At 63.4% G+C, this 55,249-nt stretch carries 57 protein-coding genes and 1 tRNA gene (2 of these 58 cut by a window edge); 23 read left to right on the forward strand and 35 right to left on the reverse strand.

The window, feature by feature from the left end; all coding sequences use genetic code 11:
* The 3 genes from ACVNHC_RS07140 to ACVNHC_RS07150 all read left to right on the forward strand — a co-directional run.
* Positions 1-274, forward strand: the 3' portion of a protein-coding gene (locus ACVNHC_RS07140; protein WP_457166816.1) for an Lrp/AsnC family transcriptional regulator. 206 nt of this gene lie to the left of the window's left edge; 274 of the gene's 480 nt are visible here — the last part of the coding sequence; its start codon lies off the left edge, out of view; the stop codon is at positions 272-274.
* Positions 275-399: 125 nt separating this feature from the next.
* A complete protein-coding gene (locus ACVNHC_RS07145) occupies positions 400-1,182 on the forward strand; it encodes an NAD kinase (RefSeq protein WP_050471342.1) in 783 nt (260 codons plus the stop codon).
* 58 nt (positions 1,183-1,240) lie between these two features.
* Complete coding sequence (locus tag ACVNHC_RS07150) at positions 1,241-1,765, forward strand: Hpt domain-containing protein (RefSeq protein ID WP_457166817.1); 525 nt, start codon at positions 1,241-1,243, stop codon at positions 1,763-1,765.
* Between the two features lie 22 nt (positions 1,766-1,787).
* Here the strand turns inward: ACVNHC_RS07150 and ACVNHC_RS07155 are convergent, their stop codons facing one another.
* From ACVNHC_RS07155 to ACVNHC_RS07170, 4 genes are all read right to left on the reverse strand, one after another.
* The gene (locus ACVNHC_RS07155; RefSeq protein WP_457166818.1) at positions 1,788-2,939 is read right to left on the reverse strand and encodes a DUF2336 domain-containing protein; all 1,152 of its coding nucleotides are present in this window, start codon (positions 2,937-2,939) and stop codon (positions 1,788-1,790) included.
* Between the two features lie 120 nt (positions 2,940-3,059).
* A complete protein-coding gene (locus tag ACVNHC_RS07160) occupies positions 3,060-4,076 on the reverse strand; it encodes a transglycosylase SLT domain-containing protein (protein WP_374630957.1) in 1,017 nt (338 codons plus the stop codon).
* Between the two features lie 204 nt (positions 4,077-4,280).
* Entirely contained in the window at positions 4,281-4,883 is a 603-nt protein-coding gene (locus ACVNHC_RS07165) for a flavin reductase family protein (protein WP_457166819.1), read from the reverse strand.
* 4 nt (positions 4,884-4,887) lie between these two features.
* Positions 4,888-5,481 (reverse strand): nitroreductase family protein, encoded by a 594-nt coding sequence (locus ACVNHC_RS07170; protein ID WP_457166820.1) that lies wholly within the window; start codon positions 5,479-5,481, stop codon positions 4,888-4,890.
* A gap of 296 nt (positions 5,482-5,777) precedes the next feature.
* Here ACVNHC_RS07170 and ACVNHC_RS07175 point away from each other — a divergent pair, with 296 nt between their 5' ends.
* Positions 5,778-6,881: a hypothetical protein gene (locus tag ACVNHC_RS07175; protein ID WP_122519800.1), complete on the forward strand. Its 1,104-nt coding sequence runs from the start codon at positions 5,778-5,780 to the stop codon at positions 6,879-6,881.
* An 87-nt stretch (positions 6,882-6,968) separates the two neighbouring features.
* On the opposite strand, the gene thrS is transcribed toward ACVNHC_RS07175, so the two are convergent.
* Positions 6,969-8,951 carry a threonine--tRNA ligase gene (gene thrS, locus ACVNHC_RS07180; protein ID WP_457166821.1) on the reverse strand — a complete coding sequence of 661 codons (1,983 nt, stop codon included), beginning with the start codon at positions 8,949-8,951 and terminating at the stop codon, positions 6,969-6,971.
* Between the two features lie 239 nt (positions 8,952-9,190).
* Between thrS and ACVNHC_RS07185 the strand changes: the two genes are divergently transcribed.
* Positions 9,191-9,526, forward strand: coding sequence for a hypothetical protein (locus tag ACVNHC_RS07185; protein ID WP_122519798.1), 336 nt, complete (start codon positions 9,191-9,193; stop codon positions 9,524-9,526).
* A gap of 23 nt (positions 9,527-9,549) precedes the next feature.
* Here ACVNHC_RS07185 and yidD read toward each other — a convergent pair whose 3' ends face one another.
* Positions 9,550-9,948, reverse strand: a complete 399-nt coding sequence (gene yidD / locus ACVNHC_RS07190) for a membrane protein insertion efficiency factor YidD (protein WP_457166822.1) — start codon at positions 9,946-9,948, stop codon at positions 9,550-9,552.
* A 25-nt stretch (positions 9,949-9,973) separates the two neighbouring features.
* Entirely contained in the window at positions 9,974-10,414 is a 441-nt protein-coding gene (locus tag ACVNHC_RS07195) for an iron-sulfur cluster assembly scaffold protein (RefSeq protein WP_123195628.1), read from the reverse strand.
* 271 nt (positions 10,415-10,685) lie between these two features.
* On the opposite strand from ACVNHC_RS07195, the gene folE reads away from it, so the two are divergent.
* From folE to ACVNHC_RS07220, 5 genes are all read left to right on the forward strand, one after another.
* A complete protein-coding gene (gene folE / locus ACVNHC_RS07200) occupies positions 10,686-11,321 on the forward strand; it encodes a GTP cyclohydrolase I FolE (protein ID WP_050471330.1) in 636 nt (211 codons plus the stop codon).
* A gap of 28 nt (positions 11,322-11,349) precedes the next feature.
* Positions 11,350-11,826, forward strand: coding sequence for a phosphoribosyl-AMP cyclohydrolase (gene hisI, locus ACVNHC_RS07205; RefSeq protein WP_186393760.1), 477 nt, complete (start codon positions 11,350-11,352; stop codon positions 11,824-11,826).
* A gap of 184 nt (positions 11,827-12,010) precedes the next feature.
* On the forward strand, positions 12,011-13,300 hold the full coding sequence (locus ACVNHC_RS07210) for an O-acetylhomoserine aminocarboxypropyltransferase (protein WP_457166823.1): 1,290 nt from the start codon (positions 12,011-12,013) through the stop codon (positions 13,298-13,300).
* Between the two features lie 125 nt (positions 13,301-13,425).
* Positions 13,426-13,686 carry a hypothetical protein gene (locus ACVNHC_RS07215; RefSeq protein WP_457166824.1) on the forward strand — a complete coding sequence of 87 codons (261 nt, stop codon included), beginning with the start codon at positions 13,426-13,428 and terminating at the stop codon, positions 13,684-13,686.
* Between the two features lie 2 nt (positions 13,687-13,688).
* Entirely contained in the window at positions 13,689-13,949 is a 261-nt protein-coding gene (locus tag ACVNHC_RS07220) for a hypothetical protein (RefSeq protein ID WP_457166825.1), read from the forward strand.
* A gap of 546 nt (positions 13,950-14,495) precedes the next feature.
* On the opposite strand, the gene ACVNHC_RS07225 is transcribed toward ACVNHC_RS07220, so the two are convergent.
* Positions 14,496-15,578, reverse strand: coding sequence for a COX15/CtaA family protein (locus ACVNHC_RS07225; protein WP_457166826.1), 1,083 nt, complete (start codon positions 15,576-15,578; stop codon positions 14,496-14,498).
* Positions 15,579-15,735: 157 nt separating this feature from the next.
* Between ACVNHC_RS07225 and ACVNHC_RS07230 the strand changes: the two genes are divergently transcribed.
* The gene (locus ACVNHC_RS07230; RefSeq protein ID WP_050471326.1) at positions 15,736-15,948 is read left to right on the forward strand and encodes a DUF2842 domain-containing protein; all 213 of its coding nucleotides are present in this window, start codon (positions 15,736-15,738) and stop codon (positions 15,946-15,948) included.
* Here the strand turns inward: ACVNHC_RS07230 and ACVNHC_RS07235 are convergent.
* The gene (locus ACVNHC_RS07235; RefSeq protein ID WP_457166827.1) at positions 15,908-16,990 is read right to left on the reverse strand and encodes a polysaccharide deacetylase family protein; all 1,083 of its coding nucleotides are present in this window, start codon (positions 16,988-16,990) and stop codon (positions 15,908-15,910) included. The two genes, ACVNHC_RS07230 and ACVNHC_RS07235, sit on opposite strands and share 41 nt — an antisense overlap.
* A 192-nt stretch (positions 16,991-17,182) precedes the next feature.
* On the opposite strand from ACVNHC_RS07235, the gene ACVNHC_RS07240 reads away from it, so the two are divergent.
* Positions 17,183-18,337, forward strand: a complete 1,155-nt coding sequence (locus ACVNHC_RS07240; RefSeq protein ID WP_457166924.1) for a GNAT family N-acetyltransferase — start codon at positions 17,183-17,185, stop codon at positions 18,335-18,337.
* A 30-nt stretch (positions 18,338-18,367) separates the two neighbouring features.
* Here ACVNHC_RS07240 and ACVNHC_RS07245 read toward each other — a convergent pair whose 3' ends face one another.
* The gene (locus ACVNHC_RS07245; protein ID WP_457166828.1) at positions 18,368-20,674 is read right to left on the reverse strand and encodes a succinoglycan transporter; all 2,307 of its coding nucleotides are present in this window, start codon (positions 20,672-20,674) and stop codon (positions 18,368-18,370) included.
* A gap of 193 nt (positions 20,675-20,867) precedes the next feature.
* Between ACVNHC_RS07245 and ACVNHC_RS07250 the strand changes: the two genes are divergently transcribed.
* The 5 genes from ACVNHC_RS07250 (at position 20,868) to ACVNHC_RS07270 (ending at position 25,733) form a co-directional block, all read left to right on the forward strand.
* A complete protein-coding gene (locus ACVNHC_RS07250; protein ID WP_019962521.1) occupies positions 20,868-21,425 on the forward strand; it encodes a polysaccharide biosynthesis/export family protein in 558 nt (185 codons plus the stop codon).
* Positions 21,426-21,528: 103 nt separating this feature from the next.
* Positions 21,529-22,749, forward strand: coding sequence for a glycosyltransferase family 4 protein (locus ACVNHC_RS07255; RefSeq protein WP_094463903.1), 1,221 nt, complete (start codon positions 21,529-21,531; stop codon positions 22,747-22,749).
* Positions 22,749-24,362 carry an undecaprenyl-phosphate glucose phosphotransferase gene (locus ACVNHC_RS07260; RefSeq protein ID WP_208982537.1) on the forward strand — a complete coding sequence of 538 codons (1,614 nt, stop codon included), beginning with the start codon at positions 22,749-22,751 and terminating at the stop codon, positions 24,360-24,362. The genes ACVNHC_RS07255 and ACVNHC_RS07260 overlap by 1 nt, the downstream gene beginning before the upstream one ends.
* On the forward strand, positions 24,359-25,666 hold the full coding sequence (locus ACVNHC_RS07265) for an O-antigen ligase family protein (protein ID WP_457166829.1): 1,308 nt from the start codon (positions 24,359-24,361) through the stop codon (positions 25,664-25,666). The genes ACVNHC_RS07260 and ACVNHC_RS07265 overlap by 4 nt, the downstream gene beginning before the upstream one ends.
* Positions 25,657-25,733: transfer RNA gene (locus ACVNHC_RS07270), tRNA-Pro, on the forward strand. The genes ACVNHC_RS07265 and ACVNHC_RS07270 overlap by 10 nt, the downstream gene beginning before the upstream one ends.
* An 843-nt stretch (positions 25,734-26,576) precedes the next feature.
* Here ACVNHC_RS07270 and ACVNHC_RS07275 read toward each other — a convergent pair.
* The 6 genes from ACVNHC_RS07275 to ACVNHC_RS07300 all read right to left on the reverse strand — a co-directional run bounded on the left by ACVNHC_RS07275 (position 26,577) and on the right by ACVNHC_RS07300 (position 31,045).
* Complete coding sequence (locus tag ACVNHC_RS07275) at positions 26,577-27,197, reverse strand: MerR family transcriptional regulator (protein WP_123193988.1); 621 nt, start codon at positions 27,195-27,197, stop codon at positions 26,577-26,579.
* Between the two features lie 22 nt (positions 27,198-27,219).
* On the reverse strand, positions 27,220-27,534 hold the full coding sequence (locus tag ACVNHC_RS07280) for an integration host factor subunit alpha (RefSeq protein WP_019962525.1): 315 nt from the start codon (positions 27,532-27,534) through the stop codon (positions 27,220-27,222).
* A 151-nt stretch (positions 27,535-27,685) separates the two neighbouring features.
* On the reverse strand, positions 27,686-28,663 hold the full coding sequence (locus ACVNHC_RS07285) for a beta-ketoacyl-ACP synthase III (protein ID WP_457166830.1): 978 nt from the start codon (positions 28,661-28,663) through the stop codon (positions 27,686-27,688).
* The gene (plsX, locus tag ACVNHC_RS07290; protein WP_050471413.1) at positions 28,660-29,724 is read right to left on the reverse strand and encodes a phosphate acyltransferase PlsX; all 1,065 of its coding nucleotides are present in this window, start codon (positions 29,722-29,724) and stop codon (positions 28,660-28,662) included. The genes ACVNHC_RS07285 and plsX overlap by 4 nt, the downstream gene beginning before the upstream one ends.
* Before the next feature lie 210 nt (positions 29,725-29,934).
* Positions 29,935-30,498, reverse strand: coding sequence for a YceD family protein (locus tag ACVNHC_RS07295; protein WP_457166831.1), 564 nt, complete (start codon positions 30,496-30,498; stop codon positions 29,935-29,937).
* A complete protein-coding gene (locus ACVNHC_RS07300; RefSeq protein WP_019962529.1) occupies positions 30,491-31,045 on the reverse strand; it encodes a ubiquinol-cytochrome C chaperone family protein in 555 nt (184 codons plus the stop codon). The genes ACVNHC_RS07295 and ACVNHC_RS07300 overlap by 8 nt, the downstream gene beginning before the upstream one ends.
* Before the next feature lie 130 nt (positions 31,046-31,175).
* Here ACVNHC_RS07300 and ACVNHC_RS07305 point away from each other — a divergent pair, with 130 nt between their 5' ends.
* Positions 31,176-31,613: an outer membrane protein assembly factor BamE gene (locus ACVNHC_RS07305; protein ID WP_050471315.1), complete on the forward strand. Its 438-nt coding sequence runs from the start codon at positions 31,176-31,178 to the stop codon at positions 31,611-31,613.
* 482 nt (positions 31,614-32,095) lie between these two features.
* Here ACVNHC_RS07305 and ACVNHC_RS07310 read toward each other — a convergent pair whose 3' ends face one another.
* The 12 genes from ACVNHC_RS07310 to ACVNHC_RS07365 form a co-directional block, all read right to left on the reverse strand.
* Positions 32,096-34,225 carry a sodium-translocating pyrophosphatase gene (locus ACVNHC_RS07310; protein WP_457166832.1) on the reverse strand — a complete coding sequence of 710 codons (2,130 nt, stop codon included), beginning with the start codon at positions 34,223-34,225 and terminating at the stop codon, positions 32,096-32,098.
* A 292-nt stretch (positions 34,226-34,517) separates the two neighbouring features.
* A complete protein-coding gene (locus ACVNHC_RS07315) occupies positions 34,518-35,756 on the reverse strand; it encodes an MFS transporter (RefSeq protein ID WP_457166833.1) in 1,239 nt (412 codons plus the stop codon).
* Positions 35,757-35,849: 93 nt separating this feature from the next.
* A complete protein-coding gene (thiL, locus tag ACVNHC_RS07320) occupies positions 35,850-36,881 on the reverse strand; it encodes a thiamine-phosphate kinase (protein WP_457166834.1) in 1,032 nt (343 codons plus the stop codon).
* Position 36,882: 1 nt separating this feature from the next.
* Positions 36,883-37,428, reverse strand: a complete 546-nt coding sequence (gene nusB / locus ACVNHC_RS07325; protein WP_050471311.1) for a transcription antitermination factor NusB — start codon at positions 37,426-37,428, stop codon at positions 36,883-36,885.
* A gap of 6 nt (positions 37,429-37,434) precedes the next feature.
* Positions 37,435-37,884 (reverse strand): 6,7-dimethyl-8-ribityllumazine synthase, encoded by a 450-nt coding sequence (gene ribH / locus ACVNHC_RS07330; protein WP_050471310.1) that lies wholly within the window; start codon positions 37,882-37,884, stop codon positions 37,435-37,437.
* An 84-nt stretch (positions 37,885-37,968) separates the two neighbouring features.
* Complete coding sequence (locus tag ACVNHC_RS07335; protein ID WP_457166835.1) at positions 37,969-38,580, reverse strand: riboflavin synthase; 612 nt, start codon at positions 38,578-38,580, stop codon at positions 37,969-37,971.
* Between the two features lies 1 nt (position 38,581).
* Positions 38,582-39,751, reverse strand: a complete 1,170-nt coding sequence (gene ribD / locus ACVNHC_RS07340; RefSeq protein WP_457166836.1) for a bifunctional diaminohydroxyphosphoribosylaminopyrimidine deaminase/5-amino-6-(5-phosphoribosylamino)uracil reductase RibD — start codon at positions 39,749-39,751, stop codon at positions 38,582-38,584.
* The gene (gene nrdR / locus ACVNHC_RS07345; protein ID WP_019962538.1) at positions 39,748-40,230 is read right to left on the reverse strand and encodes a transcriptional regulator NrdR; all 483 of its coding nucleotides are present in this window, start codon (positions 40,228-40,230) and stop codon (positions 39,748-39,750) included. Before nrdR ends, ribD begins: the two co-directional genes overlap by 4 nt.
* A gap of 168 nt (positions 40,231-40,398) precedes the next feature.
* Positions 40,399-41,706 (reverse strand): serine hydroxymethyltransferase, encoded by a 1,308-nt coding sequence (glyA, locus tag ACVNHC_RS07350; RefSeq protein ID WP_050471412.1) that lies wholly within the window; start codon positions 41,704-41,706, stop codon positions 40,399-40,401.
* A gap of 208 nt (positions 41,707-41,914) precedes the next feature.
* Positions 41,915-42,139, reverse strand: coding sequence for a DUF6898 family protein (locus ACVNHC_RS07355; RefSeq protein ID WP_050471307.1), 225 nt, complete (start codon positions 42,137-42,139; stop codon positions 41,915-41,917).
* A 242-nt stretch (positions 42,140-42,381) separates the two neighbouring features.
* On the reverse strand, positions 42,382-43,674 hold the full coding sequence (locus tag ACVNHC_RS07360; RefSeq protein WP_094463748.1) for a L,D-transpeptidase family protein: 1,293 nt from the start codon (positions 43,672-43,674) through the stop codon (positions 42,382-42,384).
* 372 nt (positions 43,675-44,046) lie between these two features.
* A complete protein-coding gene (locus tag ACVNHC_RS07365) occupies positions 44,047-44,934 on the reverse strand; it encodes a LysR family transcriptional regulator (RefSeq protein WP_457166837.1) in 888 nt (295 codons plus the stop codon).
* Positions 44,935-45,078: 144 nt separating this feature from the next.
* Here ACVNHC_RS07365 and bla point away from each other — a divergent pair, with 144 nt between their 5' ends.
* Positions 45,079-45,963 (forward strand): class A beta-lactamase, encoded by an 885-nt coding sequence (gene bla, locus ACVNHC_RS07370; RefSeq protein ID WP_457166838.1) that lies wholly within the window; start codon positions 45,079-45,081, stop codon positions 45,961-45,963.
* An 88-nt stretch (positions 45,964-46,051) separates the two neighbouring features.
* Here the strand turns inward: bla and ldtR are convergent, their stop codons facing one another.
* From ldtR to ACVNHC_RS07395, 5 genes are all read right to left on the reverse strand, one after another.
* Complete coding sequence (ldtR, locus tag ACVNHC_RS07375) at positions 46,052-46,564, reverse strand: transcriptional regulator LdtR (RefSeq protein WP_457166839.1); 513 nt, start codon at positions 46,562-46,564, stop codon at positions 46,052-46,054.
* A gap of 161 nt (positions 46,565-46,725) precedes the next feature.
* Positions 46,726-47,637 carry a 3-hydroxyisobutyrate dehydrogenase gene (mmsB, locus tag ACVNHC_RS07380; RefSeq protein WP_282097365.1) on the reverse strand — a complete coding sequence of 304 codons (912 nt, stop codon included), beginning with the start codon at positions 47,635-47,637 and terminating at the stop codon, positions 46,726-46,728.
* A gap of 45 nt (positions 47,638-47,682) precedes the next feature.
* A complete protein-coding gene (locus ACVNHC_RS07385; protein ID WP_457166840.1) occupies positions 47,683-48,096 on the reverse strand; it encodes a DUF6163 family protein in 414 nt (137 codons plus the stop codon).
* Positions 48,097-48,151: 55 nt separating this feature from the next.
* The gene (locus ACVNHC_RS07390; RefSeq protein ID WP_457166841.1) at positions 48,152-49,207 is read right to left on the reverse strand and encodes an enoyl-CoA hydratase/isomerase family protein; all 1,056 of its coding nucleotides are present in this window, start codon (positions 49,205-49,207) and stop codon (positions 48,152-48,154) included.
* 27 nt (positions 49,208-49,234) lie between these two features.
* On the reverse strand, positions 49,235-50,374 hold the full coding sequence (locus ACVNHC_RS07395) for an isobutyryl-CoA dehydrogenase (protein WP_457166842.1): 1,140 nt from the start codon (positions 50,372-50,374) through the stop codon (positions 49,235-49,237).
* Between the two features lie 294 nt (positions 50,375-50,668).
* Here ACVNHC_RS07395 and hemB point away from each other — a divergent pair, with 294 nt between their 5' ends.
* From hemB to ACVNHC_RS07415, 4 genes are all read left to right on the forward strand, one after another.
* Positions 50,669-51,700 (forward strand): porphobilinogen synthase, encoded by a 1,032-nt coding sequence (gene hemB, locus ACVNHC_RS07400; protein WP_058900225.1) that lies wholly within the window; start codon positions 50,669-50,671, stop codon positions 51,698-51,700.
* A 27-nt stretch (positions 51,701-51,727) separates the two neighbouring features.
* Positions 51,728-53,002 (forward strand): threonine ammonia-lyase, encoded by a 1,275-nt coding sequence (locus tag ACVNHC_RS07405; RefSeq protein WP_058900226.1) that lies wholly within the window; start codon positions 51,728-51,730, stop codon positions 53,000-53,002.
* Between the two features lie 119 nt (positions 53,003-53,121).
* Complete coding sequence (locus tag ACVNHC_RS07410) at positions 53,122-53,607, forward strand: RDD family protein (protein WP_457166843.1); 486 nt, start codon at positions 53,122-53,124, stop codon at positions 53,605-53,607.
* A 124-nt stretch (positions 53,608-53,731) separates the two neighbouring features.
* The gene (locus tag ACVNHC_RS07415; protein WP_457166844.1) at positions 53,732-54,502 is read left to right on the forward strand and encodes an arginyltransferase; all 771 of its coding nucleotides are present in this window, start codon (positions 53,732-53,734) and stop codon (positions 54,500-54,502) included.
* Here ACVNHC_RS07415 and ACVNHC_RS07420 read toward each other — a convergent pair whose 3' ends face one another.
* Complete coding sequence (locus tag ACVNHC_RS07420) at positions 54,503-55,174, reverse strand: uracil-DNA glycosylase (protein ID WP_123193975.1); 672 nt, start codon at positions 55,172-55,174, stop codon at positions 54,503-54,505.
* A 14-nt stretch (positions 55,175-55,188) separates the two neighbouring features.
* On the reverse strand, positions 55,189-55,249 hold the 3' end of the coding sequence (locus tag ACVNHC_RS07425; RefSeq protein ID WP_457166845.1) for a LabA-like NYN domain-containing protein. It continues 527 nt past the right edge of the window; only the last 61 of its 588 coding nucleotides appear in the window; its start codon lies beyond the right edge, outside the window; the stop codon is at positions 55,189-55,191.

The raw sequence follows: 55,249 nt of genomic DNA on the forward strand, positions 1-55,249 counted from the left end.
CCGGGGCGCGCTGGTGATGGTGGGAGTGGAGCTGGACCGCTCGACGCCCGAGAGCTTCGCTGCCTTCGAGGAGGCCATCCGCAAGCTGCCTGTCGTGCTCGATTGCCACCTGGTGGCGGGGGACTTCGATTTCTTCCTGAAGATCCGCGTCCGCGACATGGCCGATTTCAACCGCCTGCATGCGGAGCAGTTGATCGCTCTGCCCGGCGTGCGGCAGACGCGGACCTTCTTCGTCATCAAGGAAGTGGTCGACAATGCCCGGCTTGATTTCTGAAACCGGATCAACGCCGGCGGACTGCCGCATTCCGGCAATCGCGCCTTGCAGCGGCGGGCAATCTGGCGGATGAATGGCGGGCGGCGCGGAGCCGCGGCAGATGCAGCACCCGAGTTCCAGAGCCAATGACCCAGAGAGAAATCCGCCCCGGCCGCATCGCGCTGGTTGCCAGCGACACGGAGGAAGCCCATCAGGCCCTCGTTTCGCTGACGGCGCTTTATGGCAATGCCACACCGGGCGAAGCGGATGTGATCGTCGCTCTCGGCGGCGATGGCCTGATGCTGCAGACCCTGCACCGCTTCATGAATTCCGGCATTCCGATCTATGGCATGAACCGGGGGTCCGTCGGTTTCCTGATGAACGAGTACCAGGAGGATGGCCTGCTGGAGCGGCTGGCGGCAGCGGATGTGACGACGATCCACCCGCTCTACATGCAGGCGATCGATCAGGCCGGTGTGCAATACAGCGCCCGCGCCATCAACGAGGTCTCCCTGCTGCGCCAGACCTATCAGGCGGCCAAGCTGCGCATTTCCGTTGATGGACGTGAGCGGCTGGAAGAACTGATCTGTGACGGCTGCCTTGTGGCGACCCCTGCGGGCAGCACCGCCTACAATCTGTCCGCCCATGGCCCCATCCTGCCGATTTCAGCCCCGCTTCTGGCGCTGACGCCGATCAGCGCCTTCCGCCCCCGCCGCTGGCGCGGTGCGCTGGTGCCCAATCATGCGGTGGTGGAAATCGAGGTGATGGAGAGCGCCAAGCGCCCGGTCAGCGCCGCTGCCGATCACACAGAAATCCGCAATGTGGCGAAGGTGAGCGTGCGCGAGGACAAAAGCTCCGCCTGTCTGATCATGTCCGACGCAGGCCATGGCTGGGACGAGCGAATCTTAAGTGAAATGTTCCGCTATTGACCTTACGCGGGCATCAGCGGAATCTTCCGGTATTGGCGGCAGGGCAAGGACACCGATCATGATCAGCGACGAGGATCTTCAGGGCAGCGACGTGGAGTTCGTCAAGCCGCCAACGGACCTGCGCAAGAAGGTGCGGGTGATGAGCCCGCGCGAGGCGGCCAAGTTCGATCCCATCAAGGCGGCGGAAGCGGCGCTGGAGCGGCTCTCCGTCCAGTTCGACGGCTGGATGCACCGGGAGACCGAGCAGCTGTTTGCCGACTGGAGCGCCATCGAGGAGGAGGGGCTGAACGGGACGACCCTCGCGCAGCTTTACAACACCACCCACAATGTGAAGGGACAGGCGCAGACGCTGGGCTATCCGCTGGCCGGAGCCGTCGCCGCCAGTCTCTGCCATCTGATCGAGGCAGTGAACGGACCGGAGCACCTGCCGCTGACACTTCTGCGCCAGCATGTGGACGCGATCCGCGCCATCGTGGCCGAAGAAGCCCGCGACGAGGCGAACCCGACCGGCGCAGCGCTTCTGCATAAATTGCAGGAAGTGACGCAGGACTATATCGAACGCACGGTGCCTGTCAGGGACTGAGCCTGCCCCACAGGCTCGGCCCTCACGCCGCGGCCAGAAGTTCCGTGTTCACCAGCAGCCGCGCCTCCTCACGGGCTGCTTCCAGGACCAGCACCCGCATCAGGGCGAAGACATCTTCCACCCCGCCGCTGACAGCCATCTCCTCAAGCCCGGCGCTGACCTCTTCCATCACCGCACGGGTCGTGGCGGGGGGCTGATCCTGCAGGAAGCTGCAGTCTGCCGCCCGGTAGGCCTCCACCATCAGCTGAAACACCGCGACCGTGCGCTGGGGCAGACCGGTGGCCATGAGCAGGGAGCGCAGGGCTCCCGCACGGCCTGTGGCCAGCAGATCCGCCACCCGCGCCTGCGGCTGGCCGCAGAGGGCGGAAAGGCAGGCGGACAGAACCCGCAGCCGGCCCATGCCGGCAGCCCGCAGCATCAGCCGTGCCGTGAGCTGGCCACGCGCGCGCAGATGCTCGACGAGACCGCCCAGTTCCGCATCCGTGGCACCGGCTGCCAGCACTACGGTTGCGCGCTCGCGGGCCTCTTCAAGATAGGTCTCTGCGCTTTCGGGAAGCGCTTCGCCCGCAAGCACCAGCGCCTGCGCCTTGAGGCCATCGGTCAAGGCCGTCAGCAGGGTGTGGCGGATGGTCAGAGGCAGGCCCGGCCGGGCCAGCAGACGGCTGCGCACGGCGGCGTCATCGGCAAAGCGTTCGGCAAGGCGGGACAGGCTGAAGGAGACGATCACGGCGCCGGGATTGTCGAGCAATACGGCGCAGGCCTCCGGCGCTGCCACTTCGGCCAGCGCGGCAGCCACAGGGGCAGAGAGGTTCCGGCGGCGGGCAATGGCGCATTGCACGGCGTCAGAGCCTTCGGCGGCCAGATCGATCAGATCGCAATCGGGCACCAGCGGCGAAAATTCGAGGATGGGGGCGGCAACCAGCGCCGTGTCACGGGCCAGCGCCAGCACCACAGGGCGCGGCGCATCCTCCCGGCGGGCGAACACATCCGCAAGGGCAAAGCGGACTTCAGGCGCCGGATCATCCAGCAGATAAGTCAATGCAGCCTGACAATCGCCCCGCTCTGCCTCGCTCATCGGCGAATGCAGGAAGGCGCGTGCAAGCGCAGCGGTGGCCTCGGCGCGCTCAGCAGGCGCTGCCGTACCGGCCCAGGACAGAAACTGACGAATGATCATGACGCGTGACCCGAACACACAATGCACCTCAACAAGGTGCAAATCACACTGCCACGCAAAGGCTTAACGTTCGGTTCACCATAAATGAGGCAGAGGCCTGCCGTGGCTCATACCGCCCGCTCAGGCAGGCGGCAGCAGATCGCGCTTCACGCCAAGCGGCGCGTAGTTGAGGAAGCCGGTGAGGTCCAGAGGCCCTTCCTGCGTCTGCGCAATCGCCCCTTCCCCGCCCGCAAGCTGGGCCACCACACGGGTGCCGCCGACGGCGCGCGAGAAGACGTGATCATCCTTCACCCCGGCAAAGGCGGCCAGATAGCTGCCGGACATGGTGGCCGTGCGCGAGCCTGCATCATCGCGGAACAGGGCCTCGAAGGGCGCACTGGTTTCCGCAGCCCGGAAGGCGCTGTCCACCCGTGCCCCGACAGGATCGCCCGAGCCGGCCTCTTCGGCAAAGCCGGTGAGGATGCGGCTCTTCGGCAAGTCATCCGTTCCCTGTCCGGTGGCAGATGCCACCATCACCGCGGCGGCCCCATCGTGCTTGCTGACGAGGACATCGTAGACCTGCGCCAGCGTCCGCGGAGATCCGGCGCCATCATAGAAGATGGCCCGGTTGGCCTTGGCCTGCGCCGGGAACATCTGGGCGGCGGAACTCTCCGGGTTCACCTGGGCGGAATTGATCAGCCGCGAAGCCCCCTGCGCGCCGAGGAAATGGGCGATGTAAAGCTCACCCTGGTTCGGATCCCGGCCAAGGCGGTTGGAGAGGAACTCGGCATTCTTGCGGGTAAATTCGCCGGCCATGCGGGAGGAAATCTCCGGATCCTTGCGCAGGTCCAGAATCTCCTGACGCATATCGGGATCGCTGACCCGGTACTTTCCGGTGGCGGTTCTTTCGATCTGGTCGGCATAGGACTGCAGGCCGTGCCTGCCGCCGCTGTCCTTGACGGTTTCAAGCCAGGTCTGCTCGACAAACTGGAACAGACCGGTCGCACTGGAGGTCTTCGATTGCGCTGCGGGCTGAAACGAGGATTCCCGCGCAGCCGTCTTCAGCAGGTAGTCAAAGGACGTCCCCGTCGTTGTGCTTGCGGTCTGGAAGGCTTGCTCGATCCGCGACGCGATCGAGGTGGAGTCTGCAACACGCATGAACCCGTCTCCTCGATGTAAAGATTACCACGCGGTTAAGATCTAGCCTGAATGGTTAACAAAAAGTTAACGCACACCCAGCACCGGTTAACGAGAGCCCTTTTCAACGGGAAAGCGGGCGAAAGCCCTGACAGATATACCGATAAATCACCGGAAGAACCCGGATCGCAGAGCCTGAGGCTCCCGCGATCCGGCAAAAGCGACTCACCCTTTGGGGCGGGTGAGCTCAAAAACGTCACGGGTGACGTCATAATCCTTGTAACCAAGGCGGGAAAGCAGCTCCAGCCGCGAGGGCACGACGCGGCCATTCTCGATGACGCTGTCATCGATATGAACGCCGATCACCTGCCCCAGAACCATATAGTTCTGGACCGCATTGCCATCGAGGTCCTTCAGCTGCTGGATCTGCAGCATCCGGCATTCAAGCGCCGCCTTGGCCCGCTTCACGCGCGGCACCTTGACCAGATTGGAAGGCGCCATTTCGAGGCCGGCCAGTTCGAATTCGGACACATCGGGACCAACGGGCGCCGAAGACGCATTCATCTCGTCGCGCAGGTCATGGCTGACGATGTTGCAGACGAATTCGCCCGTCGCCTCGATGTTGCGCACGCTGTCCTTCCAGCCGGAGGAGGAGAACATGACGATCGGCGGTGCATCGGCCACGGCGTTGAAGAAGCTGTAGGGGGCGAGATTCGCCGTGCCCTCTGCACTCAGCGACGAGATCCAGCCGATGGGCCGCGGCGCGACAAGGGCCTTGAAGGGGTTGAAGGCCAGCCCGTGAGCATTGGAAACGGTGTCATAGAACAACGGCTTACTCCCCGGCCCAGTGGGTGACGATGCTGGCAAGCTCCGGGCGCGGACGCTCGAACGGCGCCTGCGCCGGCGTACCGATGTGGATGAAGCCGGCAAACCGCTCACCCTCGGCTGCGCCCAGATAGCGGGCCGCCTCGTCATCGAAACTGTACCACTCGCTGATCCACTGCGCGCCGAAACCGGCTGCCGTGGCGGCTGTCAGAATATTCATGCAGGCCGCACCGGCCGAGAGCTCCTGCTCCCAAACCGGGATCTTCGGATGAACGGCAGCGCGGCTCAGCACGCCGATCACGACAGCCGAGCGGATGAAGCGGTTCAGCTCCTGCGTTTTCTGAGCTTCGGACAGCGGCCCGTTGCGGCTTTCGGCCAGCGCGGCCAGATGCTCACCGATTCTGCTGCGCGCCTCCCCTGCGTAGACGACAAAGCGCCAGGGCGCGAGCTTGCCGTGATCCGGCACGCGCGCACCAATGGTGAGGATCTTTTCCAAGGTTTCCGCATCCGGGCCCGGCTCGGACAAGGTGATGGCCAGATGCGACCGGCGGGTCAGCAAAAAGTCGGTAACATGCGGATGCGGCTTGGCAAATTCGCTCATCGGAGCCTCTGAAACGGTGGGGTGAAATCCTGGCGAAAGTGGTAAGCTTTTAACCTCACTTGTCAACCGGGCTTGCATGCGACTTGAATTCGCCCGATTTTCCGGGCCATTAACGAAATGGAAACGGATGCGGCAGCCCATGGCTGGTGCTGCCGTTGAACATCCAGTGGCCTTGGCGGGTCTGACAGAAGATCCGCGGCGAGTGACAGAAGGCCGGCGCAGGAAAAATGATGACGGGAAACAACCGCAGCGCAGGACTGGCACGTGCTTCAAGGCGTGCTCTGACAGCAGCCCTTATGGCTCTTTTTGTGATGCAGACGGCGGCGGCGGCCCAGGAAGCCACAGCCACCCCTGCGGACCAGCAGCCCCCCTCTCTGGATGCCGGCACGGCTTTCTCGGCTCCGCTCTCCCCTCCCACCCCTCTGGGCAAGCCGCATGGTTTCGGCCCTGCGGAAGGCACTTCGCCGGATCCGTCCGAGGTGCAGGGAGCCACAGCGGCGCCCCCGCTCCTGTCGCCTGAGGATCCCGCCAGCCGCTTCAACGATGCGCTCGTGCCCTATGCCCCGTCGAACACGCTGACGGATGGCACCCAGTCCGGCCTCGAAAAAGGCGCGGTCTATCTGGTTGCCCGGCTGACGGAAGGAACAGCGCAGATCTCCGATGGCCTTATCTGGCGTGTCTATGGCGAAACCCCGAATGCCAGCGGCGAACTGGAACTGGTGGCAACGGCCATGGGCGGGGATGCGGAGTTCCGGCTCGATCCCGGCGCCTATCTCATCCACACCTCCTATGGCTTTGCAGGCTCCACCAACCGGCTTGTCGTCGGCCGCGGCGTCTATTCCAAGACCGTGGTGCTCAATGCCGGGGGCGTGAAGCTGAACGCAGCCCTTGGCCCGGATGATCCGCTGCCGCCAGATGACCTGCGGTTCGACATTCTGGGCATGAATTTCAACGCCATCGGCGAGCGCGAAGTCATCGTTTCCGGCGTGAAGCCGGAGGCCATCGTGCGCCTCAATGCGGGCACCTATCATGTGGTCAGCCGCTATGGCGATGTGAACGCCATCGTGCGGGCGGATATCTCCGTGGAAGCGGGCAAGCTGACGTCGGCGACACTTTTCCAGAATGCGGCCAGCGTGACGCTCAAGCTCGTCAACGATCCGGGCGGCGAGGCGATTGCCAATACGGCCTGGACCATTCTCACGCCCGGCGGCGACACGGTGGTGGAAGGCAACGGCGCCTTTCCGTCCTTCGTCCTCGCGGCAGGCGAGTATGAGGTGGTTGCCCGGAACAATGGCGTCAACTACAGCCGCAATTTCATGGTCGTCTCCGGTGAGAACGAGGAAGTCGAGGTGCTGGCCCGCACGGAAACCTCCAACGTCAGCCAGCTGCCGCAGAATTGACAGGCACACCCCGGCAGACATGAAAAGACCGCCGCGGCTTGCGCCACGGCGGTCTTTTTTTTCATGTCGGCCCGTACGCTGCAGCACTCAGCCGCGGGCGCGTTTCAGGTCCGGTGCCACGGCTTCCTCGATGAAGGCCGCAATCGCCTCATCAAGGCTCATCGGCGTCTGGTTCTGCGAACCGAGGCGGCGGACGTTGACCGTGCGCTCTTCCGACTCGCGCTTGCCGCAGACGAGAATGACCGGCACCTTGGCCAGCGAATGCTCGCGGACCTTGTAGTTGATCTTCTCGTTGCGCAGGTCGAGATCGGCCCGGATGCCTGCCTTGCCCAGCGCCGCATGCACCTCGCGGGCGTAGTCATCCGCTTCCGAGGTGATGGTGGCGACAACCACCTGCTTGGGCGCAAGCCACAGCGGGAAGTGACCGGCGAAGTTCTCGATGAGGATGCCGAGGAAGCGTTCCATCGAGCCGCAGATGGCGCGGTGGATCATCACCGGCGTCTTCTTCTCGCCGTCCTTGTCCACGTAGAAGGCACCGAAGCGTTCCGGCAGGTTGAAGTCCACCTGCGTGGTGCCGCACTGCCACTCACGGCCGATGGCATCCTTCAGCGTGTATTCGAACTTCGGGCCGTAGAAGGCGCCCTCGCCCGGCAGGATGCCGGTCTTGATGCGCCCGCCGGACTGCTCCTCGATCTGCTTGAGAACGCGGGTCATCACCTCTTCGGCGTGATCCCACAGCTCGTCCGAACCGACGCGCTTTTCCGGGCGGGTGGAGAGCTTGACGACGATCTCATTGAAGCCGAAATCCTCGTAGACCGACAGGATCAGATCGTTGATCTTGAGGCACTCGGCCGCCATCTGCTCTTCGGTGCAGAAGATGTGGGCATCGTCCTGTGTGAAGCCGCGCACGCGCATCAGCCCGTGCATGGCGCCCGAAGGCTCGTAGCGGTGCACCACGCCGAATTCCGCCATGCGCAGCGGCAGGTCGCGATAGCTCTTCAGGCCATGCTTGAAGATCTGCACGTGACCGGGGCAGTTCATCGGCTTCAGCGCGAAGATGCGCTCGTCCTCGGCTTCCGGATCGGCACATTGCACGGAGAACATGTTCTCCTTGTACCAGCCCCAGTGACCGGAGGTCTCCCACAGCGAGGTGTCGAGCACCTGCGGCGCGTTCACCTCATCGTAGTCGCCGGACAGGCGGCGGCGCATGTAGGAGACAAGGCTCTGGAACAGGCTCCAGCCCTTGGCATGCCAGAACACGACGCCCGGGCCTTCTTCCTGGAAGTGGAACAGGTCCATCTCGCGGCCGAGCTTGCGGTGGTCACGCTTCTCCGCCTCTTCCAGCATGTGCAGATAGGCCTTCAGATCAGCCTCATTCGCCCATGCTGTGGCGTAGATGCGGGTCAGCATCTCGTTGTTGCTGTCACCGCGCCAGTAGGCACCGGCCACCTTCATCAGCTTGAAGGCATCGCCGATCTGGCGGGTGGAGGCCATGTGCGGGCCGCGGCAGAGGTCCAGCCACTGGCCCTGCTTGTAGATCTTCAGGTCCTGACCTTCGGGAATCGCATCCACCAGCTCGACCTTGTAGGTCTCGCCCTTGGCGGCAAAGTAGCGCTTGGCTTCCTCGCGGGACCAGATTTCCTTGGTGAAGGCCGCTCCGCGCGCGATGATCTCGCGCATCTTCTTCTCGATGACCGGCAGGTCTTCGGGCGTGAAGGGCCAGTCCTCGTGGGTGTCCGGATGGACGCGCTTGAAGTCGTAGTAGAAGCCGTTCTCGATCACCGGGCCGATGGTGACCTGCGTCCCCGGCCAGATTTCCTGCACCGCCTCGGCCATCACATGGGCCGCATCGTGGCGGATCAGCTCCAGGGCGCGCGGGTCCTCGCGGGTCACGATCTCGATGCGCGCATCCGCCGTGATGGGATCGGAAAGATCGCGCAGCTCGCCATCAAGGGTCATCGCCACGGCCTTCTTGGCCAGCGACTTGGAAATGCCCTCGGCAACGGCGGCACCGGTGGTGCCGGCCTCATAGGAGCGCACGGAATTGTCGGGGAAAGTCAGATTGATCATCAGTCATCTCCTGCTCACTCCTGCAGACGAGGCAGGTAAGCTTTTGTGTTTTGCGACCGGGCCTGAATAAGGGATTTGTGCGTGAGGAACAACCTCTGCGGCGCAACCTCCCATCCGTCTTTACCATGATCACAGGCAGAACCTCACGGAGGCCATCCCATGACGTCGACAGAAGTGCCCTTCGCAATCCTTCATCCTGGCGAAGAGCAGCACCCAAGTAACGAGTATTGGAGGCAATCATGAAAATCCTAGCTCTCGCAGCGCTCGCCGGTATCGGCCTTTTCGCCCTCACCGATGCGTCTTTCGCAGCCTGCACCTACTCCAGGAACTACGAGGCAGAAGGCGGCATGAGCGGATGGCCGGCGCGGGTTGCGAACTCGGCGGACGCCACGCTGCGCGCGGCCTATGCCAACGGCACCTGCGTCTACCTCAAGGGACAGCACAATGGCGGCATGGCCCCGGCGGGCACCCCGAGCAACCAGCATGTGACCGTCAGCAATGGCGTCAGGGTGTGCCACGTGTTCAAGAAATCATCCACGAACCGGAACCAGTACTTCCCCACCACCTGTCTGTGATGGGAAACAGATAGCCAGGCCCCTCACCGGTCCTGACTGTCCAGCCGCTGGTCCTGCGGAATATGTTTGCCGGACCAGCGGCCATAGCGCCAGGGCAGATACCAGCGGGCGGAAGGGTTCAGCGCTTCCGGCACGGGGTCATAGCCGGAGGACCCCAGCGGGTTGCAGCGCAGGATGCGGGAGAGGCCGAGCCAGCCGCCGCCCCAGAAGCCGAAACGGCGGATGGCCTGACTGGTGTAATCGGAACAGGTCGGCGCGTAGCGGCAGCCGCGCCCCATGAACAGGGACAGCGAGTGGCGGTAGACCCAGATCAGCCCCAGCGCCGCATAGGCAGCCGGAGACAGGCGGCGCGGCGGCAGTGGGGATGCAGGCTCACACCTCACCTCCCCCTCGACACTGTCCTTGCCGCAGTCACCGCACATCAAACAACCTCCAGGCCCTGCCTGCTCAGGCAGCGGGGGCCTTTGCCTCGATCTGGTCGAGCGCATCCACAACCGCATCAAAGGTCAGCAAGGTGGAGGCATGGCGGGCCTTGTAGTCGCGCACCGGCTCCAGAAAGCGGAACTCCTCGAACTTGCCTTCCGGCGGCGGGCCGTTTTCCTTCAGCATGGCCGTGACCGTGCGGCGCAGGTCCCGCAGCTCCTGCGGCGTGCAGCCGATGATGTGCCGGGCCATCAGCGAGGACGAGGCCTGACCAAGGGCACAGGCCTTCACGTCATGGGCGAACTCGCTCACCTTGCCATCGCGCACCACCAGATCGATGGTCACGGTCGAGCCGCAGAGCCGGGAATGCGCCTTGGCGCTGGCATCGGGCAAAGCCAAACGCCCAAGGTGCGGAATATTGCCCGCCAGCTCAAGGATGCGGGTGTTGTAGATGTCATCAAGCATGCGTGCCATATCCTCATGACAGCGGCCCGTGCCTTGCTGCCGGCACCCGGCCACGGAAGACAGGTGACAGCAAAAGACGGAATCGGACCACTGGGCGCTTTGCGGCGCGGGTCTTCTTCCTATATAGAGCAAGACTTGCTTCTGTTCAGCCCCGGGCTGAAGCTGCAGGAGCAGGTGTGAGAGGTTTGCGGCAAGTTTCCCCTGCCGTGATCCGGAGCAGTCAAGGCAACGTAAGATTGGCTGTTCATCCACTGTCTCAAGGACCAAACCAATGGACGCCATCTTGAAGCCTGCTGACGAAAAGGCCCCACGCCGCGCACCGCACGAGATTGCGCGTCCGAGCCGCGAGCAAGCCGAGGCCGCTGTCCGTACCCTCCTTGCCTATATCGGCGAAGATCCGGAGCGCGAGGGCCTGCTTGATACGCCCAAGCGGGTCGTCAAGTCCTATGCCGAGCTTTACAGCGGCTATGCGGAGGACCCGAAGGCGCATCTGGAGCGCACCTTTGAGGATGTGGGCGGCTATGAGGACATGATCATGGTCCGGGGCATCCCGTTCCATTCCCATTGCGAGCATCACATGCTGCCGTTCATCGGCAAGGCCTATATCGCCTACTACCCGTCCGGCGGTGTGGTCGGCCTGTCGAAGCTCGCCCGTGTCGTCGACATCTATGCCAACCGGCTTCAGACGCAGGAAAACTTGACCTCGCAGATCGTCTCCTCCATTGACGAGCATCTGGCGCCGCGCGGCATCGCGGTGATGCTCGAAGCCGAGCATCAGTGCATGACCATGCGCGGCGTGCAGAAGGCGGGCGTGTCCACGATCACGACCCAGTTCACCGGTGTGTTCCAGGACGATCCGGCCGAACAGGCCCGCTTCATGACCTTCATTCGTGGCGGAGACCGTTAATCTCCGCCCACCCCGGCGGAGAGTAGACGTGAGCAAGACCGGATTTGATCCGCGCGGATCGAAGAGCGACATCGAGAACGGTCTGTCGTTCCAGCCCAAATTTGACGAAAACGGCCTGATCGCCGCCGTGGTCACCGATGCCACGCGCGGCGATCTGCTTATGGTCGGCTACATGAATGCCGAAAGCCTGCGCCGCACCATCGACACGGGCGAAGCCTGGTACTGGAGCCGCTCGCGGCAGGAGTACTGGAAGAAGGGCGGCACCTCGGGCCAGGTGCAGAAGGTGCGGGAAATCCGCACCGATTGCGATCAGGACGCCATCTGGCTGATCGTGGATGTGGAAGGCAACGGCGCCACCTGCCACACCGGCTACCGCTCCTGCTTCCATCGTGCCCTCACCCGCCATGAGGATGGCTCGGTCTCTCTGCGTCTGATGGAAGACCACAAGGTCTATGATCCTGCCGATGTCTATGGCCACTCCGGCTGCGGGCATAATCACGGATAGATTGCGCAAGGCGCGCGCATGGAAGCTGACGCAGGGGCTTTTCCGGCCCCCGCGCAAATCCTTTCTCCGGCGGGCACTTGCGCCGCAAATCCCGTCTTTGACCTTCTGCTCCGGCGCGGGCACACTCAGCGCCGGATCGTGCCTTCCCGTGAAGGCGAACCGCATAAAATCCTGGGAGGATGGAATGACTGCAGGAACACCCGGCTTCTCGACGCTGGCCATTCACGCGGGCGCGCAGCCCGATCCGGCTACCGGCGCACGCGTGACGCCGATCTATCAGACGGCTTCCTTCGTCTTCAACGACGTGGACCATGCCGCCTCGCTCTTCGGCCTTCAGGCCTTCGGCAACATCTACACCCGCATCACCAACCCGACGACCGCCGTTCTGGAAGAGCGCGTTGCAGCCCTTGAAGGCGGCACCGCAGCGCTGGCCGTCGCTTCCGGCCATGCGGCCCAGCTTCTCGCCTTCCACACGCTGATGACGCCGGGCGACAGCATCGTCGCCTCCACCAAGCTCTATGGCGGCTCGATCAACCAGCTCAACCATTCCTTCAAGAGCTTCGGCTGGAACGTCATCTGGGCCGACCCGTCGGATCTGGCCGCCTTTGAGGCCGCCGTTGACGGCACCACCAAGGCCATCTTCATCGAGAGCCTTGCCAATCCGGGCGGCATCGTCACCGACATTGCAGGCATCTCGGCCATTGCCAAGAAGAAGGGCGTGCCGCTCATCGTCGACAACACGCTGGCGACCCCCTATCTCTGCCGCCCGATCGAGCATGGCGCGGATGTGGTGCTGCACTCGCTGACCAAATTCATGGGCGGCCACGGCAATTCCATGGGCGGCGTCATCGTCGACGCGGGCACGTTCAACTGGTCGGCGAGCGGGCGCTATCCGCTGCTCTCCACGCCGCGCCCGGAATATCAGGGCATGGTGCTGCACGAGACCTTCGGCAACTTCGCCTTCGCCATCGCCTGCCGCGTGCTTGGCCTGCGTGACCTTGGTCCCGCCATCTCGCCCTTCAATGCCTTCATGATCCTGACCGGCATTGAGACCCTGCCGCTGCGCATGCAGCGCCACTGCGACAATGCGCTGAAGGTGGCCGAATTCCTGTCGAGCCATCCGAAGGTGGCCTGGGTATCCTATGCCGCCCTGCCAGGAGATGCGGGCCATGCGCTGCAGCAGAAATACTGCCCCAAGGGCGCAGGCGCCGTCTTCACCTTCGGCGTCAAGGGCGGCTATGACGCGGGCGTTGCGCTGGTGTCCGGCGTGGAGCTGTTCTCGCACCTTGCCAACATCGGCGACACCCGCAGCCTGATCATCCACCCGGCCTCCACCACCCACCGCCAGCTCTCCGACGAGCAGAAGACCCGCGCCGGTGCCGGCCCGGATGTGGTGCGCCTGTCCATCGGCATCGAGGACGCGAGCGACATCATCGCCGACCTCGACCAGGCCCTCGCCAAGCTGCCGGGCTGAGCCCGAGGCTGGTTGAAGTACAAAGTGCCCCCCGCCGGATCGCTCCGGCGGGGTTTTTGTTTATGACCAAGCCATAATTTTCGCCACAGACCTGCTCCCTCTCTCCGTCATGCCATGACTTGATCATGGCATCCATGCCGCAGCTTTCCGGCACAAGCCGTGCAGAGAGAATGGCCAATATTCTGGGCCTGCAACACATGACACTTCACGGGGTGGATGCCATGATCAAGTCATGGCATGACGAAAGCGGTTGTGTCGTTACCCACTTTCCTCTTCGCGAAAGAGGGGGAGATGCGAAAGAGCAGGCCCGCATTCCAAACCCGGCACAGCCGAAAGCCATCCATCCCCACAGACGTCTCCCCACCCACCGTCATGCCATGACTTGATCATGGCATCCATGCCGCAGCTTTCCGGCATGCGCAGCGGAGAGAGAATGGCCGGTATTCAAGGCCTGCAACACATGACACTTCACGGGGTGGATGCCATGATCAAGTCATGGCATGACGAAAACGGTTGTGTCTTCGCCCACTTTCCTCTTCGCGAAAGAGGGGGAGATGCGAAAGAGCTGGCCCGCATTCCAAACCCAGCACAGCCGCAAGCCATCCATCCTCACAGACGTGCACCCACTCTCCGTCATGCCATGACCTGATCATGGCATCCATGCCGCAGCTTTCCGGCACAAGCCGTGCAGAGAGAATGGCCGGTATTCAAGGCCTGGAATGCATGACACTTCACGGAGTGGATGCCATGATCAAGTCATGGCATGACGAAAACGGTTGTGTCTTCGCCCACTTTCCTCTTCGCAAAGGGAGGGAGATGCGAAAAAGCAAGCCCGCATTCCAAACCCGGCACAGCCGCAAGCCATCCATCCCCACAGACGTCTCCCCACCCACCGTCATGCCATGACCTGATCATGGCATCCATGCCGCAGCTTAACGGCACAGGCGGCGGAGAGAGAATGGCCGGTATTCAAGGCCTGCAACACATGACACTTCACGGGGTGGATGCCATGATCAAGTCATGGCATGACGAAAACGGTTGTGTCCGTTGCCCACTTTCCTCTTCGCGAAAGAGGGGGCCTGTCCACGCCCCGCCGGATCGCTCCGGCGGGTTTTTGTTTTTGAAAAGAATCACTTGGGCGGAAAAGGTGCGAGGCTGATTCAGCTGCTTCGCACCTTGATTCAAACAAACTGATTCAACTGCGGAACGGTGCCTCGCCCTTCAGGCGGACGAGATATTCCACCGAAAGGCCCAGCACGATCACCGCCATGGCCTGATGGGTCAGCGCCACATCCAGCTTCACATGCAGCAGCAGCGTGGCAATGCCGATGGCGGCCTGAAGCAGCACGGCAAGGCCGAGCAGGAGAGCGGTGCCGCGCAGGCCCTTGTGGGCATTGGTGCGCAGTGTCATGACCACAAGCGCCACCACGGCCAGCACCAGCACGTAGGCGCCCAGACGGTGCTGGAACTGCACGGTCATGACATTCTCGAAGACGTTCCGCCAGGCCGGGTCCATGGCAAGCAGCCCTGCCGGGATGATCTGCCCGTCCATCAACGGCCAGGTGTTGAAGGTGAGACCCGCATTCAGTCCGGCAACGAGGCCGCCGAGGAAGATCTGCACAAGGACCAGACCAATCACCATCTGTCCGAAGCGGGACAGCCTATCGCCCTCCTGAGGCGTTGCTTCCGTGTGCGGCGCAAGCCTGCGCGCGAGCCAGAAGATATAGGCGAAGATGATGCAGGCGAGCGTGAGATGGACGGCGAGCCGGTACTGGCTGACATCCGTGCGCTCCACGAGGCCGGAGGCTACCATCCACCAGCCGACCGCACCCTGCAGCCCGCCAAGCGCCAGGCCCAGCACCAGCCAAGGCTTCAGCCAGCCCTCGATGCGCCCCGTGGCCCAGAAGAAGACCAGCGGCAGCGCAAAGGCCACACCGATGAAGCGGCCCAGCTGCCGGTGCGCCCATTCCCACCAGAAGATGAACTGGAACTCTTCAAGGCTCATCCCCTTGTTGATGAGCTGATATTGGGGAATCTGCCGGTACTTGTCGAATTCCTCCAGCCATTCCGCTTCGCTGAGCGGCGGGATCATGCCATGAATGGGCTTCCATTCGGTGATCGACAGGCCCGACTCGGTCAGCCGCGTGGCGCCGCCGACAACGACCATGGCGAGGATCAGAAGGCAGATGCCATAGAGCCAGATGCGGATCTGGGTGCGGTGGCGCGCGGCCATCTGCGGGGTCTGGGCAAGGGGTGAAACCATCTGTGAGGTGGACATGTCGCCTTCCGGATTTGACCTTTGACCGCTTGGGATATAGGTCCGCCCTGAGGAGAGCAAGCTGCGGCCTGCGGGGTTTTCCTTATTGCGACATTGCGACGCTGCGCGCAATCGCTGCAAGGATCACGCAGGCGCAGGCCAGAGGAGAGACCGGTTCATGCCTTCATTGCGGAAATTCATCGGCATGGTGCTGCTGGTGATCTTCGTTGTCGTCTATGCGCTCACAGCCATGGTCATCGGCGACATGACGCTGCAGCAGTCGTCCAACACGGTGCGGATGATCTATTTTGTCATTGCCGGTCTGGTCTGGGTCATTCCGGCGGGCGCGATCATCTGGTGGATGGAGCGCGGCGGGAAAAAGCCCGGCTGACCCGCCGGAACGCCCGGTACAGGGCAAAAGGCGCGCCGGTCAGATATTCGTCGATCACCTCCGGCCCCTGAAAATGCCCGTTGAGCGAGACGCGCGGCAGCAGCATGGCCTGGCGCGCGTGAATGGACTTGAGCACGCCCGGAACAGTCGTCACCCCGGCCCTGAGGCCAGCCCCTGCGGCCAGCGCCGCCTCACGCAGGCCTGCAGTCTCCGCTCCGCCATAGGGATAAGCGATGAAGGCGGGCCTGCGGCCCAGCTCATCCTCGATCCGCTCGATCCCCCGGCGGATATCGGCTTCCGCCCCGGCTTCCGGCAGGCGAGCCAGTGCGTGGTGATCATGCGTATGGGCGCCGATGCTCACCAGCGGATCACGTGCCAGGCTGCGCGCTTCGTTCCAGCTCAGCATCTCTTCATCGGCCAGCGCCTCGAGATCAAAGCCGTTCAGCGCACAAAGCTCGCGCACCATAGCCCGCTGGCCGGTTTCGTCCAGGTCTTCGGTCAACAGTTGCACAAGCGCCGCGTAGCAGGCCTGCTTCTCCTCCAGCGTGGCGCAGGGAATGAGCGAGGCCTCCCCCCTCGCGGCAAAATGCAGCACGTCCTGAGCAGCAATCATCCGCTCCAGCGCGATCCACCATAGCTCCGAGGTCCGGTCAAGAAAGCCCGATGTCAGGAACAGGGTGAAGGGAACCCCCATCTGCTTGAGCAGCGGATAGGCCACCGTCAGATTGTCCCGGTAGCCGTCATCAAAGCTCAGCACCGCATAGCGCTCCTGCCCAAAGCAGAGCTTCAGCCGGTCGACGGCCTCTTCCATGGACACGAACTTGTAGCCGCGGGAGCGGACACGCTCGATCACCTGAGCGAGAAATTCCGGAGTGATTTCAAGATGACGGTTCGGCTGGAACGTATCCTGGCTGGCTGGACGCACCCGGTGAAGGGTGAAGATCAGGCCACAGCCTTGCGTGAAGGGGGCAAGCACATGGCCAAGCCTGCTGCGGCGAAGCAGCCAGAACCCTGTGTCGAATAACTGCAGCCGCTGGCTCATTCCCGTTGCCGTTCTCCCGGCCGCTTCGGCCTTCCGGCCTTTGGTACACTTTTTTCAGCCTTTGGTGCAATGCTACGGCTCAGTCAACATGACGCAGACAGAAGGCCGATGGGCATGCACCGGTCAGCCGGAACAGCAGCAAGATCCATTGACCGGACGGAGTTTCCCACCTCTCCGGCCGCACCATTGCCTGTGCCCGCAAATTCTCCGGCCCTGACCGTTGTCCAGAACCTCGGAGAAGCCCGCAGCCGCTGGCTGCAGCTTCAGGCGGCAGGGATCTACGGCCACTATCAGCGTTTCGACTGGCTTGAGGCCTGGCATGTGCATGTGGGCAGCGCTCTGGGCGTCAGGCCCCTGATCATCATCAGCGAAGACGCCTCAGGGCCTGCGATGATCCTTCCGCTGGCTCTCAACAGGCGCGGCGGAGCCACGGTGCTGGAATGGATGGGCTGGCAGCAGGGCAACCAGAACACAGGCCTGTGGCGGGCCGATGCCTATGCCGCCGCTGATCCGGTTGAGCTATCCCGCTTGCTGCTGCAGGCAGCAAGGGAGGCCGGAGCCAGTCTGGTTGACCTGCGCAACCTTCCCCTCACCTGGGAGGGCCGCCCGCACCCGCTCGCCCAGCAGGGCACGCCTGCCAAGGATGCTGTCTTCCGTGGCGCGGTAGCAGAACCTTTCGCAACGCTGCGGACGCGCCTGCAGTCCAAGGACAGCCGCAAGAAGGACGCGCGCAAGCAGAAGGCGCTGGAAGCGCTGCCCGGCTTTGCCATCCGCACGCTGGAGACGGCCGCAGAGATCGAGGCCGGGCTCGACACCCTGATCAGCCAGCGGCAGGAACGCGCCCGGCAGACCGGCATCCCCAGCGGCTTTTCCGCCCCGGGCCAGCGGGCCTTTCTGCGCAAGCTGCTGCTGGAAGGAGCGGGCAAACCCTTGCCCGCACTGCAGATCAAGGTGCTGGAGGCAGAAGGCGAGGTTCTTGCGGCCTATCTTTCGGGCCTTTCCGGAAACACATGCTACGCCTATGCCAACAGCATCGGCACTGGCAGCCATGCCCAGTTCAGTCCCGGCATCGTTCTTCTCTCAAGCCTCATTGCGGCGTGCTGCGAGGACCCGGCCATCCGGACACTCGACCTCGGGCTTGGAGACGAGCGCTACAAGCACCCCTGGACCCAGCCAGAGCCGCTCAGCGATCTTGTTCTGGCGGCAGACATGCGCGGGCGCTTGATCAGGCTGGTTCTGGATGTCCGCCGCACGGTGCTGAGGCGGCTGCGTCAAACCCCTGCGCTGTGGGCCGGCGTCCGGGCTGTCCGGCGGTTTGCAGCTGCGCTCCGCCGCCTGAAGGGCTGACGGCTCACGGCCGCCTTCCGGCAGGGCGTATCAGGCAGCGGCCTCGCCGGAGCCCTTGCGCCGGCGGATGCGTTTCACCCTCACGTCGGCATCCGTCTGCGAGGCGATCAGATCCAGCCTTTCAGCCAGAATGCGCGGCTGAATGTCCGCCGGAACCGTCACCACCACCTCATCGGCAAAGCCAAGCATATGGGCAGCTGCCGCCGTTTCAGTGAACTTGCCGAGATCAACAACGATCCGGTCATAGGTGGCGTCGATGGCGTCCAGCACCAGCGGGAAGCGTTCGTCGACCACGTCATCGCTCAGAGCCGGACGGCCCGCCTCGATGATATGCGCGCGTGATCCGGCATCCCGGTAGATCACCGAGGAGAAAGACGCCTTGCCGAAGACCAGATCGGCAAAGCCGGGCGCGGCGCCGGGATCTTCGCTCTCGGGAAAAACCTCGACCAGCAGCGCGCGCTCATCTTCATGGCCCGCAAGATCCCGGACCAGCCGGAAGGCAAAATCGTGGGACAGTTCCGCATCCGTCAGCGCAACAACGGCAACACGGCGCGGCGCTGCATCTGCGGCGTCATCCTCAGAAGCAGCGTCTGCCCCGCCCATCACCGGCGTTGCGGCAAGGGATGCTGCACTGGCGGCGGCACGCAGGCTGCCGGCGGCCTCAGCCTGACGGGTTCGCTCAGCTTCAGCCGCTCCGGCCTCGCTGCCCTGACCTTCGTCATCCGGCGAAGAGCGCATCAGCCGCTCATCTGAAGCGGTTTCAGCAGAAAGGTCTTCGTTCTGCTCTTCCGCTGTCACCCTCTCCTGTGTTTCCGCGGCAGGTTCCGTCTCCGGCAACTCGCCCTGCCGAAGGTCTTCCGGTTGCAGGGCTTCCGGCTCCGCCTCCGGGCCACGCAGGATGACAGGAGCCGTGTAGGCTTCGGCCTCGTTCACAGGCTTCAGCGCGTCACCGGAGAGGAACTCACGCAGGATGACAATCGCACAGCCCAGCAGGAACGTGGCGAGGGCCGAGATGAAGGTGAACAACCCGATCTTTGGCGAATAGGGCTCGATGGGCACGCCTGCCCGCGAAATCACGCGGGCATCGGCCGGCAGGGTCTCCGCATTGCGGCCCGTGTCCGCGTTGCGATAGCTCGCCATGAGCGCGTCCAGCTGCACCGCCCGCGCATCAGCTTCGCGCTCCAACTCGCGCAGGCGCACCTGATCGGCGCTGGAGCGCGCAGCCGCAGCCTTGAGCTCTTCGACGCGACTTTTCAAGGCAGCCGCCTGCTGCTTTGCCACCGCCGCGTCATTTTCCAGTCCGGTCAGGATCTTGCGCGCCTCGGAACGGATCTGCGCGTCATAGTCAGCGAGCTGCGACGTCAGCGCGCGGATCTGCGGGTGACCGGGCAGAAGCGTCGTGGACAGTTCGGCAACCCGCGACTGAATTTCCACCTGCCGCTCCCGCAAACGCTGAATCAGGCCTGAATTGAGCACCTCGCTCGCCCCTTCCAGCGAGCCGCCGGTGTCCAGCAGCCTGCGCAGCTGCGCGGCCTTGGCGGCCGCCTCGGCTTCAGCAGCCTGTGCAGACGACTGCTGGGAGCTGATCTCGGAGAGCTGAAGTTCGTTGAGCGTCCGGTCGCCTGCGCCGGTCAGGAGGTCAGCCTTGGCCCGGAAGTCTTCCACGGCCTTGCGTGCGGTCTGCACCTCTTGTGTCATGCGGCGGATCTGCGGCTCCAATGCGGACGCTGCAGCGGCGCGGCTCTCCCGCTTGGCGGCGGACTGCATCTGCAGATACTCGTCCACCACGGCATTGGCGATTTCAGCTGCCAGAACCGCGCTCTTGGCCGAATATTCGACCGCGATCACCCGGGACCCCTCCACCCGGTAGACGTCGAGATTGCGGGCAAAATGGCGGAGCAGGCGCTCTTCGGCCGAAATGCGCGACGGGCTGGGAGACAGGCCGATGCTGATCAGCAGCTGCTGCAAGGTTCCGGCCTGCGTCTCGGCCTTGAACTCCGGCACGGATGCCAGGTTCATCCGCTGCGCAACGCGGCGGGCCAGATCCACAGAGGTCAGAAGCTGGACCTGACTGGCGACGCCCTGGCTGTCCAGCAGTGCGCGCTCGTCTTCCGCCCCGCGGGCGGCGCCGGGAAACAGGGCATCGGCCGACTCGATCAGAACCCGTGCCTCGCCCTTGAATTTTTCCGGGACGAACTGCAAACCGGCAAAGACAAGCGCCGCCACAATCAGCGTCAGCGGCAGCAGCCAGCGCAAGGACCGGGCAATAGCGCGCAGCAGGCCGCCGAGATCCAGCGCCATATCCTGCGGCTGATAGATGTCCTTCGACCCGCCCATGCACCTCACTCCACACTTGTTAGAGTGACAATGACAAAACATGGTAAGTGAACCATTAAACAACCCTCCTTCCAGTCTAAATGAAAATTAACCTTTATAAATGAAAGTTAATCACCCTGACGGCAGGCTTATTCGTTCACGTGCCATTAACCACGTTTTGCGAATGTGCCTCTGTGTCAGCCTGGAGTAAGTCATGTACGCGCGCCTGTTCGCAGCTTTTGCCATTGCCCTCACCCTTGCCGGGTGCAGCGGCTACAAGCGCCCGCCGTCTGCCTTTCACGAAATCCTGACCCAGCCCTATAGGCTCGACTCCAGCGACCGCTTGCGTATCATCGTCTTTGGCCAGAATGACCTGTCCAACACCTATGTGGTTGATCAGGCAGGTTATATTTCAATGCCTCTGATCGGGTCCGTTCCCGCCCGCGGCAAGACGCAGCAGGAGCTTGCCAAGGCCATTGAAGCTTCACTGCGCAAGGGTTTCCTGCGCGATCCGAATGTGTCGGTTGAGGTTGACCAGTACCGCCCCATCTTCGTCATGGGCGAAGTGCAGGCTGCCGGCCAATACGCCTATGTTCCCGGAATGACCGTTCAGAACGCCATCGCAACCGCCGGCGGCTTCTCGGCCCGGGCAGAACAGGCCAGCGCAGATCTGACGCGCCAGATCAATGGCGAGATCCTCAATGGCCGCGTTCCCATCACCGATCCCGTACGTCCGGGCGACACAATCCATGTCCGCGAAAGATTGTTCTGAGGCGGGTGCGGATTAACCTGGAAATCATCCCTTTGATCTAGTTTGCTTCCTGTCCACACGAGAGTTCCGTAAAGAGAGCCCGTGTGCGGTCAGGGAGTTTCAGATGAATTCGCAGCCGCTGCGGATCGTGCATTGCCTCCGGTCTCCGATCGGGGGGACGATCCGGCATATTCATGATCTGGCAAAAGCCCAGGCCGCAGCCGGCCACGAGGTTGGGCTCGTTTGCGATTCCTCCACCGGCTCTGCCTTTGACCTTGCCATTCTCGACAGGCTTCGCCCGCATCTTGCACTCGGTGTCACCCGTTTCGCCATGCGCCGTCACCTCACCATTCAGGATATCGCTGCAGCAGCCCGTCTCTACGGCAGCGTGCGCGCGCTTGCGCCGGATGTGCTGCATGGGCATGGCGCAAAGGGCGGGGCCTATGTGCGGCTGATCGGCTCGCTGCTGCGCGGGCGCAAGCACCGGCCGGTGCGGGTCTATTCGCCGCATGGCGGCAGCCTCCACTACGATCCGAACAGGTGCGAAGGGCGGATCTATCACGCCATTGAGCGCCTGCAGAACCGCTTCACCGATGGATTGCTGTTCGTTGCCGACTACGAGAAGGCTGCCTATGAAAGCAAGATCGGCGCCCTGCGCGTTCCCTCAAGGGTTGTTTACAACGGTCTGCTCCGCGAAGACTTCGAGCCGGTTGCCCAGCAGGCCAATGCCGCGGATTTTGTCTATGTCGGCATGCTCCGCCAGCTCAAGGGCACGGACCTGTTCATAGACGCCATCTACGACCTGACATTGCAGACCGGACGCAGGATCAGCGCCATCATCGCAGGGGAAGGCCCGCAACGAGCCGAATTCGAGGCCAGAGCCGCTCAACTGGGCCTAGCAGATTGCATCACCTTCGCAGGTGCCATGCCCGCGCGCCGCGCCTTTGCCATGGGCCGCTGCGTCGTCGTGCCCTCCCGTGCAGAGGCCATGCCCTATGTGGTTCTGGAGGCCATCGGCGCGGGCATGCCCATCGTCGCGACACGGGTCGGCGGCATTCCCGAGATTTTTGGCGTTCATGCAGACCGCCTCGTCGATTCCGGCAGCAGCAGCCGCCTTGCCAGCGCCATGCGCGCGGTCATGGCCAGTCCGGAGCGGGCCCGCGCCCAGACCGCAGAAGTGCGGCAAAGCATTATGAGCACCTTCACCGCACCGCGTATGGGTGAGCTTGTCATTTCTTTTTATCATCAATTACTTGGCCTTCCCACTGTCACCAGCACGGAAGCCACTTCCTCCCTCACCCAAGGCGCATCGCTTTTGGCGAGATCGAGCAAGCAGGGATCATAATGACCACCGATTCCACGACTCCCCCCTTGTCCCAGGCCGCCGCCGCTCCTTTGGAAGGGCCGGCAAGAGCCGCAGATGATGCCGAGAGCTTGCGCAAGCGGCTCGCAGAAGAGCTGCGGCGCTCGGATACCGCCGCAGACGGCAGCCGGGCCAGCAGCGGCTCCGGCACCGCGCTTTCGCCTGCGGCCGAAGAAATCGCCCGCAGCCTGCGCAGCGACGGCATCTCCCAGCCAGTCCTCGAAGGCTCGGTCCGGCTACTCGATGTCATCATCGTCGCCGCAACGGGCTTTGCCAGCCTCAGTTTCTCCGGCACGCCCTTCACCGCGCTGACGTTCGGCGCCGTTGCGGCCGCGCTCTTCTTCACCCTTGCCTTCTTTCAGGGCTTTGATGCCTATCAGGTCCGCGTCCTGCGTTCGGGCCTTGCCCAGACCGGACGCATTGCCGGTGGCTGGACGCTGGTCCTGGCAATGTTCGCCATCGCCTTTGTCACCACCGACCTGCCGCGCCACATCGCGCCGCAGGCCGCCGGTCTCTGGTATGCTTCGGGTCTGTTTGGGCTTGTTGTCAGCCGCCTCATCCTGTCGAGGCTGGTCAGTTCCTGGATCCGCTCAGGCCGGCTTGAACGGCGCGCGGTCATCGTCGGCGGAGGCCAGGCCGCCGCTGATCTTATCCATGAGCTGGAAAGCCAGAGCGGCAACGACATCCGCATCTGCGGCATCTTTGACGACCGCGCCAATGACCGCTCGCCGGAAGTGGTGGCCGGGTATCCGAAGCTGGGCAACATCGATGCACTGGTGGAATTTGGCCGCCGCGCCCGCATCGACATGCTGATCGTCTGCATTCCGCTGCGCGCCGAAAAGCGCGTTCTTGAGCTTCTGCGCAAGCTCTGGGTGCTGCCCATCGACATCCGCCTCTCCGCTCATACGGACAAGATGCGTTTCCGCAACCGCGCCTCCTCTTTCATCGGGGCGGTGCCTTTCGTCGATGTGGTTGAAAAGCCCATCACCGACTGGGACATGGTGGCCAAGCGGGTATTCGACGTGGTGGTGGCAAGCCTTGCCATCATTGCCCTGTCCCCGGTGATGCTGGCGACCGCCATTGCCATCAAGCTCGACAGCCGCGGCCCGGTGCTGTTCCGCCAGAAGCGCTATGGCTTCAACAACGAGATCATCGACGTGCTGAAGTTCCGTTCGATGTTCCATGACATGGCCGACCCGGCCGCCAAGAAGGTGGTGACCAAGGGTGATCCGCGCGTCACCAAGGTGGGCCGCTTCATCCGCCGCTCGTCCATCGACGAGCTGCCGCAGCTCTTCAACGTGCTGGCAGGCACGCTCTCCCTCGTCGGCCCGCGTCCGCATGCGGTCAATGCCCACACCAATGACCAGACGTGGGATGAGGTGGTCTACGGCTACTTCGCCCGCCACAAGGTGAAGCCGGGCGTCACCGGCTGGGCCCAGATCAACGGCTGGCGCGGCGAGGTGGATACGCCGGAGAAGATCCAGAAGCGCGTCGAGTTCGACCTCTATTACATCGAGAACTGGTCCATCTTCTTCGACATCAAGATCCTCGCCCTGACGCCCATCCGCCTGCTGAACACGGAGAACGCCTATTGAGCACCGGGGCCGCCATTGCGGGACAACAGGGCAGCGGCCGCAGGCTGCTGATCCCTGTGTCACGCATCAGCGCGGCGGCCCTGTGGGTGGCCGTGTTCCTCGGCGGCTTTGTGATCGAGGAACCCGCCCCTTACGAGCTGTTCATGGCCGGGCTTCTGGTGCTGTGGCTTCTGTTCGGGCTGCGCCTGCGGCCTGAGTTCGGCCCGCTGACCGTGCTTCTCATCCTCTTCATGGCCGGCGGCACCATGGCGGTGCCCTTTGCCCGCGATGTGCCCACCGCCGCCATGTATATGGCCGTCTCCGGCTTTCTCGCCGCAACGGCGATATTCTACGCCGCCGTTGTCAGCGCCGATCCCGGCCGGCTGTTCCTCATCGAGCGGGCCTATGTTGCAAGCGCGCTTCTCTGCGCCTCCATAGGCGTTGCCGCCTATTTCCGGCTGTTTCCCGGCAGCGAGGTGTTCACGCTCTACGGCCGGGCGCGCGGGACCTTTCAGGACCCCAATGTCTTCGGCCCGTTCCTGGTGCTGCCCACGGTGCTGCTGGTCCACCGGCTGCTGACGCGGGGCCTGTTCTCAAGCCCTGCCGCCTTGCTGATTCTGCCCGTGCTGGTGCTGGGCATCTTCCTCAGCTTCTCGCGCGGCGCCTGGGGCCTCCTGGCCCTGTCCGGCATCCTCGTCTACCTGCTCAGCCTCATCCATGAGCGCCGCCCCCGGGAACGGCTGCGGCTGGTGCTGGTGGGCGCGGGCGGCCTTGCCGCCGTGCTGCTGCTTCTTGCGGCCGCCTTGTCCATCGACAGCGTCGCCGCCATGTTCAGCGAGCGGGCAAGACTTGTGCAGGACTATGACGGCGCCCGTCTCGGCCGCTTTGCCCGCTATGGCATGGGCTTCGAGATGGTGATGGAACGCCCCTTCGGTCTCGGACCGCTGGAGTTCAACAAGTATTTCCCCGAAGATGAACACAACGTCTACCTGAAGGCCTTCACCTCCTATGGCTGGCTCGGCGGCGTGGTCTATCCGCTGCTGGTGATCTGGACGGTTGCCGCTCTCGTGCCCCTGCTCTTCCAGCACAGGCCGTGGACGGGCTTTGCCCACTGCGTTTTTGCGGTGCTCGTGGGCCATGCCTTGATGAGCGTGATCATCGATATCGACCACTGGCGCCACTATTTCCTGCTGCTCGGCCTCGCCTGGGGGCTCATCGCCATCCACAAGCTTGAGCAAAAACAGCGGACTGTGGATTTGAATGCAAGGCAAGTCTTGCGCCGGGCAAAGGAAGCGGATAGAGAGAGCCCTGTCGTCGGGCAGTAGCGCAGCCTGGTAGCGCACTTGACTGGGGGTCAAGGGGTCGTCGGTTCGAATCCGGCCTGCCCGACCACTTAAAGCCGAAAGCTCCACGGAGCATGGCAAGTGGCACCGGCGACATTTTTTCTGACATGGTGAGATGACGGGTAAGCGCTTCAAAGCGCCAAGCCTCACATGTTCGTCATGGCATGACTTGATCATGCCATCCATGCCGTGACCTCTCATCCCGCCCCGGACAAGCTTTTCTCCACCATATTCGACGTGCAAACCGTGCGGAAAGGCAAGGGAATGGGTGCCATGATCAAGTCATGGCATGACGGAGTTGGGGCGGATTTGGCGGGAAAAACGCTGGCGCCCCGGTGGATGCAGCATCAACGCCTTGCCCCATCCCCGCTCGTCTCAGCCCCTCTCCAGCCCCCTCACCCATCCATTTTCGTCATGGCATGACTTGATCATGCCATCCATGCCGTGCCCTCTCATCCCGCCCCGGACAAGCGTTTCGCCGCCCTACTCGACGTGAAAACCGTGCGGATAGGCAAGGGAATGGATGCCATGATCAAGTCATGGCAGGACGGAGTGTGGGGCGGATTTTGCCGGAAAAACGCCGGCACCCCGGTGGATGCAGCATCAACGCCTTGCCCCATCCCCGCCCGTCTCAGCCCCTCTCCTGTCCTCCCAACCCATCCGCTTTCGTCATGGCATGACTTGATCATGCCATCCATGCCGTGACCTCTCATCCCGATCCGGACAAACATTTCGCCGCCCTACTCGACGTGCAAACCATGCGGAAAGGCAAGGGAATGGGTGCCATGATCAAGTCATGGCAGGACGGAGTGTGGGGTTAAAGCTTGAGCAAAAGCTGCGCGTGCCCTGCGCCGGACTGATCAGTCCGGCCGCGTTCAGAACATCCCGCGCCCTACCGCGCCTGATCCAGCAGGCGCTTGCATTCCAGAAGTTCGAACAATGTCGCCTGAAGCCGGCGCACGTCGTCCTTGGAAAGGCCCGCCTCTTCGGTGCGGTCGGAGAGGAAGCGCTCCATGAAGCGGAAGCCTTTGCCCTGTGCGGCGTGAGCGCGCGGATCATTGTCCGCCAGAAGCCCGCGCGGCAGAACCTCGCTCGGCAGGCCGCCCGTATCACGCGGGGGCTCCGGCTCCTGCATCACCACCTGGGGCTTGCGCTGGGGCGGCGCGGGCACGGCTGCACCGTCCTCGTCATCCATGTCATCCATGCGCGGAGCGGCCGCCAGCGGAATGGCGTCCTCGCGCCAGATCTGCATGACGAAACGGGGTCCCTGCTCCTTGAGGATACGCTGGACGCCCTTGATCGTGTAGCCTTCACCGTAAAGAAGATGGCGGATGCCGCGCAGCAGCTCCACGTCATCGGGGCGGTAATAGCGCCGCCCGCCGCCGCGCTTCAGCGGCTTGATCTGGGTGAAGCGGGTCTCCCAGAAGCGCAGCACATGCTGGGGAAGATCGAGATCTTCCGCCACTTCGCTGATGGTCCGGAAGGCGTCCGGGCTTTTTTCAGACATGCTCATGCTGCGTCACCGGTTCGGAAGCTCAGTCGCTGCCGTTGCCTGCCAGCGACTCGTTGATCTTCTGCTTGAGTATGTTGCTGGGCTTGAAAACCATCACCCGGCGCGGCGAAATCGGCACTTCCTCGCCGGTTTTCGGATTGCGCCCGATCCGCTCCCCCTTGGAGCGGACAAGGAATGACCCGAAGGAAGAGAGCTTGACGGATTCGCCCGTCACCAGGCAATCCGAAATCTCAGAAAGCACCCGCTCCACCAGTTCGGAGGATTCCGTGCGGGACAGACCTACCTTCTGGTAGACGGCCTCACAAAGGTCAGCGCGCGTGATGGTCCTGTTACCCATGCCTCCTCCTCGCCCGGAGCGTGATCCGGCTGATTTTGCAGTGGAACTTCTTTTCCGGACGTACGGTATTGCGTCCGGAAACGAGGGTCAACCGCAGATATGAGCGCTGTCAGCTTCACGCAAGGTGATGACACAGCCCCGTCAAAACTGCTTACCAGCGCAACAGGACCGAACCCCAGGTGAAACCGCCGCCCATGGCCTCGAGCATGATGAGGTCACCGGACTTCACGCGGCCATCCTTGACGGCAGCATCAAGTGCCAAGGGAATAGACGCGGCAGAGGTGTTGCCGTGAAGATCGACAGTGACGACCACCTTTTCCGGCGCAATATCAAGCTTCTTTGCGCTGGCGTCGATGATGCGCCGGTTGGCCTGATGCGGGATGAACCAGGTGAGATCTTCACCGGTCAGGCCCGTGGCCTTGAAGGCATCCTCGATCACGTCCGTGATCATGCCCACCGCGTGCTTGAAGACTTCCTTGCCTTCCATGCGCAGGTGGCCGACCGTCTGGGTCGTGGAGGGGCCGCCATCCACATAGAGCTTGGACTTGTGCTGGCCGTCCGAGCGCAGATGCGAGGTCAAGATCCCGTGATCGGCCACGGTGCCGGAGGCTTCACGCCCTTCCAGAATCACCGCCCCGGCGCCATCACCGAAGAGCACGCAGGTGGTGCGGTCGTTCCAGTCCAGAATCCGGGAGAAGGTCTCGGCACCGATCACCAGCACGCGCTTCGCCTGGCCGCAGCGGATGAACGTATCTGCCGTCGTCAGGGCAAAGACGAAGCCCGAGCACACCGCATGCACATCGAAGGCCACACCGTGACGCATGCCGAGAGCCGCCTGCACCTGCACCGCCGTGGACGGGAAGGTGTTGTCCGGCGTTGCGGTTGCCAGAATGATGGTGTCGATATTCTGCGCCGTCAGGCCCGCATGGGCGAGAGCCCGCTCGGCGGCCTTGATCGCCAGATGGGACGTGAACTCGCCCTCGGCGGCGATGTGGCGCTGGCGGATGCCGGTGCGCTGCACGATCCACTCGTCGGTGGTGTCCACCATACGGGCGAGGTCTTCATTGGTGAGGATTTTCTCGGGCAGATAGCTGCCGCAGCCGAGAACGGTCGAACGGATGGTGGTCACTCGTCACCTTCGGGAGTTTCAGCGGATACGGGAAAACGGCCACGGTGATAGTGGACCAGGTCCTGGGAGATCTTTTGCAGAAGCTCGTTGCGCACCATGTCGTGGGCAAGGGCGATGGCGCTGGCAAGACCCTCGGCGTCAGTGCCGCCATGGCTCTTGATCACGACGCCGTTGAGGCCGAGGAACACGCCGCCATTGACCTTGCGCGGGTCAAGCTTTTCGCGCAGCTGGTTGAAGGCGCCGCGGGCCAGCAGATAACCGAGCCTGGAGAACAGCGACCGGTTCATGGCAGCGCGCAGATAGCCTGCAATCTGCTTGGCTGTGCCTTCGGCGGTCTTCAGCGCAATGTTGCCGGCGAATCCTTCGGTCACCACCACATCGACGGTGCCCTTGCCCAGATCATCGCCTTCAACGAAACCGGCATAGGAGAAGGAGCGGAACGGCGCCTCACGCATGATGCGGCCGGCGGTGCGGACCTCTTCAAGGCCCTTCACTTCTTCCACGCCGATGTTGAGCAGGCCGACGGTCGGCTTTTCAACCCCGAAGAGGGCCCGGGCCATTGCCCCGCCCAGAATGGCGAAATCGATCAGCTGCTGCGCATCGGCGCCGATGGTGGCGCCCACATCCAGCACCACGCTTTCCCCGCGTGCCGTCGGCCAGATGGCGGCGATGGCGGGGCGGTCGATATTGGCCATGGTGCGCAGGCAGAAGGTGGACATGGCCATCAGCGCGCCGGTGTTGCCCGCCGACACGGCCACGTCAGCCTCGCCGTTCTTCACGGCCTCGATGGCGCGCCACATGCTGGAGCGCCAGCGCCCCTGGCGCAGCGCCTGGCTGGGCTTGGCGTCCATGGACACCGCCACTTCGCAGTGGAAGAAGGTGGAGGCATCGCGCAGGCGCGGGTATTTTTCCAGAAGCGGCAGGACAATCTTTTCCTGCCCGAAAATCAGAAACCGGATGCCGGGGTGGCGCAGCAGCGCAATCTCCGCCCCCGGCAGCACCATTTCGGCACCGGCGTCGCCGCCCATGGCATCAAGGGCAATATGAATGGGTTTTGCCATCTGAAGGTTCTTGTCGTCCATTCGCTTGGGAGCGCTCATCAGGGCCGGAGGCCGTGAAAGCATCTCGAGACTGCCACTCTGATGCTGGCAGATCCGCCACAGCAAGCCGGGGTGGCTAAAGGGTCAGTCCGCCATCTTGCAGGTACAGCGCGGCGAACATAACGGTTTTGGGGCGGGAAACAACCGTTTTCGCCCCTCGCCCACTCCCCCTTATGGCTTGTCCTTGTTCTTGAGCTGCTCAAGCACCTTGAAGGGCGAAGGCTTTTCTTCTTCCTCTTCCACGTCTGCGGGTGCTTCAAACTCCAGTTCCGCATCAGCTGCGCGCGGGAACGGGTCCAGAGCCAGGACGAACTGCTCGCAGACGAGCGCGCCCAGGTCGATCATTCCGTCCTCGATCGCATCGGGTGGCTCCGGGGCTTCCAGATCGATTTCGATCTCGCCATCCTCGCCAAGGTCCGGGTTGCGGCGGCGCGGATCAAGTTCCGGTTCATAGGCCCGTTCGAAGTGGTCCTTCACGCTCATCGGCAGCGGCACCAGCGTGACGACGCAGCGCTGCGCGCCCTCGGCCTCCAGATCGCCCGTCACAAAGACACCGGCCTTCTTCCACGGCCGCACTTCCAGCGTGGCGGTGAAACGGGTGAGGCTGTCGAGGCCATAGGCTTCGGCAATGCGGGCAAGCGCCTCCGCATCAGCGGTCAGTTCCACGGTCTTTGGCGTGTTGCCCAGACGCGACACCTGAAAGCGGTGCGAAAAGGGTGTCGGCACATCAGTCATGATTCGGGGTTCCCTCAAGCGCCGGCACGTCGGGCCAGGCGAGTTTGGCGGTCATGATGTCATCCAGCGGCAGGTCCGCCAGTGTCTTGACCGCATCCATCATGTAAAGCGCCAGCTTGTCGCAAGCCGGCGGATTGGCGGCTTCGGTGAAGATGTTGCGGCCGATGGCTGCCGCCAGATCCTGCGCATTGCCGCTGTCCAGCGCCTCGCCATAGGCGGCGGCACGGCCATAAAAGGCCTCGGCCATCTTGCGTACCTTCTTCGGCACGCGGTTGTCGCTAATGCCCATTTCGCGCAAGGAAGCGTCCATATCGCGGAAAAACAGGTCGAAAACCGCCTGCGACGTGGCAGCAGCCTCCTTGCCTTCCCCCTGCAGACGGCGGAAAAGCAGAACAGCGTGCAGGATCATCATGTCGAACCGGCCATCCACGGTGTCAGGCACAGAAAGTGCTGCGTAGAAGGCAGGCTGACGCGCCTGAGCCACGATAGCGCCATAAAGAGCGTATTCGGATGGCCGGGTACGGCGGCGGAAAAGGCCAAATACCATGGAATGCCTCGACTGGTCCCGAGCGGACGGTGTTGCCTTGTGCCCTAACGCAGGTTACTTGCTTTGCCAAGGAACGAATTCAAATACGCACCGGACTGCAAGGCCGGTTCAGACGGGACAGGAACGACGAATGAAGACCAAGGCGCATGTGCTGATGCTTCCCATTCTCCTCGGGCTGACCGTAGGCGGATGCTTCACCCAGACCTACAATCACGGCCATTCCATCTCCCCCGACATGCTGCAGCAGGTGCAGGTGGGGTCGAGCAAGGAGAATGTCGAGCTGGTCCTCGGGTCGCCGTCCACCACGTCCGAGATTGACGGTCTCGCCTATTACTACATTTCCCAGACCGCCGAGACGACCGCCTTCATGAAGCCGAAGATCGTCGAGCAGCGGGTGGTCGCCATCTATTTCGACAAGGATGGCTTTGTGAAGGACATCGCCAACTACGGCATGCAGGACGGCAAGGTCTTCGACTTCATCGGCCGCAAGACCCGCACCGGTGGCTCCGACTACGGCTTCCTGACGCAGATCCTGCGCGGCGCCGCCAACCCGTCGCTTGGCCTCTGAGCCCGAACGGCAAGGTCAAAAGTTCAAATCCCCCGGAAGATCCTTCCGGGGGATTTTTGTCTGGGTGAAGGTTTGGCCCCACTTCCGGCCAGCGTTTACAAGGGACGCAAGGAGAAGAAACGCACTCTTCCTTTGCCGCAGCCCCCCCTCCCCCCTTGAGCTACTGCATGCACACATCTTGGTTGAAGCCAGAGACGGTTTGGTGAAAGGCTGCAGTCTGGTCACTCCGGCACGGCGTTTCAGCCCCCCTCCCCCTGGTGGGGAGGGGGTAGGGGTGGGGGGAAGGCCTTTCCGCCTGGCAGAGTATCCATTGGTTACAGACAGCTTCTCCTCCTGATGCCTCATCAGGAAAAGATCCATTTTTCAAACCCTTGCAGGCTCAGATCCCCCCACCCCTTACCCCTCCCCACGAGGGGGAGGGGAGCGGAGGCGTCCTGCAACCATGCAGGCGCATCACTGCGGGTTGCTGTCCGCCCTCAGTATCAATGCGCCAGCACGGCCAGCAGCAGCAGGGCGACGATGTTGGCGATCTTGATCATCGGATTGACCGCCGGACCTGCGGTGTCCTTGTAGGGGTCGCCCACGGTGTCACCGGTCACCGCGGCCTTGTGGGCATCGGAACCCTTGCCGCCGTGATGGCCGTCCTCGATGTATTTCTTCGCATTGTCCCAGGCCCCGCCGCCGGAGGTCATCGACAGGGCGACGAACAGCCCGGTGATGATGATGCCCAGCAGCATCGCCCCCACGGCCGCAAAGGCATTGGCCTTGCCGGCAATGGCGTTGATGGCAAAGAAGCAGACAATCGGCGAGAGCACCGGCAGCAGCGAGGGGATGACCATTTCGCGGATGGCGGCGCGGGTGAGCATGTCCACCGCCCGGCCATAATCAGGCCGCTCGGTCCCCGCCATGATGCCCGGCTTTTCGCGGAACTGGCGGCGCACCTCCTCCACCACGGCAGAGGCGGCCCGGCCCACAGCGGTCATGGCAATGCCGCCGAAGAGATAAGGCAACATCCCGCCGAAGAAGAGGCCGACGACGACATAGGGGTTCGACAGGGAGAAATCGAGCGTATCCGGCGTCAGCCCGGCGAAATAGGGATACTGGTCCGAGTTGCTGATGAAGTAGCGCAGATCCTCCGTATAGGCGGCAAAGAGCACCAGCGCGCCGAGCCCGGCCGAGCCGATGGCATAGCCCTTGGTGACCGCCTTGGTGGTGTTGCCCACCGCATCCAGCGCATCCGTCGTCACGCGCACTTCTGCCGGAAGATCGGCCATTTCGGCGATGCCGCCGGCATTGTCCGTCACCGGGCCGAAGGCATCCAGCGCCACCACCATGCCGGCCAGCGCCAGCATCGTGGTCACCGCAACGGCGATGCCGAAGAGGCCTGCCAGCGAGTAGGTGACGATGATGCCCGCGATGATGATCAGCGCCGGAACAGCCGTTGCCTCCATCGAGATGGCAAGGCCCTGAATGACGTTGGTGCCATGGCCCGTGACGGATGCCTGGGCGATGGAGCGGACCGGGCGGTAGCCGGTGCCGGTGTAATATTCCGTCACCCAGATGATCAGCCCGGTGACGGCCAGACCGGCGACACCGCACAGATAGAGCGACATGGGCGTGAAGGAGAGCCCGCCGCTGGTGGTCAGCACCACGCCCATGCCGCCGAAGACAAAGGACGTGACCGGGAACAGGATGATGAGCGACAGCACGGACGTGGCGATGAAGCCCTTGTAGAGCGCGCCCATGATCGAATTGTTGGCCCCCAGCTTGACGAAGAAGGTGCCTGCAATCGATGTCAGGATGCAGGCGCCGCCGATGGTCATCGGATAGAGCATGGCCGGAGCCGTCGCCGCCGTTCCGGCAAAGAGGATCGCCGCCAGAACCATGGTGGCGACCAGCGTCACCGCATAGGTCTCGAACAGGTCCGCCGCCATGCCGGCGCAGTCGCCGACATTGTCACCGACATTGTCGGCGATGGTGGCCGGGTTGCGCGGATCATCTTCCGGGATGCCCGCCTCCACCTTGCCAACAAGATCGCCGCCCACATCCGCACCCTTGGTGAAGATGCCGCCGCCCAGACGGGCAAAGATGGAGATGAGCGAAGCGCCGAACCCAAGCGCCACCAGCGCATCGATAACAGCACGGCTCGTCGGGTCATAGCCGAGAACGCGGGTGAGGATGACGAAATAGACCGTGACGCCCAGCAGCGCGAGGCCTGCCACCAGCAGCCCGGTCACTGCGCCGGACTTGAAGGCAATCTCCAGTCCGGCCGCAAGGCTCTGGCTGGAGGCCTGCGCCGTGCGCACATTGGCGCGGACCGACACCATCATACCGATAAAACCGGCAAGACCGGAGAGAATGGCCCCTGCCGCAAAGCCGATGGCGACGGCGAGGCCCAGCAGCCAGGCGCCGAGAACGAAGATGACCGCGCCAGCGATGGCGATGGTTGTGTACTGGCGCGTCAGATAGGCCTGCGCACCTTCCTGGATCGCCCCCGCGATCTCCTGCATCCGGGCGTTGCCCGCATCGGATGCCATCACAGACTGGATCGCCCAGCCCCCGTAAGCCAGCCCCAGAAGGCCACAGGCAATGACGACGACAAGCTCGGTCATGAGTCCTCCCAATGAATGGGCAGCCCGGCAATCCGATCGTTCTATGACAGCATTTTATCTTGACTTCCAACGGGCTGCGACGCGCGCCAGGGCTCCGGCAAGTCCACTCTCATTCCGCAGCAAGGCGCAACGACGTCACGTTAACAGAATGAACATGGGGCCGGTCAAGTCCTTGCCCTCGTTTATTTTCGCAAGAGACACGAAAACATGCACCGCAACGCAGCAGATGCTGACGCGGCAAATACCGCAATGCAAAACAGGTTGCGCAAGGGTTGTTTTTACTTGGAACAAATCAAGACAACGCCGGTTCCGGTGTGCCTTTGGCCAGCACGAACATGAGGATCACGCAGACGAGGACAAGCGGGAAGACCAGCAGATTGACGGTCGCCCAACCGAAGCTGTGCAGCAGCGCGCCGGAAGAGAAGGACGCCAGCGCGACAAAGCCGAAGACGAGGAAATCGTTGAAGGACTGCACCGTCGCCCGCTCGGCGGGGCGGTAGCAGCGCGTCAGCATGCTGGTGGCGCCGACAAAGCCGAAGTTCCAGCCGATGCCCAAGAGGATCAGCGCGCTCCAGAAATGCGCCACTTCAAGCCCCATGAGCGCAATCACGGAACAGCCGCACAGCAGCGCAAGGCCGGTGAGAACGATGGTCCGCTCGCCGAAACGGGCAATCAGCGTGCCGGTGAAGAAGCTGGGGCCGAACATGGCCAGCACATGCCACTGGATCGCCAGCGCAGCATCGGTTTCGCTGAGGCCGCAACCGATCATGGCCAGCGGTGTTGCCGTCATCACGAGGCTCATCAGCGCATAGGAGCAGATGCCGCAGACGGCGGCGACAATGAAGGACGGCTGGCGCAGGATGACGCCCAGCGGCCGCGCCTGCGCATCCGCCACGGTCTTTTCCCGGACGGGCGGCACCTTGAGGAAGGTGAGAATCACGCCCATCAGCAGGAACAGGCCGCCAAGGGCGGCATAGGTTCCGGCAAAGAGCACCGGCGCGAAGAGGTCCTTGGTGAAGATCACCGTCTGCGGCCCGATGATGCCGGAGAAGACGCCGCCCGCCATCACCCAGGAAATGGCCTTGGGGCGGAAGGCATCGCTCGCCGTGTCGGCGGCCGCAAAGCGGAACTGCTGGACGAAGGCCGTCACCGTGCCCGCCAGCGCACAGGCCAGTGTGAACAGCCAGAAGCTGCCGGTGAGGATCGCCCAGGCCGCCAGCAGCGAAGCGAGGAAGCCCAGAACCGAGCCGCCCAGAAAACCGGTCCGCCGCCCCACCCGCTTCATCACCGCTCCGGCCGGCAGGGTGCCGATGGCCGTTCCAAGGATCATGCAGGAGATGGGCAGCGTTGCAAGGCCAGGGGCTTCGGGCAAAAGCGAGGCCGCAGTCAGCGAGCCGGTGGCGATGACGATGGAGGCCGTCGCCCCGCCGAGAGCCTGTGCTGCGGCAAGAATCGCAGCGTTGCGGCGCGCGATGCGGTCGCCATCGGCAGCGGCGTCCTGCGCAGGCGAAAGGGAGGGCTGAGATGACATGGGCAGGCTCCAGACGGGGTCCGGGCAGAACTGGCTGGCAGGGCTATCTGCGGGGTTCAGATATGGCTTCCCTGCGGGAAGCCGGGACAGGCCTCAAAAATGACGAAAGCCGCCCTGCCCTGCAAGCGCGAAAGGAACACCACCGCGCGTCAGATGGACAGCTGGCTTGTCAGCGGCAGGCGCTTGCACCTGACCAATGCGGGTTACCGGCACACCGGCAGCTGCGGCATCAGCCTCAAAGGCCTGCCCTTGCGCCTGCGGCACGCAAACAAACAGCTCATAGTCATCCCCGCCGGTCAGCACGCGGGCGAGAAGCTGCGGATCGGCTGCAAGCGCAGCACGGGCCGCATCCGACAGCGGCGCATCGTCCGCCTCGAGGACCAGATCCACACCCGAATGACGCGCCACATGGCCCGCATCGGCGCAGAGCCCGTCAGAGATATCGAGGCAGGCGGAAGCATGGGACAGCACGGCAGAGGCCAGCGCCATCCGCGGCTGCGGCAGCAGATAGCGGTTCAGCAGAAACTCGGCATGAGATTCAGACAGCCCGAGCTTGCGTGCCAGCTCCGGGTCAAGCCGCAGGGCAAGGCCAAGGGCGGAATCGCCAATGGTGCCGGAGACATAGACGAGATCGCCCGCCTTCGCGCCATTACGGCGAATGGCGCGGCCTTCCGGCACTTCGCCAAGCGCAGTGATGGACAGGACCATGCGCTCGCCGCTGCGGATGGTATCGCCGCCCAGCAGCGGGAACGCAAATTCCGCCTGATCGGTAGCGAGCCCGGCAGAAAAGCCGGTGAGCCATTGCGCGGCCCCGCTCCCGGCCATCTCCCCGCCAAGGCCAAGCCCCAGCAGATAGCCGAGAGGCCTTGCACCCTTGGCGGCAAGGTCGGAGAGGTTGACGCGCAAGGCCTTGCGCGCCACCAGATCGGCCGGATCATTGGCAAAGAAATGAACATCCGCCGCCAGCATGTCCTTGGTCAGGACCAGCTCATGCCCGGTGGAGGGCTTCAGCACGGCGGCGTCGTCGGTGAGCGCAAGGCTGCCGGGGGCGGTTGCCAGCGGGGCAAAGAAGCGCTCGATCAGGTCGAACTCGCCCAGCCCCGCATATGCCCCCTCAGCGGCCATGTTACTGGCCGTCCTGCGCGTCCTGACCTTCTCCCGCCTCAGCCGCAGGCTCCAGCGGCTCCAGCTCGGCGCTGCGCAGCTGGTGGGCCAGACGGTCCAGCACGCCGTTGACGAGACGCGGCTCATCTTCGGCGTAGAAGGCCTTCGCCACGTCGATATATTCGGAGATGATCACCTTCGGCGGCACATCCCGGCGGCGCAGCAGCTCATAGCTGCCAGCGCGCAGAATGGCACGCAGCAGGCTGTCGATGCGCTTCAGCGGCCAGTCTTCCACCAGCGCGGTGTGGATGAACGGATCAAGACGCAGCTGCTCGGCCACAACGCCGCGCACAATGTCCTTGAACCACTGCTCGTCCGCATCGCGGTACTGGTAGCCGTCGACTTCCTTGCCAAGGCGGAAGGCGGTGAACTCGTTGACCACATCGGTCACAGAAGAGCCGCCCACATCCATCTGGTAAAGCGCCTGCACCGCCCCGAGACGGGCGGCACCACGCTTGTTGGCCGGACGGATTTCCGGCCCCTTGTTCTGATCGGCTTCGCCGGTCATGTCAGATCAAACCCCAAGCCGTTCCCGAAGACGGATCATGTCCAGCGCTGCGCGCGAGGCAGCACCGCCCTTGTCCTTGTCGGTCACCCGGGCGCGGGCCCAGGCCTGTTCATCATTTTCCACCGTCAGGATGCCGTTGCCGAGGGCAAGGTCGGCATCGACGATGAGATCCATCAGCACGCGGGCCGATTCATTGGCGACGATGTCGTAATGGGTCGTCTCACCGCGAATGACACAGCCGAGCACCACGAAGCCGTCATAGAAGGTGCCGTCGTTTTCCATGGAGGTCAGCACCATGGACAGGGCCGCCGGGATTTCCAGCACGCCCGGAACAGCGATCCGGTCATGGGTCGCGCCCGCCTCGTCCAGTGCCTTGGCGGCCCCTTCATAGAGCGCATCGGCGATGTCTTCGTAGAATCGGGCTTCAATGATCAGGAGGTGAGGCGCGGAGCTCATCGGTCGTGTCGCTTTCTGTCTGAGAGGTGCGGTCAGGAACCATGCCTGCCCGATTTTGTCCAGCCTTTTGCGGGGGCGAGCCCCTCAGGCCTGCTCGCGGAATTCGGCAAGGCGCGCGGCATAGCGCGCCATCATGTCGACTTCAAGGTTTACGTTGTCTCCCACCTGCCTTTCGGCCCAGGTGGTTACCGCCAGCGTGTGCGGAATGAGGAAGACGGAAAACTCCGTTCCCTCCACCTCGTTCACCGTCAGCGACGTGCCATCCAGCGCCACCGATCCCTTGCGGGCAATGAAGGGCGCAAAGGCGCGCGGAGCGTCAAAGCGGAAATAGACCGTGTCCGGATGGTCGCGCCGCTCGACGATGCGGGCAAGCCCATCCACATGGCCGAGCACCAGATGGCCGCCCAGCTCCGTGCCAAGGCTGAGGGAGCGCTCCAGATTGAGCTTCTGCCCCGCCGTCCAGTCCGCAGCCGTGGTCAGGCGCAGGGTTTCCGCGCCGCTTTCCACTTCGAACCAGTTGCCGGTCTCATCGCTCCCCTTGGCCGTCACCGTGTGGCACGGGCCGCCGCAGGCAATGGAGGCGCCGATGTCGATCGTGTCCACATCATAGACCGTGGCAATGCGGGTGCGCTTCCCGGCAGGAATGTCCGTGACGGAGAGAATGGTGCCAAGATCGGTGACAATTCCGGTGAACATCTCAACTCTCCTTGCGGCGGAACCGCAGCAGCCTGTCCGGCCCGTAGACGGCCGTATCAACCAGACGGAAATCCGGGTACTCGGAGGTGAATCCGCCTGCCCCGCCGTCGAACGGCAGGATGCGCCCTGCCCCGAGTTCAGCCACGCCGTGGAAGATCCACGTCTCGTCCACCACACCAGCCTGCAGGAAGGACCGGGCAACACGTGCGCCGCCTTCCACCATCAGCCGGGTGACGCCCCGGTTGGCCAGCGCCGTCAGCGCGATCTTCGGCTCGATGCCCTCTTCATTGGCGGGCACGCGGATCACCAGCACACCGGCATCGGCCAGCGCCTGCACCCGTTCGGGATCGGCCTGATTGCCCGTCACCAGCCACACCGGCACATCGGCGGCAGACTGAACGAGACGGCTCTTCAGCGGCAGCCTTGCATCCTTGTCCAGCACCACGCGCACGGGCGAGCGGTCCTTCATGCCGGGCATGCGGCAGGTCAGTTCCGGATCATCGGCCAGAGCCGTGCCAATGCCGACGAGAATGGCGTCGCAACTGCCACGAAGGCCATGCACCACATTGCGTGACAGCGGGCCGGTGATCGCCACCTGCCCCTCACCAACCCGGCCAATGCCGCCATCGGCAGAAAGCGCCAGCTTCAGCACCACATCCGGCCGCTGATCGGTGACGCGCAGCCGGTGCCCGGCATGCAGCAGGCGGCAGAGGTCTTCCTCAACGCCGGTGGAGACGGAAATGCCCGCTTCCTCGAGCATGGCAACACCGCGCCCGGCCACGCGCGGGCTGGGATCAAGGCAGCCGATCACCACACGGGCGACACCTGCCTCGCGCAGCGCAAGGGCACAAGGCGGCGTGCGGCCGTAGTGGGAACAGGGCTCCAGCGTGACGTAGCAGGTGGCGCCACGGGCCAGCTCCCCCGCCTGCCGCAGCGCGCTCACTTCTGCGTGAGGGCCGCCGGGGCGGGAGGTGACACCCCGGCCAACGATGACCGGCCCGCCGTCCTCAAACTGAACGATGAGCGCGCCCACCGAAGGATTGGGCCAGACCTGCCCCTGCCCCCGCGCTGCAAGGGCAGCAGCGGCGCGCATCAGGCGGCGGTCAATCCCGGTCACGGCAGCCTTGCTGCCGGCGGCGGGCGCAACAGCTTCAGCCTCAGCTTCGCTCACGCATCCTCCTGGGGTTCGTCATTGCCGGGCAAGCCGCCCAGTTCACCGAGAAGCTCGCGGAAGTCGCGCGCCTCACGGAAGTTCCGGTATACGGATGCAAAGCGCACATAGGCCACATCATCGATGGTCTTCAGGCCTTCCATCACATGGGTGCCGATCATCTCGCTGGTGATCTCGCCTTCGCTGGTGCTTTCCAGCTGGCGCACGATACCGCTGACCATACGCTCGATCCGCTCCGGGTCAACCGGGCGCTTGCGCACGGCGATCTCGACGGAACGCATCAGCTTTTCACGGTCAAACGGCACGCGGCGGCCGGAGCGCTTGACCACCATCAGCTCACGCAGCTGCACCCGCTCGAAGGTGGTGAACCGCCCCCCGCAGGTGGAGCAGACACGGCGGCGGCGGATGGCCGTGTTGTCTTCGGTCGGGCGCGAATCCTTAACCTGGGTCTCTTCACCGCCGCAAAAGGGGCACCGCATGTCATCCGTTCCTTATACCAAGGCCCTGAGAGACAGGGCCCTGCCAAGCCACAAGCACCGCTTGGGCGCGAAGAATCTGGTGGCCGTAAGCTCTTCGAATTCCGCTCAGAATGCAAACGATCCGCGCCGGAGGGCGCGGACCGGTTCTTGTACGCGTCAGTCAGGCAATCAGGCCGGATAGATCGGGAAGCGGCTGGTGAGTTCGATCACCTTGGCCTTCACCGCAGCTTCCACAGCCGCGTTGCCTTCCTCACTGTTCGCCGCCTTCAGGCCGTCGAGAACCTCGGTGATCAGCATGCCGATCTCGCGGAACTCGGCAAGCCCAAAACCGCGCGTCGTGCCGGCCGGAGTGCCAAGGCGCACGCCGGAGGTGACGAAGGGCTTTTCCGGGTCAAACGGAATGCCGTTCTTGTTGCAGGTGATGTTGGCGCGGCCAAGGGCGGCCTCCGCCTTCTTGCCGGTGGCGTTCTTCGGGCGCAGGTCCACCAGCATCAGATGGTTGTCCGTGCCGCCGGAAACAATATCCAGCCCCTGCTCCTGCAGGGTCTGGGCCAGCATCTTGGCATTGGCCGCAACCGCTGCAGCATAGGCCTTGAACTCCGGACGCAGCGCCTCACCGAAGGCAACGGCCTTGGCGGCAATCACGTGCATCAGCGGGCCGCCCTGAAGACCGGGGAACACGGCCGAGTTGATCTTCTTGGCGATGTCCTCGTCGTTCGTCAGGATCAGGCCGCCGCGCGGGCCGCGCAGGGACTTGTGCGTGGTCGAGGTGCAGACATGGGCATGGGGCACCGGCGAGGGATGCGCGCCACCAGCCACAAGACCGGCGATGTGAGCCATGTCGACCATCAGATAGGCGCCGACCGCATCGGCGATCTCGCGGAACTTCTTCCAGTCCCAGACGCGCGAATAGGCCGTGCCGCCGGCAACGATCAGTTTCGGCTTGTGCTCGTGAGCCAGACGCTCGATCTCTTCCATGTCGAGCAGATGGTCGTCCTTGCGCACGCCGTAGGACACGACATTGAACCACTTGCCGGACATGTTGACCGGGGAGCCGTGGGTCAGGTGGCCGCCGGAATTGAGGTCAAGGCCCATGAAGGTGTCGCCCGGCTGCAGCAGCGCCAGGAAGACGGCCTGGTTCATCTGGCTGCCGGAATTCGGCTGCACGTTGGCGAACTTGGCGCCGAACAGCTCCTTGGCGCGCTCGATCGCCAGCGTCTCGACAATGTCGACATACTGGCAGCCGCCGTAGTAGCGCTTGCCCGGATAACCCTCGGCATATTTGTTGGTCAGGACCGAGCCCTGAGCCTCGAGAACGGCCTTGGAGACAATGTTTTCGGAGGCAATCAGCTCGATCTCGTGCTGCTGACGGCCGGCTTCCTTCTGGATGGCGCCGAAGATATCCGGATCGGCATCAGCCAGAGATTGAGTGAAGAAACCGGTGTAGATCGGCTCGCCGGCCAAGGTATCCGACATCGACATGGCTAGGTCCTTTTCAGCGATTCACAAAGGGCCCCTTCGCCCTTTCTTCCGCCCAAGCGCGGGCAAATGACATTGCTCCGGCATTGGCCCTTTCGGGAGCCCTGCACTTAGCATAGGCATTCCGGTGAACCAAGTGGCAGACCGTCACAGCGATCCGCAAATCCGGCATGGATCTGGTCCGGAGCGGAAATGGTGCGGAAATTCATGCTGTCCAGCCCCCGCGCGGCACCTCCGGCGTGCCACTGTCCTCCGACAGGCGCTTTGCCAGCTTGCGAAGCGCCAGCGCCTGCAGGTCCGACTGCGCCGCATTGACCGGGCCGATCACCGACACTTCAACGCCGGTCGCCGCATCAATCGCCACCACCTTCACCTGACGGCCGATGGGCACGAATTCCAGATAGACTTCACCCTTGGCATGGCCGGACATGCTGGTTTCTCCAGAGACAGAAGAACGGGCGGCACATGAAAGACACGCCCTAGGGGATCAGATGGGCATGATGGTTGACTGCGCAAGAAAAAAGGGAGCCTGAGCCCCCTTTTCCAGTCTCATCTGCTGATGCGAAGCCTTATGCCAAGGCTTTCGATGCTGACGCATCACGCCTTGAAGTCGCTCAGGCGCCGCACGGGCTTGACCAACTCTCGATGAGAAAGGTTCATCGAGAGTTCGTATTACTGCCCAGGCAGCTGCAGCTCTGCCACGTCGCCATAAAGGCCGTCGCGGTTGTAGATGTCCTCACGGAAATGCACCGTGCCGTCTTCGTTGGCCCAGGCCGTGATGTAGGTCAGGTACAGCGGCACCTGCGTCTTCAGCTTCACGTCTTCCCGCAGGCCATCGCGGATGGTCTGGTCGACACGGGTGCGGTTCCAGTCCGGCGTGGTCGATTCCAGCATCCAGGACACAAGGTCACGCACGTTCTGCACACGCACGCAACCAGACGAATGGAACCGGTTGTCGGTGCCGAACAGGGTCTTCGACGGCGTGTCGTGCAGATACACCTGATGGGTGTTGTGGAAGTTGATGCGGATGGCACCCAGCGAGTTGATCTCGCCCGGATCCTGCCGGAACTGATACTTCGTTGCCTCGTCCGAGTTCCAGTCGATCTGCTGCCAGGCCAGTTCGTTGTTCTTCCAGTCGAAGATACGGATCTTGTTCTTGGCCAGATACTCCGGATCCTGCTTCATTTTCGGGATCAGGTCCTTGCGTATGATCGAAACCGGCACGGTCCAGTAGGGGTTGAAATTGACCTCATAGACCTTGGAATTCAGGATCGGGGTCTGACGGTCGATCTTGCCGACGACAGCGGTGTGGCGCGAGCGGACGCGGCCGTTTTGAACGGCCTCGATCTCGGCCGCCGGAATGTTCACCATCACATAACGCGCGCCCAGATCACCCGACAGGGACCGCAGGCGCACAAGGTTGGTTTCCAGCTGGCGCAGGCGCACATCGGCCGGAATGTTCAGCGCCGCCAGCGTGGTCTGCCCCAGCGTGCCATCCGGGATGAGGCCGTGGCGTACCTGGAACCGGCGCAGAGCGGAATCGACGTAGGAATCAAAGGTGGTGGAGACACCGGCCTGCTGCTCCAGATCACCCGATGCGATCAGGCGGCGGCGGAGCGAGGCAACGATATTGTCCTCAGCACCGATGCGCAGCGTCTTGCCCGGCGTGGCGACGTGTTCCCAGCCGCCGCGCTGCACGATCATGGCATACTGGTCGATGGCCGAAGCCACATATTCGGCTGTCTGGGGCGCAAGGGTCGGCGTCGCGGTCTTGATCGACTGCAGGTCCTGCAGCGTGGCATCAAAACGGTCTTCCCATTCTGCGCGCTTGTTATACTGCTGCAGTGCCTCCAGCGGCGACTGCGCCAGCGCCGTTCCGGCAAGAACGCCCGTCAGAGCGCCGGCCAAGACAGCCGCGCGGGCCAGAGTGGCGGAAACTTTCGTGATCTGATTCCCGTTGCGCAACAACACCCGTCGCTCCCTTTCGCATCGCGTGGAGGTTCACCTGACCAGTTCTGATCTGCAGATACTGCAAGGTCTGCCAGCCGGTGACTTCCAGTTAACCACACGGCGGCTTAACAAATTGCAGCCTAGGTCCGGTCGGCCGCCGCATGCCCAAACGGTGAAAGCCCTTGCGCAATCGTCAGCCCCTGCCTGCGCTCATGGCACAGCAGTCATGAGTTTCATTAGTCAGGGGTTTATGGCCGAAACATGTCCAGTAAACACATCTTCGCCAGAAACGCGAACACTGGTGCTGCAAAGCTACACTGCGTTTTTTGCATGCGCGGCGGAGAGTGTCGCAGCGACCGGAGGGGCACGGCCCAGCCTCAGCCTGCCTCAGCCTGCCTCTGACCGGTCCTCAAGGCAGGCCCCGGCAATCCACTGCGCGAAGGCGGCCATTGCCCGTGTCTGCGGACGGTCCGAAGGCCAGACCAGAAGATAGCGCCCGGCAGAAACTGAGACCGGAAACGGCTGGCAGAGCCGCCCCTGACGAATCTGACGCTGAAACATCGCAACAGGAAGCAGAGCAGCCCCCATGCCCTCGGCAGCCAGTTCCGCCAATGCGACCGAACTGTCAAAGACTGGCCCCTTCAGCGGCGGAGGCGGCGTCCGGGCTGCCTCGAACCATTGCGGCCACTCGGCGCTGCGATAGCTGCGCAGAAGCAGCAGCTTGGCAAGGTCAGCCGGTTCACGGAGTTGTGTAGCCAGCCGGGGTGCACAGAGCGGTGACAGTGGCGCCTCCATCAACGGAAGCGCATCATGCCCGCTCCAGCCGCTGGCACCAAAACGGATCGCCATATCCAGGCCTTCACGCAGGATTTCCACGCGGTTGTTGTTGGTCGAAATCCGCAAGTCGATCTCGGAATGCGCCGCCTGAAAGGCCTCAAGCCTCGGCAGCAGCCAGCCAAGGGCGAAGGTCGTGTTGACGCCGATGCTGAGCACCTCGACGTGCCGCTTGCCGTGAAACCTGTCGAGCGTCCGGCCAATCACATCGAAACTGTGTTCCAGTACCGGCGCAAGCAGCCTCGCCTCGTCCGTCGGCACGAGGCCTTGCGAGGTGCGCTGGAACAGGATCACGCCGAGTTGATCCTCCAGCCGCGCGATCTGGTGGCTGACGGCCGCCTGCGTCACACGCAATTCAACCGCCGCTTTCGTAAAGCTGCCCTGCCGCATGGCGACTTCAAAGACACGCAGCGCATTGAGGGGAATATCGGGACGGTCCATCGCATTACTTTTCCTAATATCGCACCTGAGGATTTGTCGTTTGAGGGCGAAATGCAAGCCGCAATAGAAGGAACGCATGACATCAATTGATGTCAGAGAGCCGCAAGTGCGCTTTCATACGCCCGCTATTTCCAAGGATTGATCATGCCAAAAACGCTTTCCCATCTCCGCCGTTCCGCTCAGGTTTTTGCCGTCTCCCTGCTGCTGGCAGCCCCGGCGGCAGCCGGCCCGGCAGACGCTCAGCTCGCTGAAACTGTTGCCAAAACCGAGTCCCGGCTGAATGCCCGCGTGGGCGTGGTTCTGCATGACACCGGCAGCGGCTGGTCATGGGCCAACCGGGCGGACGAACGGTTCCTGATGAACAGCACCATCAAGACCCCGATCTGTGGTGCCATCCTGTCCGCAGCCGATGCCGGCACGCTGACCCTCGACGAGGAACTTCCCGTTCTCCAGTCAGACATCGTGTCTTATGCGCCGGTGACGGAGAAAAAAGTGGGCCAGACCATGCCGCTCAGCGAGCTGTGCCTGGCCACCATCGACATGAGCGACAACACGGCTGCCAATCTTCTGATCAACCGCCTTGGCGGCACGGAAGCGGTGACGGAATTCTTCCGCAGCACCGGAGACACCGTCAGCCGTCTCGACCGGCTGGAGCCTGACCTGAACACGTTCAAATCCGGCGATCCCCGGGACACGACATCACCGGCAGCCATGGCCGCCACCTTGGAAAAACTGCTTCTGGGCGATGTCCTCAGCCCTCAATCCCGCAATCAGCTGACCGGGTGGATGAGCCACGGCGGCGTCACCGGCGCACTCCTGCGCAAAACCGCGCCGGAAGGCTGGCACATTGCGGACAAGTCCGGCAGCGGTGACCAGACCCGCAACATCATCGCCATGATCACGCCGCCGGACCGGGCGCCGTGGATCGCCGTGATTTTCGTGTCCGATGTCAAAGCCGACTTTGCCACCCGGAACGGAGCCTTGCAGGACATCAGCGCTGCGGTGATCGGCGTCATCAAGGCACATTGATCCCTTCTGGCTCCCGCATAACAGAAAGGCCCGTGCCGGGTGTCCGGCACGGGCCTCTTCATTTCGTGCTGCCTGCAGTCCCAGCGGATCAGAGACGGTAGAGGATCTGGTCGGTCCAGAAACGCTCCAGGCGGCGCAGCGACTTGTTGAGCGTGGCGAAGTCACCGGCGTGGATCTCGCCTACCTGCTCGACCGAGAGAATGTGACGCTCGTAGAGGTCATTCACGATCTTGGCGACTTCCTGGCCCTTCGGCGTCAGGCTGACACGGACCGAACGGCGGTCCATGCGCGAACGCTGATGATGAATGTAACCGGTCTCCACCAGCTTCTTGAGGTTATAGGAGACGTTGGACCCGAGGTAGTAACCGCGGGTGCGCAGCTCGCCGGCCGTCAGCTCGCTGTCGCCGATGTTGAACAGCAGCAGGGCCTGCACGCTGTTCACGTCGGAACGGCCCATGCGGTCAAACTCGTCCTTGATGACGTCAAGAAGACGGCGGTGAAGTCTTTCGACGAGCGTCAGTGCTTCCAGGTACAGCGGCTTGAGTTCCGTGTCCTCTTCTGCCTGAGCAACGGCATCCATAGCTCTGTTAGCTGAGATCATTTGTTTGCGCCTCTATATTTCTACCTGTCATTGGGTGGTTATTTTTTCCACCTTGAGACTGACCATACAGAGGCGCTTCTAAAATCCGCTTAAGAGATACGCTGAATCATCTCTTAAAATTTACCGGAGACTTTTCGTCTGTTTCGATCCATCGAAAGAATTCATTCACCACGAAGGAACCGGACGATCCCCGAGAAGTCCGTGCCCGCATGGCCCGAATTGCAGAAGAGGGCATAGAGGGCTGCGGCCTGTGCACCCAGCGGCGTGGCCGCGCCGGAGGACTGCGCCGCCTCCTGGGAAAGCTTGAGATCCTTGAGCATCATCTGCGCCGCGAAGCCCGGCTGGTAATCCCGGTTGGCAGGCGAGGACGGTACGGGACCAGGCACCGGGCAGTAGCTTGTCAGCGACCAGCACTGGCCGGAGGCTGTGGATGAAATGTCGAAAAGTTTCTGGGCGTCGAGGCCCAGCCGCTCGGCAAGGATAAACGCTTCGCTAACTGCGATCATGGAAATGCCGAGTATCATGTTATTACAAATCTTGGCGGCCTGACCGGTGCCCGAGCCACCGGCGTGGACGATGGTCTTGCCCATCACCTCAAGGAAGGGCTTGGCGCGCTCAAAGGCGGCATCCTCGCCGCCCACCATGAAGGTCAGCGTTCCGGCAGCCGCACCGCCAACACCGCCGGAAACCGGGGCGTCCACCATGACCATGCCGGCGGAAGCGGCCGCCTGTGCCACGGCACGGGCGCTGTCCACGTCGATGGTGGAACTGTCAATGAGGAGCGTGCCGGGCCGGGCGCTGGCGAGAACGCCCTCTTCCCCGGTGTAGACGGCGCGCACATGCTTGCCTGCGGGCAGCATGGAAACCACGGCATCGGCATCGCGCACCGCTTCTGCGACGGATGCGACCGCCTTGCCGCCTGCGGCCTCCAGCTGGGCCTTGGCCTCCGGCGACAGGTCAAACCCCTTTACCGCATGCCCTGCCCTGACCAGATTGGCCGCCATCGGGCCGCCCATGTTGCCAAGACCGATGAAACCCACTGATGCCATGACGCAACTCCTCCCGGTTCGCAAAGTCTCATCCGGAACCGTGTCAGGCTTGGGCCATCTGCGGTCCGGCTATTTCTTCCTGTGTTCCTGCTCCACCAGATAGACCAGCAGCAGATAGATGCCGATGGTCGCCAGATAGAACGTGATCTCGTAAGGCCGCCGCCCGAACATGTCGGAAAAGGCCGTGTGCATGACGATCTGGCTGAAAGCCCGGAACAGCCACATGACCGTGCCCCAGGACACCGCCAGCCAGAGGCCGATCGCCGCCACCAGATCCAGCACGGCGAAGAAGACGGTGGCCGTCTGCCATTCGACCGGCATTTCCCAGAACCATGCGCCGCGCCAGGGCGCAAAGCCGACGATGCGGGCCCAGTGGATCACCCCGCCCGCGATCAGCAGCAGCGCCATGCAGCGCAGATACCACAGCAGCACGGTGCTCCAGGGCGGGCGGTTCTTGAGGAGATCCTGAAAGCTTGTGATCATGGCCGGCCTTGCGGGAAGGGGCATCAGGCGTTGTCAGCCAGTGCCCGCGCTTCACTCAGGGCAGCGGAAGATCGCCGCCCTCTGGCCTTCCGAAATAAGCCGCCAGCCCCGTCCTGTCCACCTCTGCAAGACTTGCCGCCTGCCAGCGCGGTGCATTGTCCCGGTCCACCAGCACGGAGCGCACGCCCTCATAAAAGTCCGTGTGCTTCAGGATCTCGCTGACAATGCGGAATTCCATCCGCATGCAGCCGTTGAAATCCAGCTCCGCGCCCCGGTTCAGCTGCTCGAAGGTCAGCGCCAGACTGGTGGGCGACTTGGCGGCCAGCATCCCCAGGCAATTTCGTGCGAAGTCTGAATCACTTGCGGCCAGCGCCTGCCAGATCTGGTCAACGCTGGTGAGCCCGAAAACGCGCTCCAGTTCATCCATCACGTCAAGCAGCGGCGCAGGACCTGCATCCACCGCGTGGCGGGCAAGCGCTGCCTCCACCGGCTCCCCGGCGCAGAGCGCGTCCGTCAGCGGCGGGATAGAGGCGGACGCCACCGCGTGGGTGAGCACGCCGGTCAGCAGCGCATCGGCCTGCTTCAGCCGGGCAGAGGTCAGCGCGCAGTAATAGCCGGTGCGGCGCGACATGCGCGGCAGGAAGTAGCTACCCCCCACATCCGGGAAGAAGCCGATGCCGGTTTCCGGCATGGCAAAGAGCGTCTTTTCCGTGCCCACCCGGTGCGAGCCATGCACCGACAGGCCGACACCGCCGCCCATGACGATGCCGTCGATCAGCGACACCCAGGGCTTGGTGAAATGTTTGATGCGGCTGTTGAGGATATATTCGTCCGCGAAGAAGCTCGTCTGCTCCGGTGCGCTCTTGAGGCCCTGCACCGCGCCCATGTCATAGACCTGGCGGATGTCGCCCCCCGCGCAGAAGGCCTTCTCGCCGCTGCCGCGCAGCACGATGCGGGTGATGGCCGGATTCGTTTCCCAGTCATCCAGCCGGGCGGCGATGGCCTTGACCATGCCATGGCTGAGCGCATTGAGCGCCTTGGGGCGGTTCAGGGTGATCAGCCCCGCCTGCCCCGCCACCTCGAACAGAACCTCGTCCGCGCTCTCGCTCATGCTCTTCTGCCTCCCCGGTTGCTGTTCTCACCGGCCAATCAGATCGCGCGAAATGATGACGCGCATGATTTCGTTGGTGCCTTCCAGAATCTGGTGCACCCGCACATCCCTCAGGAAACGCTCGATGGGATAGTCGCGCAAGTAGCCGTAGCCGCCGTGCAGCTGCAGCGCCTCGTTGACCACCTGAAAGCCCGTGTCCGTCGCAAGGCGCTTGGCCATGGCGGCAAGGCGCGTGGCCCCTTCCGCCTTTTGCTCGACGGCCATGGCCGCCTTGTGCAGCAGCAGCCGGGCCGCCTCCAGCTCCGTCGCCATGTCGGCCAGCCGGAACTGCAAGGCCTGAAAAGTGGAGAGGGAACGCCCGAATTGCTGACGGTCCTTCATATAGGCGATGCTGCGCTCAAGGCAGGTCTGCGCCGCCCCCAGCGAGCAGGCACCGATGTTCAGCCGCCCGCCATCCAGTCCGGCCATGGCAAACCTGAAGCCCTCGCCTTCTTCGCCGATGCGGTTTGCCGCCGGAATGCGGCAGTCTTCAAAAATGACCTGCGCCGTCGGCTGGCTCTTCCATCCGAGTTTCACTTCCTGCGCCCCGAAGCTCAGCCCCGGCGTACCCTTGTCCACCACGAAACAGGAGATGCCGCCCGGCCCCTCCCCGCCGGTGCGGGCCATGACGATATAAACGTCCGACGCACCGCCACCGGAGATGAAGGCCTTGGTGCCGTTGAGGACGTAGCTGTCCCCGTCCCGCATGGCGCGGGTTCTGAGGCTTGCCGCGTCCGAGCCCGCGCCCGGCTCCGTCAGGCAGTAGCTGCCAAAGCGGCGCATGCTGCACAGGTCCGGCAGATAGCGCTCGCGCAGCTCCTGCGAGCCGAACCGGTCGATCATCCAGCCGGTCATGTTGTGGATGGAAATATAAGCCGCCGTCGAGGTGCAGCCCTTGGCGAGCTCCTCGAAGATCAGCGCTGCATCCAGCCGCGTCAGGCCCGATCCGCCCAGATCCTCACGCACATAGATGCCGGCAAAGCCAAGCTCTGCCGCCTTTCGCAGGGTCTCCACCGGGAAGATGGACTTCTCGTCCCACTCCCGCGCATGGGGCTCCATCTCGTCGCGGGCAAAGCTGGCGGCCACCTCCTGAAAGGCGCGCTGCTCCTCGTTCAAGGCAAAGTCCATGGGGCTCCTCCCGCCTGCACGGATGGCCGCAGATGGCGATCCCGGGCGGCGGTTCTCCTCCTGCCTGCCCCTTGCCGCTCTGCAACCCTTGTTATTCCGGGGTAGCCCGTTTTGACCTTAACGTCAATTTGGTGGCAGATCGTCTCTTTGGCCTATGGCTTGGCGCAAACGGCCGCCGCTCAGGCAGCAAAGTCCATGATGCCGCAGTCCTCCCTATGGCATCACGGCGGCGCTGTTGTTACAGTCCGCGCCCATCACGCATGATCAAAACTTCCGAATTCCAGGACCCGCCCCATGTCCAGCCCCTTCCACAGCGTTTCCCCCGAGCACATTGACGACATTCTCGGCGGCCGCCGCCTGCGCCGCAACCGCCGCGCCGACTGGGCGCGCCGGCTGGTGCAGGAAAACGCCCTGACCGTAAATGACCTGATCTGGCCGATCTTCCTCGTGGATGGCAGCAACATCCGCCAGCCGGTGCCCTCCATGCCGGGCGTCGAGCGCATGTCGGTGGATGAAGCCGTGCGCGAGGCCGAATATGCGGCGAGCCTGTCGATCCCGGCGCTGGCGCTCTTCCCCTACACCGATCCCGGCTTGCGCGATGATGCCGGCAACGAGGCGCTCAATCCGGAAAACCTCATCTGCCGCGCCTGCCGCGCCATCAAGCAGGCGGGCCTCAACATCGGCCTCATCACCGATGTGGCGCTGGACCCCTACACCAGCCACGGCCACGATGGCCTGATGCATGGCGAGCGCATCCTGAATGACGAGACCGTCGATCAGCTTTGCCGCCAGGCCCTGACGCAGGTGGAAGCAGGCGCAGACGTGATTGCGCCCTCCGACATGATGGACGGGCGCATCGGCGCCATCCGCCGGGCGCTGGATGCCAATGGCCACCGCGAAACCCAGATCATGGCCTATGCCGCCAAATATGCCTCGGCCTTCTACGGCCCCTTCCGCGACGCGGTGGGGACCTCCAAGACGCTGATCGGCGACAAGCGCACCTATCAGATGGACCCGGCCAACACGGACGAGGCCCTGCGCGAGGTGGAACTGGACATTGCCGAAGGCGCCGACATGGTGATGGTCAAGCCCGGCATGCCCTATCTGGATGTTGTCTGGCGGGTGAAGGACACCTTCCGCATGCCGACCTATGCCTATCAGGTGTCGGGAGAATACGCGATGATCCAGGCCGCTGCCGCCAATGGCTGGCTTGACGGCGAACGCGCCATGCTGGAAAGCCTTCTGGCGTTCAAGCGCGCCGGAGCGGACGGGATTCTCACCTATTTCGCGCCCCGCGTGGCAGAGCTTCTCAAAAGCGGCCTCTGAGAGGCCGCCCATTTTCCGGACGGATCCATGCATAGCCCCTCTGATCGCCAGACCTCTGAAAAACAGGATTCTGGCCCCCTGCCGCTTTCCCTTGCCGATGTGGAAGAGGCGGCGCGTCTGATCCGGGGAGCCGTGCTGCGCACGCCGTTCCTACCCGCGCCCAAGCTGTCGGCGCTGACCGGGGCCGAGGTTTTCGTCAAATACGAGAACATGCAGGTCACCAACGCCTTCAAGGAACGCGGGGCGCTGGTGAAGCTGCTGTCGCTGACGGAGGAAGAACGCCAGCGCGGCGTCATCGCCATGTCGGCGGGCAACCATGCACAGGCTGTTGCCTATCACGCTGGCCGGCTCGGCATTCCCTCCACCATCGTCATGCCGGAGACGACGCCTTTCGTGAAGATCACCGCCACGCGCGGCTATGGCGCCGAAGTGGTTCTGGCTGGTGACACGCTGGTGGGGGCAACGGCTGAAGCGCAGCGCCTGTCGGAGGAAAAGGGCTTCGTCTGGGTGCATCCCTTCGATGATCCGCATGTGATCCGCGGCCAGGGCACCATCGCGCTGGAGATGCTTGAAGACGTGCCGGATCTTGAGTGCCTCGTCGTTCCGGTTGGCGGCGGCGGCATGATCTCCGGCATGGCCGTGGCCGCCAAGGGCCTGAAGCCCGGGATCTCCATCGTGGGCGTCGAATCGCGGCTCTATCCGGGGATGTGGAGTGCCGTGCATGACCAGGATCTGCCTTGCGGCGGGCCCACGATCGCAGAGGGCATTGCGGTGAAGGACGTCGGCGTCCTCACGCGCAAGATCGTGCGCGAACTGGTCGATGACATCATTCTGGCCGAGGAAAGCGCCATCGAGCGGGCCATCAACCTGTTCCTGACCCAGCAGAAGACATTGGCGGAAGGCGCAGGGGCTGCCGGCCTTGCCGCGCTGCTGACGGCGCCGGAGCTGTTCCGGGGCAAGAAGGTGGGGCTGGTGCTGTGCGGCGGCAACATCGACCCGCGCCTCGTCTCCTCCATCGTGATCCGCGAGCTCTCCCGCGATGGCCGCCTTGTCTCGGTGCGCATCGACACGCCGGACCGGCCGGGCGTACTGGGCGAAATCACCTCTCTCATCGGCGGGCGCGGCGGCAATGTGGTGGACGTGTCGCACCACCGCCTGTTCCTCAACGTGCCGGCCAAGGGCGCAACGCTGGATGTGACCTTCGAGACCTTCGACGCCGCCCACGGCCAGGCCATCATCGAAGCCTTGCGCGAACGCGGCTACGCGGTGCGGCAGATGAATGTGGCCGAAGTGATGGCCTGAGGCGGCGCGCTGCGCGGTGAAGCTGGCGGGCATACCAAAAACCCTGGCGGCAAACTGGAACGGAACAATTGACTGTTCGTCCCGTTCTTCCCACATGAATGGCAGAAACGGAGGCGGTAATGTCCTATCAGGCTGAAATTCTGGAACCCAGGCGCGGCGGCTTTGGCGCCACCGATGATCCTGCACTTTTCAGCGGGCTGCGCAGCAAGCGCATCATGGCCTTTCTGATCGACACGGCCATAATTGCACTCTTCACGCTGATGGCAGGGATCCTCGTCTTCTTTCTCGGCATTTTCACGCTGGGCCTCGCCTGGTTCGCCTATGCCTTCCTGTGGCAGGGCGTGGCGCTGACCTACACCGCCATCACGCTGGGCGGCGAACGCGCCTCGACGCTGGGCATGCGCGCCATGGGCCTCGAAATGCGCCTGTGGCACGGCGGCAAGCCCTATGCCCTGCTGGCAGCGATGCATGCGCTGCTGTTCTGGTTCTCCGTCACCCTGCTGACGCCGCTGGTGCTGCTGGTCAGCCTCGTGTCGGACCGCAAGCGTCTGCTGCATGACATCATCCTTGGAACCGTCGTCATCAACGCGGACCGCCGTTTCTGACATCAGACCGGATTGCGCGGCGCTCCGGCACCGGAAATTGCCGGAAATGGGTGCTTGACGTTCCCTCTTGCCGCGCCATCCTGTCGGGATATCATTGTCTGCAACGAGAGGCAGATCTTCCGACGTGACCCGGCACCCGATCGACCATCCCCAGTTCTACCTGACGGCCCCTGCGCCGTGCCCGTATCTGCCGGGCCGGCAGGAGCGAAAGGTGTTCACCCATCTGGTCGGTCATCAGGCGCCTGCCCTCAATGACGTGCTGACGCAGGGCGGCTTCCGCCGCAGTCAGAACATCGCCTACCGTCCGGCCTGCGAGGCCTGCCGGGCCTGCGTTTCGGTGCGGGTGCGGGTGGCGGATTTCCAGTGGACCAATTCCTTCAAGCGCACCTGGAAGAAGGGCAGCTGGCTGGTTGGCGCCGAGCTGCCGCCCTCCCCCTCCAGCGAACAATATGATCTCTTCCGCACCTATCTTCTGGCCCGGCATGAAAATGGCGGCATGTCGGAAATGAGCGTGCTGGACTACGCGATGATGGTGGAAGACACCCATGTGGACACCATGGTCATCGAATACCGCCGCCGCGGGCCGGACACGTTCCTCACCCGGCGCGGCACCGGGCCGCTGATCGGCGTTGCCCTGACCGACCGCATGGCCGACGGCTTGTCGATGGTCTATTCCTTTTACGACCCGTCGATCGACAGCCTCAGCCTCGGCACGTTCATGATCCTCGAGCATATCGAGCGCGCCCGCAGGCTCGGCCTGCCCTATGTCTATCTCGGCTACTGGGTCGAAGGGTCGCAGAAGATGGCCTACAAGGAGCGCTTCCAGCCGCAGGAGCATCTGGGGCCGGAGGGCTGGTCGCAGCCCGGCCCGTCCGCAAGCCTGTCTGACGGCTGATCAGGCCGGCAAGGAGCTGGTCTCATCCACGTGAGCGCGGATCGAAGTAAAGACGCTGCGGAACATCTCCCGCGTCAGCCGTCCCGTGTTGGTGTTGTAGCGGGAGCAGTGATAGCTGTCGAAAAGCTTCACCGGCCGTCCGGACAGCTGAATGTCATGCCCTGCCCCATGCACGAAGGGGGATTTTGCACGCGGCAGCGACAGAGCGGTCAGAAACGTGTCATGGGCAATGCGCCCCAGCGCCAGCACCGCGCGGACCGAAGGCATGGCGTCAAGCGTTGCAATCAGGAACGGCCGGCAGGTCTTGATTTCCGGGCCGGTCGGCTTGTTTTCCGGCGGGACGCAGCGCACCGCATTGGTGATCAGGGCATCCACCAGCTCAAGGCTGTCATCCGGACGTGCCTCATAGACGCCCCTGGCAAAACCGAAGTCGATCATCGTCTCGTAGAGAAGATCGCCGGCATAATCCCCGGTAAACGGCCGCCCTGTCCTGTTGGCGCCGCGCAAGCCCGGCGCAAGACCAACGATCAGCAGGGACGGTGCCTTGTCACCAAAGGACGGCACGGGCGCGTTGAACCAGTCCGGCGACAGACGCCGGTGCTCTTCGCGGAAGGCAACGAGACGCGGGCACAGCGGACAATCGCGTGCCGGGTCCAGAGCAACACCAGCCATATGCGGTTCAGGCCTCAGTAGTCGTCATCTTCGTCGGCGTCACGGTCGCGGTCGGAGGCACGCGAGGGACGCTCG

This window comes from Pannonibacter sp. Q-1, from assembly GCF_054073275.1.

What these genes read in the sequence shown, in the direction of transcription:
- ACVNHC_RS07145 (WP_050471342.1), top strand. Translation starts at nt 400, where the DNA reads ATGACCCAGAGAGAAATCCGCCCCGGCCGCATCGCGCTGGTTGCCAGC.
- ACVNHC_RS07150 (WP_457166817.1), top strand. Translation starts at nt 1,241, where the DNA reads ATGATCAGCGACGAGGATCTTCAGGGCAGCGACGTGGAGTTCGTCAAG.
- ACVNHC_RS07155 (WP_457166818.1), bottom strand. Translation starts at nt 2,939, where the DNA reads ATGATCATTCGTCAGTTTCTGTCCTGGGCCGGTACGGCAGCGCCTGCT.
- ACVNHC_RS07160 (WP_374630957.1), bottom strand. Translation starts at nt 4,076, where the DNA reads ATGCGTGTTGCAGACTCCACCTCGATCGCGTCGCGGATCGAGCAAGCC.
- ACVNHC_RS07170 (WP_457166820.1), bottom strand. Translation starts at nt 5,481, where the DNA reads ATGAGCGAATTTGCCAAGCCGCATCCGCATGTTACCGACTTTTTGCTG.
- ACVNHC_RS07175 (WP_122519800.1), top strand. Translation starts at nt 5,778, where the DNA reads ATGGCTCTTTTTGTGATGCAGACGGCGGCGGCGGCCCAGGAAGCCACA.
- thrS (WP_457166821.1), bottom strand. Translation starts at nt 8,951, where the DNA reads ATGATCAATCTGACTTTCCCCGACAATTCCGTGCGCTCCTATGAGGCC.
- ACVNHC_RS07185 (WP_122519798.1), top strand. Translation starts at nt 9,191, where the DNA reads ATGAAAATCCTAGCTCTCGCAGCGCTCGCCGGTATCGGCCTTTTCGCC.
- yidD (WP_457166822.1), bottom strand. Translation starts at nt 9,948, where the DNA reads ATGTGCGGTGACTGCGGCAAGGACAGTGTCGAGGGGGAGGTGAGGTGT.
- ACVNHC_RS07195 (WP_123195628.1), bottom strand. Translation starts at nt 10,414, where the DNA reads ATGCTTGATGACATCTACAACACCCGCATCCTTGAGCTGGCGGGCAAT.
- folE (WP_050471330.1), top strand. Translation starts at nt 10,686, where the DNA reads ATGGACGCCATCTTGAAGCCTGCTGACGAAAAGGCCCCACGCCGCGCA.
- ACVNHC_RS07210 (WP_457166823.1), top strand. Translation starts at nt 12,011, where the DNA reads ATGACTGCAGGAACACCCGGCTTCTCGACGCTGGCCATTCACGCGGGC.
- ACVNHC_RS07215 (WP_457166824.1), top strand. Translation starts at nt 13,426, where the DNA reads ATGGCATCCATGCCGCAGCTTTCCGGCACAAGCCGTGCAGAGAGAATG.
- ACVNHC_RS07220 (WP_457166825.1), top strand. Translation starts at nt 13,689, where the DNA reads ATGGCATCCATGCCGCAGCTTTCCGGCATGCGCAGCGGAGAGAGAATG.
- ACVNHC_RS07225 (WP_457166826.1), bottom strand. Translation starts at nt 15,578, where the DNA reads ATGTCCACCTCACAGATGGTTTCACCCCTTGCCCAGACCCCGCAGATG.
- ACVNHC_RS07230 (WP_050471326.1), top strand. Translation starts at nt 15,736, where the DNA reads ATGCCTTCATTGCGGAAATTCATCGGCATGGTGCTGCTGGTGATCTTC.
- ACVNHC_RS07235 (WP_457166827.1), bottom strand. Translation starts at nt 16,990, where the DNA reads ATGAGCCAGCGGCTGCAGTTATTCGACACAGGGTTCTGGCTGCTTCGC.
- ACVNHC_RS07245 (WP_457166828.1), bottom strand. Translation starts at nt 20,674, where the DNA reads ATGGGCGGGTCGAAGGACATCTATCAGCCGCAGGATATGGCGCTGGAT.
- ACVNHC_RS07250 (WP_019962521.1), top strand. Translation starts at nt 20,868, where the DNA reads ATGTACGCGCGCCTGTTCGCAGCTTTTGCCATTGCCCTCACCCTTGCC.
- ACVNHC_RS07255 (WP_094463903.1), top strand. Translation starts at nt 21,529, where the DNA reads ATGAATTCGCAGCCGCTGCGGATCGTGCATTGCCTCCGGTCTCCGATC.
- ACVNHC_RS07260 (WP_208982537.1), top strand. Translation starts at nt 22,749, where the DNA reads ATGACCACCGATTCCACGACTCCCCCCTTGTCCCAGGCCGCCGCCGCT.
- ACVNHC_RS07275 (WP_123193988.1), bottom strand. Translation starts at nt 27,197, where the DNA reads ATGAGCATGTCTGAAAAAAGCCCGGACGCCTTCCGGACCATCAGCGAA.
- ACVNHC_RS07280 (WP_019962525.1), bottom strand. Translation starts at nt 27,534, where the DNA reads ATGGGTAACAGGACCATCACGCGCGCTGACCTTTGTGAGGCCGTCTAC.
- plsX (WP_050471413.1), bottom strand. Translation starts at nt 29,724, where the DNA reads ATGGCAAAACCCATTCATATTGCCCTTGATGCCATGGGCGGCGACGCC.
- ACVNHC_RS07295 (WP_457166831.1), bottom strand. Translation starts at nt 30,498, where the DNA reads ATGACTGATGTGCCGACACCCTTTTCGCACCGCTTTCAGGTGTCGCGT.
- ACVNHC_RS07300 (WP_019962529.1), bottom strand. Translation starts at nt 31,045, where the DNA reads ATGGTATTTGGCCTTTTCCGCCGCCGTACCCGGCCATCCGAATACGCT.
- ACVNHC_RS07305 (WP_050471315.1), top strand. Translation starts at nt 31,176, where the DNA reads ATGAAGACCAAGGCGCATGTGCTGATGCTTCCCATTCTCCTCGGGCTG.
- ACVNHC_RS07310 (WP_457166832.1), bottom strand. Translation starts at nt 34,225, where the DNA reads ATGACCGAGCTTGTCGTCGTCATTGCCTGTGGCCTTCTGGGGCTGGCT.
- ACVNHC_RS07315 (WP_457166833.1), bottom strand. Translation starts at nt 35,756, where the DNA reads ATGTCATCTCAGCCCTCCCTTTCGCCTGCGCAGGACGCCGCTGCCGAT.
- thiL (WP_457166834.1), bottom strand. Translation starts at nt 36,881, where the DNA reads ATGGCCGCTGAGGGGGCATATGCGGGGCTGGGCGAGTTCGACCTGATC.
- nusB (WP_050471311.1), bottom strand. Translation starts at nt 37,428, where the DNA reads ATGACCGGCGAAGCCGATCAGAACAAGGGGCCGGAAATCCGTCCGGCC.
- ribH (WP_050471310.1), bottom strand. Translation starts at nt 37,884, where the DNA reads ATGAGCTCCGCGCCTCACCTCCTGATCATTGAAGCCCGATTCTACGAA.
- ACVNHC_RS07335 (WP_457166835.1), bottom strand. Translation starts at nt 38,580, where the DNA reads ATGTTCACCGGAATTGTCACCGATCTTGGCACCATTCTCTCCGTCACG.
- nrdR (WP_019962538.1), bottom strand. Translation starts at nt 40,230, where the DNA reads ATGCGGTGCCCCTTTTGCGGCGGTGAAGAGACCCAGGTTAAGGATTCG.
- glyA (WP_050471412.1), bottom strand. Translation starts at nt 41,706, where the DNA reads ATGTCGGATACCTTGGCCGGCGAGCCGATCTACACCGGTTTCTTCACT.
- ACVNHC_RS07355 (WP_050471307.1), bottom strand. Translation starts at nt 42,139, where the DNA reads ATGTCCGGCCATGCCAAGGGTGAAGTCTATCTGGAATTCGTGCCCATC.
- ACVNHC_RS07365 (WP_457166837.1), bottom strand. Translation starts at nt 44,934, where the DNA reads ATGGACCGTCCCGATATTCCCCTCAATGCGCTGCGTGTCTTTGAAGTC.
- bla (WP_457166838.1), top strand. Translation starts at nt 45,079, where the DNA reads ATGCCAAAAACGCTTTCCCATCTCCGCCGTTCCGCTCAGGTTTTTGCC.
- ldtR (WP_457166839.1), bottom strand. Translation starts at nt 46,564, where the DNA reads ATGATCTCAGCTAACAGAGCTATGGATGCCGTTGCTCAGGCAGAAGAG.
- ACVNHC_RS07385 (WP_457166840.1), bottom strand. Translation starts at nt 48,096, where the DNA reads ATGATCACAAGCTTTCAGGATCTCCTCAAGAACCGCCCGCCCTGGAGC.
- ACVNHC_RS07390 (WP_457166841.1), bottom strand. Translation starts at nt 49,207, where the DNA reads ATGAGCGAGAGCGCGGACGAGGTTCTGTTCGAGGTGGCGGGGCAGGCG.
- ACVNHC_RS07395 (WP_457166842.1), bottom strand. Translation starts at nt 50,374, where the DNA reads ATGGACTTTGCCTTGAACGAGGAGCAGCGCGCCTTTCAGGAGGTGGCC.
- hemB (WP_058900225.1), top strand. Translation starts at nt 50,669, where the DNA reads ATGTCCAGCCCCTTCCACAGCGTTTCCCCCGAGCACATTGACGACATT.
- ACVNHC_RS07405 (WP_058900226.1), top strand. Translation starts at nt 51,728, where the DNA reads ATGCATAGCCCCTCTGATCGCCAGACCTCTGAAAAACAGGATTCTGGC.
- ACVNHC_RS07410 (WP_457166843.1), top strand. Translation starts at nt 53,122, where the DNA reads ATGTCCTATCAGGCTGAAATTCTGGAACCCAGGCGCGGCGGCTTTGGC.
- ACVNHC_RS07420 (WP_123193975.1), bottom strand. Translation starts at nt 55,174, where the DNA reads ATGGCTGGTGTTGCTCTGGACCCGGCACGCGATTGTCCGCTGTGCCCG.